General features: G+C 66.8%; 47 protein-coding genes and 1 tRNA gene (2 of these 48 running past the window's edge). 32 read left to right on the top strand and 16 right to left on the bottom strand.

All coding sequences use genetic code 11. The features are described 5' to 3' along the window. Window positions 1-437, bottom strand: partial view of a DUF2336 domain-containing protein gene (locus tag NLR35_RS17190; protein WP_257167708.1) — the 5' portion only. It extends 640 nt beyond the left edge of the window; the window shows 437 of its 1,077 coding nt (coding positions 1-437); the start codon lies at window positions 435-437; its stop codon lies off the left edge, out of view. A 415-nt stretch (window positions 438-852) separates the two neighbouring features. Here NLR35_RS17190 and rimP point away from each other — a divergent pair, with 415 nt between their 5' ends. The 9 genes from rimP (at window position 853) to NLR35_RS17145 (ending at window position 12,103) form a co-directional block, all read left to right on the top strand. Next, entirely contained in the window at window positions 853-1,614 is a 762-nt protein-coding gene (gene rimP, locus NLR35_RS17185; protein ID WP_257167707.1) for a ribosome maturation factor RimP, read from the top strand. 14 nt (window positions 1,615-1,628) lie between these two features. Further along, window positions 1,629-3,239: a transcription termination factor NusA gene (gene nusA / locus NLR35_RS17180; RefSeq protein WP_257167706.1), complete on the top strand. Its 1,611-nt coding sequence runs from the start codon at window positions 1,629-1,631 to the stop codon at window positions 3,237-3,239. Window positions 3,240-3,320: 81 nt separating this feature from the next. After that, entirely contained in the window at window positions 3,321-4,034 is a 714-nt protein-coding gene (locus NLR35_RS17175) for an RNA-binding protein (RefSeq protein ID WP_257167705.1), read from the top strand. Window positions 4,035-4,112: 78 nt separating this feature from the next. Continuing rightward, window positions 4,113-6,890, top strand: a complete 2,778-nt coding sequence (gene infB, locus NLR35_RS17170; protein ID WP_257167704.1) for a translation initiation factor IF-2 — start codon at window positions 4,113-4,115, stop codon at window positions 6,888-6,890. 161 nt (window positions 6,891-7,051) lie between these two features. Further along, window positions 7,052-7,468: a 30S ribosome-binding factor RbfA gene (rbfA, locus tag NLR35_RS17165; protein ID WP_257167770.1), complete on the top strand. Its 417-nt coding sequence runs from the start codon at window positions 7,052-7,054 to the stop codon at window positions 7,466-7,468. After that, entirely contained in the window at window positions 7,468-8,580 is a 1,113-nt protein-coding gene (gene truB / locus NLR35_RS17160; RefSeq protein WP_257167703.1) for a tRNA pseudouridine(55) synthase TruB, read from the top strand. Before rbfA ends, truB begins: the two co-directional genes overlap by 1 nt. A gap of 2 nt (window positions 8,581-8,582) precedes the next feature. Beyond that, entirely contained in the window at window positions 8,583-8,852 is a 270-nt protein-coding gene (gene rpsO, locus NLR35_RS17155) for a 30S ribosomal protein S15 (protein WP_009025947.1), read from the top strand. Window positions 8,853-9,210: 358 nt separating this feature from the next. Then, window positions 9,211-11,367 carry a polyribonucleotide nucleotidyltransferase gene (pnp, locus tag NLR35_RS17150; RefSeq protein ID WP_257167702.1) on the top strand — a complete coding sequence of 719 codons (2,157 nt, stop codon included), beginning with the start codon at window positions 9,211-9,213 and terminating at the stop codon, window positions 11,365-11,367. 199 nt (window positions 11,368-11,566) lie between these two features. Next, entirely contained in the window at window positions 11,567-12,103 is a 537-nt protein-coding gene (locus tag NLR35_RS17145) for a GNAT family N-acetyltransferase (RefSeq protein WP_257167701.1), read from the top strand. Here NLR35_RS17145 and NLR35_RS17140 read toward each other — a convergent pair. The 4 genes from NLR35_RS17140 to fabA form a co-directional block, all read right to left on the bottom strand. Next, window positions 12,071-14,044 (bottom strand): autotransporter outer membrane beta-barrel domain-containing protein, encoded by a 1,974-nt coding sequence (locus NLR35_RS17140; RefSeq protein ID WP_257167700.1) that lies wholly within the window; start codon window positions 14,042-14,044, stop codon window positions 12,071-12,073. The genes NLR35_RS17145 and NLR35_RS17140 overlap by 33 nt on opposite strands. A 195-nt stretch (window positions 14,045-14,239) precedes the next feature. Next, window positions 14,240-15,040, bottom strand: coding sequence for an enoyl-ACP reductase FabI (gene fabI, locus NLR35_RS17135; RefSeq protein WP_257167699.1), 801 nt, complete (start codon window positions 15,038-15,040; stop codon window positions 14,240-14,242). 138 nt (window positions 15,041-15,178) lie between these two features. Beyond that, window positions 15,179-16,402 (bottom strand): beta-ketoacyl-ACP synthase I, encoded by a 1,224-nt coding sequence (gene fabB, locus NLR35_RS17130; protein WP_257167698.1) that lies wholly within the window; start codon window positions 16,400-16,402, stop codon window positions 15,179-15,181. Between the two features lie 76 nt (window positions 16,403-16,478). Then, window positions 16,479-17,000, bottom strand: a complete 522-nt coding sequence (gene fabA / locus NLR35_RS17125) for a 3-hydroxyacyl-[acyl-carrier-protein] dehydratase FabA (protein WP_006608915.1) — start codon at window positions 16,998-17,000, stop codon at window positions 16,479-16,481. Window positions 17,001-17,417: 417 nt separating this feature from the next. Between fabA and irrA the strand changes: the two genes are divergently transcribed. Next, entirely contained in the window at window positions 17,418-17,891 is a 474-nt protein-coding gene (irrA, locus tag NLR35_RS17120; RefSeq protein WP_035638612.1) for an iron response transcriptional regulator IrrA, read from the top strand. 105 nt (window positions 17,892-17,996) lie between these two features. On the opposite strand, the gene NLR35_RS17115 is transcribed toward irrA, so the two are convergent. Then, a complete protein-coding gene (locus tag NLR35_RS17115; protein ID WP_257167696.1) occupies window positions 17,997-18,521 on the bottom strand; it encodes an SH3 domain-containing protein in 525 nt (174 codons plus the stop codon). 342 nt (window positions 18,522-18,863) lie between these two features. Here NLR35_RS17115 and NLR35_RS17110 point away from each other — a divergent pair, with 342 nt between their 5' ends. Next, entirely contained in the window at window positions 18,864-19,865 is a 1,002-nt protein-coding gene (locus tag NLR35_RS17110) for a D-glycerate dehydrogenase (RefSeq protein WP_006608918.1), read from the top strand. 204 nt (window positions 19,866-20,069) lie between these two features. Here NLR35_RS17110 and NLR35_RS17105 read toward each other — a convergent pair whose 3' ends face one another. Continuing rightward, window positions 20,070-20,873, bottom strand: coding sequence for a molybdopterin-synthase adenylyltransferase MoeB (locus tag NLR35_RS17105; protein ID WP_257167695.1), 804 nt, complete (start codon window positions 20,871-20,873; stop codon window positions 20,070-20,072). A 141-nt stretch (window positions 20,874-21,014) separates the two neighbouring features. Between NLR35_RS17105 and NLR35_RS17100 the strand changes: the two genes are divergently transcribed. The 3 genes from NLR35_RS17100 to NLR35_RS17090 all read left to right on the top strand — a co-directional run bounded on the left by NLR35_RS17100 (window position 21,015) and on the right by NLR35_RS17090 (window position 24,402). Beyond that, a complete protein-coding gene (locus NLR35_RS17100) occupies window positions 21,015-22,382 on the top strand; it encodes a serine protease (protein WP_257167694.1) in 1,368 nt (455 codons plus the stop codon). A 19-nt stretch (window positions 22,383-22,401) separates the two neighbouring features. Continuing rightward, window positions 22,402-23,190, top strand: a complete 789-nt coding sequence (locus NLR35_RS17095) for a pentapeptide repeat-containing protein (RefSeq protein WP_257167693.1) — start codon at window positions 22,402-22,404, stop codon at window positions 23,188-23,190. Between the two features lie 408 nt (window positions 23,191-23,598). Next, entirely contained in the window at window positions 23,599-24,402 is an 804-nt protein-coding gene (locus tag NLR35_RS17090) for a ParA family protein (protein WP_257167692.1), read from the top strand. Between the two features lie 212 nt (window positions 24,403-24,614). Here NLR35_RS17090 and NLR35_RS17085 read toward each other — a convergent pair whose 3' ends face one another. Both NLR35_RS17085 and mutM read right to left on the bottom strand, forming a co-directional pair. Next, window positions 24,615-25,097, bottom strand: a complete 483-nt coding sequence (locus tag NLR35_RS17085) for a cyclic nucleotide-binding domain-containing protein (RefSeq protein WP_257167691.1) — start codon at window positions 25,095-25,097, stop codon at window positions 24,615-24,617. A gap of 55 nt (window positions 25,098-25,152) precedes the next feature. Next, window positions 25,153-26,058, bottom strand: a complete 906-nt coding sequence (gene mutM, locus NLR35_RS17080; protein WP_257167690.1) for a bifunctional DNA-formamidopyrimidine glycosylase/DNA-(apurinic or apyrimidinic site) lyase — start codon at window positions 26,056-26,058, stop codon at window positions 25,153-25,155. Between the two features lie 105 nt (window positions 26,059-26,163). Here mutM and ubiE point away from each other — a divergent pair, with 105 nt between their 5' ends. From ubiE to tsaE, 6 genes are all read left to right on the top strand, one after another. Beyond that, window positions 26,164-26,925, top strand: a complete 762-nt coding sequence (ubiE, locus tag NLR35_RS17075; RefSeq protein ID WP_257167689.1) for a bifunctional demethylmenaquinone methyltransferase/2-methoxy-6-polyprenyl-1,4-benzoquinol methylase UbiE — start codon at window positions 26,164-26,166, stop codon at window positions 26,923-26,925. Beyond that, window positions 26,922-28,496 carry a 2-polyprenylphenol 6-hydroxylase gene (ubiB, locus tag NLR35_RS17070; RefSeq protein WP_257167688.1) on the top strand — a complete coding sequence of 525 codons (1,575 nt, stop codon included), beginning with the start codon at window positions 26,922-26,924 and terminating at the stop codon, window positions 28,494-28,496. The genes ubiE and ubiB overlap by 4 nt, the downstream gene beginning before the upstream one ends. A 303-nt stretch (window positions 28,497-28,799) precedes the next feature. Further along, on the top strand, window positions 28,800-30,227 hold the full coding sequence (gene coaBC, locus NLR35_RS17065; protein ID WP_257167687.1) for a bifunctional phosphopantothenoylcysteine decarboxylase/phosphopantothenate--cysteine ligase CoaBC: 1,428 nt from the start codon (window positions 28,800-28,802) through the stop codon (window positions 30,225-30,227). Further along, window positions 30,224-30,682: a dUTP diphosphatase gene (gene dut, locus NLR35_RS17060; RefSeq protein WP_257167686.1), complete on the top strand. Its 459-nt coding sequence runs from the start codon at window positions 30,224-30,226 to the stop codon at window positions 30,680-30,682. Before coaBC ends, dut begins: the two co-directional genes overlap by 4 nt. Window positions 30,683-30,875: 193 nt before the next feature. Then, window positions 30,876-33,383: a PAS domain-containing sensor histidine kinase gene (locus NLR35_RS17055; RefSeq protein ID WP_257167685.1), complete on the top strand. Its 2,508-nt coding sequence runs from the start codon at window positions 30,876-30,878 to the stop codon at window positions 33,381-33,383. After that, window positions 33,380-34,909 carry a tRNA (adenosine(37)-N6)-threonylcarbamoyltransferase complex ATPase subunit type 1 TsaE gene (tsaE, locus tag NLR35_RS17050; protein WP_257167684.1) on the top strand — a complete coding sequence of 510 codons (1,530 nt, stop codon included), beginning with the start codon at window positions 33,380-33,382 and terminating at the stop codon, window positions 34,907-34,909. Before NLR35_RS17055 ends, tsaE begins: the two co-directional genes overlap by 4 nt. Window positions 34,910-34,969: 60 nt before the next feature. Here the strand turns inward: tsaE and NLR35_RS17045 are convergent, their stop codons facing one another. From NLR35_RS17045 to tsaD, 3 genes are all read right to left on the bottom strand, one after another. Beyond that, window positions 34,970-35,383 carry an EVE domain-containing protein gene (locus tag NLR35_RS17045; RefSeq protein WP_257167683.1) on the bottom strand — a complete coding sequence of 138 codons (414 nt, stop codon included), beginning with the start codon at window positions 35,381-35,383 and terminating at the stop codon, window positions 34,970-34,972. Window positions 35,384-35,557: 174 nt separating this feature from the next. Then, window positions 35,558-36,538, bottom strand: coding sequence for an NAD(P)H-dependent glycerol-3-phosphate dehydrogenase (locus NLR35_RS17040; RefSeq protein WP_257167682.1), 981 nt, complete (start codon window positions 36,536-36,538; stop codon window positions 35,558-35,560). A 231-nt stretch (window positions 36,539-36,769) separates the two neighbouring features. Next, on the bottom strand, window positions 36,770-37,837 hold the full coding sequence (tsaD, locus tag NLR35_RS17035) for a tRNA (adenosine(37)-N6)-threonylcarbamoyltransferase complex transferase subunit TsaD (RefSeq protein WP_257167769.1): 1,068 nt from the start codon (window positions 37,835-37,837) through the stop codon (window positions 36,770-36,772). Window positions 37,838-37,976: 139 nt separating this feature from the next. Here tsaD and NLR35_RS17030 point away from each other — a divergent pair, with 139 nt between their 5' ends. The 4 genes from NLR35_RS17030 to NLR35_RS17015 all read left to right on the top strand — a co-directional run bounded on the left by NLR35_RS17030 (window position 37,977) and on the right by NLR35_RS17015 (window position 42,231). Further along, window positions 37,977-38,705 (top strand): uroporphyrinogen-III synthase, encoded by a 729-nt coding sequence (locus NLR35_RS17030; RefSeq protein WP_257167681.1) that lies wholly within the window; start codon window positions 37,977-37,979, stop codon window positions 38,703-38,705. A 50-nt stretch (window positions 38,706-38,755) separates the two neighbouring features. Then, a complete protein-coding gene (locus tag NLR35_RS17025; RefSeq protein ID WP_257167680.1) occupies window positions 38,756-40,069 on the top strand; it encodes a COG4223 family protein in 1,314 nt (437 codons plus the stop codon). Between the two features lie 7 nt (window positions 40,070-40,076). Further along, window positions 40,077-42,005 (top strand): heme biosynthesis HemY N-terminal domain-containing protein, encoded by a 1,929-nt coding sequence (locus tag NLR35_RS17020; protein ID WP_257167679.1) that lies wholly within the window; start codon window positions 40,077-40,079, stop codon window positions 42,003-42,005. A gap of 150 nt (window positions 42,006-42,155) precedes the next feature. Continuing rightward, window positions 42,156-42,231: transfer RNA gene (locus NLR35_RS17015), tRNA-Thr, on the top strand. Window positions 42,232-43,355: 1,124 nt separating this feature from the next. On the opposite strand, the gene NLR35_RS34325 is transcribed toward NLR35_RS17015, so the two are convergent. After that, window positions 43,356-44,261 (bottom strand): reverse transcriptase family protein, encoded by a 906-nt coding sequence (locus NLR35_RS34325; protein ID WP_374940825.1) that lies wholly within the window; start codon window positions 44,259-44,261, stop codon window positions 43,356-43,358. A 2,263-nt stretch (window positions 44,262-46,524) separates the two neighbouring features. On the opposite strand from NLR35_RS34325, the gene NLR35_RS17010 reads away from it, so the two are divergent. Then, window positions 46,525-47,934 carry a GSCFA domain-containing protein gene (locus NLR35_RS17010; RefSeq protein WP_257167678.1) on the top strand — a complete coding sequence of 470 codons (1,410 nt, stop codon included), beginning with the start codon at window positions 46,525-46,527 and terminating at the stop codon, window positions 47,932-47,934. A gap of 21 nt (window positions 47,935-47,955) precedes the next feature. Here NLR35_RS17010 and NLR35_RS17005 read toward each other — a convergent pair whose 3' ends face one another. Continuing rightward, window positions 47,956-48,534, bottom strand: coding sequence for a hypothetical protein (locus NLR35_RS17005; RefSeq protein WP_257167677.1), 579 nt, complete (start codon window positions 48,532-48,534; stop codon window positions 47,956-47,958). Window positions 48,535-48,963: 429 nt separating this feature from the next. Between NLR35_RS17005 and NLR35_RS17000 the strand changes: the two genes are divergently transcribed. Next, window positions 48,964-49,389 carry a hypothetical protein gene (locus NLR35_RS17000; protein ID WP_257167676.1) on the top strand — a complete coding sequence of 142 codons (426 nt, stop codon included), beginning with the start codon at window positions 48,964-48,966 and terminating at the stop codon, window positions 49,387-49,389. Between the two features lie 76 nt (window positions 49,390-49,465). Here the strand turns inward: NLR35_RS17000 and NLR35_RS16995 are convergent, their stop codons facing one another. Further along, complete coding sequence (locus NLR35_RS16995) at window positions 49,466-50,512, bottom strand: polysaccharide deacetylase family protein (protein WP_257167675.1); 1,047 nt, start codon at window positions 50,510-50,512, stop codon at window positions 49,466-49,468. Window positions 50,513-50,876: 364 nt separating this feature from the next. Here NLR35_RS16995 and NLR35_RS16990 point away from each other — a divergent pair, with 364 nt between their 5' ends. Together NLR35_RS16990 and NLR35_RS16985 are read left to right on the top strand one after the other, a co-directional pair. Continuing rightward, window positions 50,877-51,164 (top strand): hypothetical protein, encoded by a 288-nt coding sequence (locus NLR35_RS16990; protein WP_257167674.1) that lies wholly within the window; start codon window positions 50,877-50,879, stop codon window positions 51,162-51,164. 112 nt (window positions 51,165-51,276) lie between these two features. Then, window positions 51,277-51,492, top strand: a complete 216-nt coding sequence (locus NLR35_RS16985; protein WP_257167673.1) for a cysteine rich repeat-containing protein — start codon at window positions 51,277-51,279, stop codon at window positions 51,490-51,492. A gap of 16 nt (window positions 51,493-51,508) precedes the next feature. On the opposite strand, the gene NLR35_RS16980 is transcribed toward NLR35_RS16985, so the two are convergent. Beyond that, the gene (locus NLR35_RS16980; protein WP_257167672.1) at window positions 51,509-53,191 is read right to left on the bottom strand and encodes an MFS transporter; all 1,683 of its coding nucleotides are present in this window, start codon (window positions 53,189-53,191) and stop codon (window positions 51,509-51,511) included. Window positions 53,192-53,347: 156 nt separating this feature from the next. On the opposite strand from NLR35_RS16980, the gene NLR35_RS16975 reads away from it, so the two are divergent. The 4 genes from NLR35_RS16975 to NLR35_RS16960 all read left to right on the top strand — a co-directional run. Beyond that, window positions 53,348-54,718 (top strand): hydrolase, encoded by a 1,371-nt coding sequence (locus NLR35_RS16975; protein ID WP_257167671.1) that lies wholly within the window; start codon window positions 53,348-53,350, stop codon window positions 54,716-54,718. A gap of 165 nt (window positions 54,719-54,883) precedes the next feature. Further along, a complete protein-coding gene (locus tag NLR35_RS16970) occupies window positions 54,884-56,281 on the top strand; it encodes a cytochrome P450 (protein WP_257167670.1) in 1,398 nt (465 codons plus the stop codon). A gap of 139 nt (window positions 56,282-56,420) precedes the next feature. Further along, window positions 56,421-56,888 carry a TerB family tellurite resistance protein gene (locus tag NLR35_RS16965; RefSeq protein WP_257167669.1) on the top strand — a complete coding sequence of 156 codons (468 nt, stop codon included), beginning with the start codon at window positions 56,421-56,423 and terminating at the stop codon, window positions 56,886-56,888. A 219-nt stretch (window positions 56,889-57,107) separates the two neighbouring features. Beyond that, on the top strand, window positions 57,108-57,671 hold the 5' portion of the coding sequence (locus NLR35_RS16960; protein ID WP_257167668.1) for an SDR family oxidoreductase. The gene runs 216 nt beyond the window's last position; only the first 564 of its 780 coding nucleotides appear in the window; it begins with the start codon at window positions 57,108-57,110; the stop codon falls past the right edge of the window.

Here is a 57,671-nt window from a genome sequence, read left to right as displayed (position 1 = left end):
TCGCGATCACCGCGGCGCACCAGCACCTCCGTCGTCTCCGGCGAGAGCCGTGCGCGCTCGGCGATCGCAAGCAGATGGCCCTGGCTCTTGCCTTGCGCGATGTCGATCAACGCGCCGTCGTCGAGTGCCGGCGAACGGCGCAGCAGCGGAGCGGCCACTGCGACGTCGTCATCGCGCGCGAGTTGGCCGATCACGACGCGCGGCGCTTTCACGAGCCGCGACAAGCGCTCGGACAGATCGATCCGCGTCGCCAGATCGGCGAGCGGCACCAGATCGATCAGCAAGCCGTCGAACAGGTTGATGTGCTCGGGGCGCAGCCTCGTTGCGTCCTCGAGAAACAGATCGGCAATGCGACGCGTCGCCTCGACGCAACGCTCGGCGTCGCCGTGCCGTACAATCCCGTCAAGGCCGGGGATCAGCGCAGTAGCTGGGGTCATGACGACAACTCATACGCAACGCGACACATGTCCGTGTCCCCGCCCCGAATGACCGCCGGGACGCAGGGCACGCCAACTGATGGCTATTTTTAGATGATCTTGGTGAATGAAGGATTAGGCCCGCCCGACGGCCCTGCACGGGCCCTACCCGACGCCGCGCCACGCTCATCTGGGGTTCCGGCCCCGAGTCCGGCCCAGACAACCCTTGCCGTCAGCCGGCAAAGCCGCTATATGAGCGCCATCAAACATCATCTCATATACGATCGCGTAGTGAGGGTGGGCCCTTCCGGACCCGCTCTTTTTTGTTACCTGGACCGCTCCGCCCCTGGCGCGACCGGTCCGGTGAGCGCGATCGAACCGGCCTGACGGTCAAAACGAACGGCCGAAACAAGCAAGACACGCGATCGACGCCTCGATGACGGAACCGACCCTCACAGCCGCTGATACCGACCTTCTGACCGAGCCCCGGCTCGTCGTCGAGCCGGGCGTGGCGGCGCGCGTCGCGGCGGTAGCCGACCCGGTGCTGCAGGGAATGGGTTACCGCCTGGTTCGGATCCGCATCTCCGGCGAGTCCGGCTGCACCGTCCAGGTGATGGCCGAGCGTCCCGACGGCACGATGCAGATCGAGGATTGCGAGGCGGTGTCGCGGGCGCTGTCGCCTGTGCTGGATATCGCCGACCCGATCGACCGCGCCTACCGGCTCGAGATCTCCTCGCCCGGCATCGACCGGCCGCTGGTGCGCCGCTCCGATTTCGAACGTCATCTCGGGCATCTCGTGAAGATCGAGATGGCGGTCGCGCATCAGAACCGCAAACGCTTTCGCGGCATCATCAAGGGCGTCGAGGGCGACGGCGTCCGCATCACCCGCGACGACGTCGCCAAGGACGTGGATCCGGACGTCGTGCTGCCGATGGCCGACATCGGCGACGCCAAGATGGTGCTGACCGACGAGCTGATCGCCGAGTCCATGCGCCGCGGCAAGGCCGCAGAGCGCGAGAAGAAGCGCGACCTCGGGCTTGCCCCGCCGCTGGCGCCGCATGCCAAGCCGGCGGCCCAGGCCAAGCCGAAACCGAAGTTGAAGGAGAAGCAGCCGGCCAAGAAGCCGCTGCCGACCAACACCAAGAAACATCGCCTCGCCGCCGATCGCGCGCGCAGAGGCGAGATCGATCCTGATTAGAGGAGACAAGAGCCATGGCCGTCAGCGCCAACCGGTTGGAACTGCTGCAGATCGCCGACGCCGTCGCGCGCGAGAAGTCGATCGACCGCGGCATCGTGATCGCCGCCATGGAAGACGCGATCGCCAAGGCCGCCCGCGCCCGCTATGGCAGCGAGACCGACGTCCATGCCGAGATCGATCCGCGCAAGGGCGAGCTGCGGCTGTCGCGCCACATGCTGGTGGTCGAGAAGGTCGAGAACCCCTCCAACCAGATCTCGCTCGATGACGCGCGCCGCGCCAATCCGGGCGCGCAGATCGGCGACACCATCGCCGACACCTTGCCGCCGCTGGAGTATGGCCGCATCGCCGCGCAGTCGGCCAAGCAGGTCATCGTGCAGAAGGTGCGCGAGGCCGAGCGTGACCGGCAGTACCAGGAATTCAAGGACCGCATCGGCGACATCGTCAACGGTGTCGTCAAGCGCGTCGAATATGGCAGCGTGATCCTCGACCTCGGCCGTGGCGAGGCGATCATCCGCCGCGACGAGATGCTGCCGCGCGAGGTGTTCCGCAACGGCGACCGCGTCCGCGCCTACGTGTTCGACGTCCGCCGCGAGACCCGGGGACCGCAGATCTTCCTGTCGCGCACCCATCCGCAATTCATGGCCAAGCTGTTCGCCCAGGAAGTGCCGGAGATCTATGACGGCATCGTCGAGATCAAGGCGGTCGCCCGCGACCCCGGCTCGCGCGCCAAGATCGGCGTCGTGTCGCGCGACTCCTCGGTCGACCCGGTCGGCGCCTGCGTCGGCATGCGCGGTTCGCGCGTGCAGGCCGTGGTGAACGAGCTGCAGGGCGAGAAGATCGACATCATCCCGTGGTCGCCTGATATCGCGACCTTCGTGGTCAACGCGCTGGCCCCGGCCGAAGTCGCCAAGGTCGTCATCGACGAGGACCGCGAGCGCATCGAGGTCGTGGTGCCCGACACCAACAACCAGCTCTCGCTGGCGATCGGCCGCCGCGGCCAGAACGTCCGCCTCGCCTCGCAGCTGACCGGCTGGGACATCGACATCCTGACCGAGCAGGAAGAGTCCGAGCGCCGCCAGGCCGACTTCGAGAACTCGACCCGCGTGTTCATGGAATCGCTGAACGTGGACGAGGTCGTCGGCCAGCTGCTGGCGTCGGAAGGCTTCACCTCGGTCGAGGAGTTGGCGCTGGTTGATCTGAAGGATCTCGCCGGCATCGAAGGCTTCGACGAGGAGACCGCGACCGAGCTGCAGACCCGCGCCCGCGAATTCCTGGAGCAGCAGGAGGCCGAGCTCGAGGCCAAGCGCAAGGAGCTGGGCGTCGAGGACGCGGTGAAGACCGTGCCCGGCGTCACCACCAAGATGCTGGTCAAGTTCGGCGAGAACGACATCAAGACCGTCGACGACCTCGCCGGCTGCGCCACTGACGATCTGGTCGGCTGGACCGAGCGCAAGGATGGCGGCGAGCAGACCAAGTATCCCGGCATTCTCGACGGTCTCGAGGTGTCGCGCGACGACGCCGAAGCCATGGTGATGCAGGCCCGCGTCAAGGCCGGCTGGATCACCGAGGCCGATCTCGCCAAGGGCGAGGCTGCCGAGGATGAAGCTGAAGGACAGCCCGCCTGACCCATGATGGACGCCGCGATGACCCCCGCCAAGATCCCCGCCATGACGCTGCTGGCTTGAGATGAGGAGCCGCACCACCGCATGCTCGCTTTGGCCGACCCCGAGCTCGACAATGGACCGCGGACCGAAAAGTCCGCGACCATGCGCATGTGCGCGGTCAGCCGCGAGGTGCGGCCGATCGGCGAGCTGATCCGCTTCGTGGTCGGCCCGTCGGGCGACGTCGTGCCCGACATCAAGCGCAAGCTGCCCGGACGGGGGTTGTGGATCACAGCCTCGCGGCTGGCGGTTGCGGAAGCGGTGCGGCGTCACCATTTCAGCCGTGGCTTCAAGACCAACGTCCGCGTCCAACCGACGCTCGCCGAGGATCTCGAAGCCCTGCTGGCCCGGAGCGCAATCGAATCCCTGGGAATAGCTGCCAAAGCCGGCCAAGTCGTCTCAGGGTTTTCCAAGGTCGAAGCAGCGCTGTCGCAGCGCCAGTCACGGGCCGCATTGGCCGCCCTGATCCACGCCTCGGACGGCGCAGCCGACGGAATTCGCAAGCTCGATGCCCTGGCGCGGCCGAATGACGGGGATCAAGGTCAAGCCCTGACATTTCCGATCATCTGCTGCCTCACTTCGGCAGAATTGGATTTGGCACTTGGGCGCTCAAATGTGATACATGCTGCCGTGCTCGCAGGCCCGGCGAGCAGGACATTCCTGTCGCGCAGCCAGACACTGGTCCGATACCGGTCGGCCGACGCTGACAAGATTGCCGGAACCGCGGCCTCGAAATCTGCTTCGACTTCGAAGACATAGCGACTGAATACGCGACGATTGCACGAATGGGACGGTGCGGCAGACCCGCACGCAGGTAAACGAGATTAGGACGACTGAATGGCCGATCAAAACACTCCGGGCGACAAGAAACTCGGTGTCCCGAGCAAGACCTTGACGCTCAAGCCGCGCGTCGAGACTGGCACGGTGCGTCAGAGTTTCCCGCACGGCCGGAGCAAGCAGGTGGTGGTCGAGAAGCGCGGCACCAAGCGCCGCGTCGGCGATGGGGCGCCCGATGCGCCGCATGCACCGGAGCCGACCGTCGCCAAGGCGCCCGCGAAGGCGCCGCCACCGCCGCCGCCCCCGAGCAATCGTCCGTCGGGACCGCGCTCGTCCGGTCCTCAGCGCAGCGGGTCCGGCGTCGTGCTGCGCACCCTGACCGAGGATGAGCGTTCGGCCCGCGCCAGCGCGCTCGCCGACGCGCGCGTCCGCGATATCGAGGAACGCCGCCAGGCCGAGGAAGAAGCCCGCCGCCGCGCAGAGCGCGAAGCCGCTGAACGCGCCGAGCGCGAGGCTGCCGAGGCGCGCCGCAAGGCCGAGGAAGAGCGTCACCGCCACGAAGAGGAAGCCAAGCGCAAGGCCGAGCTCGAGGCCAAGAAGCGATTCGGCGAAGGCGAAGCGCCGCGTCCGGCCGCCGCCGCGGTGCTGCAGCCGGCCGCGACCGCCCCGGCCCGCCAGGCCCAGGCACCCGGCCGCCCGGTGGGCGCACCCGGCAGCCGTCCGCCGCAGATCGGTGGTCCGAGCTCACGTCCGCCCGGCACTCAGCCGGCAGGCGCCCGCCCTGCCGGAGCCCGTCCGGCCGGTGGCGGCCCGCTCGGCCGTGCGCCCGGCGTTGCAGCTGGTCCCGACGAGGATGAAGGTCCGCGCCAGATCCGCCGCGGCCCCGGTGGCGCTGCGCGTCCTGCGCCGCCGCCGAAGACCACGCACAAGCCCGGCCCGCAGAAGCAGCGCGGCCGCCTGACTGTCGTCACCGCGCTCACCGCGGACGACGTGCGCGAGCGCTCGATCGCCTCGTTCCGCCGCCGCACCCAGCGCCTGAAGGGCCATGCGGCCAACGAGCAGAAGGAAAAGCTGATCCGCGAGGTCACGATTCCGGAAGCGATCACGATCCAGGAGCTCGCCAACCGCATGTCGGAGCGCGCGGTGGACGTGATCCGTCTGCTGATGCGCCAGGGCGCGATGCACAAGATCACCGACGTGATCGATGCCGACACCGCCCAGCTGATCGCCGAAGAGCTCGGCCACACCGTCAAGCGCGTTGCCGCGTCGGACGTTGAAGAGGGCCTGTTCGACGTCGTCGACGATTCCAGCGACACCGAGCCGCGTTCGCCGGTCGTGACCGTCATGGGCCACGTCGACCACGGCAAGACCTCGCTGCTCGACGCGCTGCGCCACGCCAACGTGGTCTCCGGCGAAGCCGGCGGCATCACCCAGCACATCGGCGCCTATCAGGTGACCGCGCCGGACTCCGGCAAGAAGATCACCTTCATCGACACGCCCGGCCACGCCGCGTTCACCGCGATGCGCGCCCGCGGCGCCAAGGTCACCGACATTGTCGTTCTGGTGGTCGCGGCCGATGACGGCGTCATGCCGCAGACGATCGAGGCCATCAACCACGCCAAGGCGGCGAAGGTGCCGATGATCGTGGCGATCAACAAGATCGACAAACCCGACGCCCGCCCCGAGCGCGTCCGCACCGAGCTGCTCCAGCACGAGGTGCAGGTCGAATCGCTCGGCGGTGAAGTCGTCGACGTCGAAGTGTCCGCCAAGAACAAGACCAATCTCGATCGTCTGCTCGAGATGATCGCGCTGCAGGCCGACATCCTCGACCTGAAGACCAATTCGGATCGTCCGGCCGAGGGCACCGTGATCGAAGCCAAGCTCGATCGCGGCCGTGGTCCGGTCGCCACCGTGCTGGTCCAGCGCGGCACCTTGCGTGTCGGCGACATCATCGTCGCCGGCGCTGAGATGGGCCGCGTCCGCGCACTGATCTCCGACCAGGGCGAGACCCTGCAGGAGGCGGGCCCGTCGGTGCCGGTCGAGGTGCTCGGCTTCAACGGTCCGCCGGAAGCCGGCGATCGTCTCGCCGTGGTCGAGAACGAAGCCCGCGCCCGCCAGGTCACGAGCTACCGTGCTCACCAGAAGCGCGAGAACGCGGCTGCCTCGATCTCCGGCATGCGCGGCTCGCTCGAACAGATGATGTCGCAACTGAAGACCGCGGGCCGCAAGGAATTCCCGCTGGTCATCAAGGCCGACGTGCAGGGCTCGCTGGAAGCCATTCTCGGCTCGCTGGAGAAGCTCGGCACCGACGAGGTCGCCGCCCGCATCCTGCATGCCGGCGTCGGCGGCATCAGCGAGTCCGACGTGACGCTCGCGGAAGGCTTCAACGCCGCGATCATCGGCTTCTCGGTCCGAGCCAACAAGGAAGCCGCTGCGCTCGCCAAGCGCAACGGCATCGAGATCCGCTACTACAACATCATCTACGACCTCGTGGATGACGTGAAGAAGGCGATGAGCGGCCTGCTTGCGCCGACCTTGCGCGAGACCATGCTCGGCAATGCGCAGATCCTGGAGGTGTTCAACATCTCCAAGGTCGGCAAGGTCGCGGGCTGCCGCGTCACCGACGGCACCGTCGAGCGCGGCGCCAATGTTCGCCTGATCCGCGACAACGTCGTGGTTCACGAGGGCAAGCTGTCGACGCTGAAGCGCTTCAAGGACGAAGTGAAGGAAGTCCAGGCCGGCCAGGAATGCGGCATGGCCTTCGAGAGCTACGGCGACATGCGTGTCGGCGACGTCATCGAATGTTATCGCGTGGAGACCATTCAGCGCTCGCTGTAAGTCCGAATCCTACAGAGCGCGCTGCATTCAAGTGAGCAGCGATTCCGTGCATCTGCGGAATCGCTGCGTAGCTTGAACTTAACCAAGCGTCGTCGAACTCAATCAGAATGATCCTCTCGCCCGCGCTCACGCCGGGCGATGATCCGTTGGATATTTGCAAAATGCCTCGCCATCATCAGAGGGGAAGCTCGGCTTCCGGCGGCTCGCAGCGTCAGCTGCGCGTCGCGGAGACCGTGCGCCACGCTGTCGCCGACATTCTCAGCCAGGGTCATGCGCACGATCCGGACCTGGAGGGACACATCATTACGGTGCCCGAAGTCCGCATGTCGCCCGATCTCAAGCTTGCAACGATCTACATCATGCCGCTCGGCGGACGCGACACGGACGTCGTGCTCGCGGCGCTGGAGCGCAACAAGAAGTTCCTGCGCGGCGAAGTCGCGCGGCGCGTTAACCTGAAATTTGCACCTGACGTCCGCTTCCGCGTCGACGAGCGATTCGACGAAGCGGAACGGATCGAGAAATTACTAAGAACACCTGCGGTGCAGAGAGATCTCAACTCGGATTCGGAAGAGAGCTGATGACCATTCCCCCCGAAACCGGCACTGTCGAATCGCTTCCCGCCGATACGATCGCCGTCAATGCGAAAAAAAACCATTCGGCCGACGGACGTCCGCGCGACAACAATGATCCGCGCAACAAGCAGCAGCGCCAAGGAAACCATCAAGGCGGCCAGCCGCGCCGCGACCGTCGCGACGTCCATGGCTGGGTGGTGCTCGACAAGCCGATCGGCATGACCTCGACGCAGGCCGTCGCGGTGGCCAAGCGGCTGTTCCAGGCCAAGCGCGCCGGCCATGCCGGCACGCTCGATCCGCTCGCCTCGGGCGGATTGCCGATCGCGCTGGGCGAGGCCACCAAGACCGTTCCGTTCGTGATGGACGGCCGCAAGCGCTACCGTTTCACCGTCACCTGGGGCGCGGAGCGCGATACCGACGACACCGAAGGCCGCGTCGTCCATACCAGCGAGAACCGGCCGGATGTCGAGGCCATCCGCGCGCTGCTGCCGCAATTTACCGGCCGCATCGAGCAGACCCCGCCGCGCTATTCCGCGATCAAGATCCAGGGCGAGCGCGCCTATGACCTCGCCCGTGACGGCGAGGTCGTCGAGTTGCAGCCGCGCCCGGTCGAAATCCACGAATTGACCCTCGTCGACCAGCCGGACGCCGATCATTCGGTATTCGAGGCCGAATGCGGCAAGGGAACCTATGTCCGGGCGCTGGCCCGCGACATGGGCCGGATCCTCGGCTGCTACGGCCATATCAGCGCGCTCCGGCGGACCCTGGTCGGTCCGTTTACCGAGAACGACATGATTCCGCTGGAACAGCTGGAGGCTTTGTGCAATAGAGCCGCGTCCGGTGAGGGAAGCCTCGCCGACGCACTGCTGCCCGTTGAGACCGCGCTGGACGACATCCCGGCACTGGCCGTCACTCGGGCTGACGCGGCTAGGCTCCACCGGGGCCAAGCCGTCTTGTTGCGCGGACGGGATGCGCCCCAGAGTAGCGGCACAGTCTATGTCACGGTCGCAGGCCGCCTTCTGGCGCTTGCCGAAATTGGCAATGGCGAACTCATCCCCAAGCGCGTGTTCAACCTGACCGGACTGACTGCCAGCTCCGGTCGCAACGAAAGAGACTGACGATGTCGGTGACCGCAGAGCGCAAGGCGGAAATCATCAAGGCGAACGCCACCAAGGCCGGTGATACCGGTTCTCCCGAGGTGCAGGTCGCGATCCTGTCGGAACGCATCAACAACCTGACCAGCCATTTCAAGACCCACGGCAAGGACAACCATTCCCGCCGCGGCCTCCTGAAGCTGGTGTCGACCCGCCGTTCGCTGCTGGACTATCTGAAGAAGAACGACGAGGCGCGCTACAAGGCGCTGCTCGAGAAGCACAACATCCGTCGTTGAGCTTCGACCTCACGTGAGCGCGCGCGAGTTCGCGCGCGTGATGGCATGGTCCTGAGAACGCCGCAGGTCGCGGCGTTCGCTCAAGTCCGGGATCATGCGGTCTGGCCGGAATCCGGAAAGAAGCGATACGCTGACCCGCCGATTCCGCCCAGACTGTACAGTACGCCTCAGCAGCAATCCGGCCGCTGGGCGTGACGGGCAAGGTGCCCGTACGACAAGAAGGATGGACGCCATCCGAAATAAGAAAACCATGGCAGGATCGCAGGGCGCTGATCGCAATCCAGCGCCCTGCAATCTTGCGCATGGTTTTTTTGTTTTGGGGGATCTGCCTTCGCTCAAGCTATGAAAGAAGATACCCATGTTTACCAAGCATTCCGTCGAGATCGACTGGGGTGGACGTCCCCTCAAGCTGGAAACCGGCAAGATCGCGCGCCAGGCTGACGGCGCCGTCGTCGCCACCTATGGCGAGACCGTCGTGCTCGCCACCGTCGTCGCCGCCAAGGCGCCGCGCGAGGGCGTCGACTTCCTGCCCTTGACCGTCGACTATCAGGAAAAGACCTACGCTGCAGGCCGCATCCCCGGCGGCTATTTCAAGCGCGAGGGCCGTCCGACCGAGAAGGAGACGCTGGTCTCCCGCCTGATCGACCGCCCCATCCGCCCGCTGTTCGTCGACTCCTGGCGCAACGAGACCCAGGTGATCGTGACCGTGCTGTCGCACGACATGGAGAACGATCCGGACATCGTCGCGCTGGTCGGCGCGTCGGCTGCGCTGACCCTCTCGGGCGTGCCGTTCAAGGGCCCGATCGGAGCGGCCCGCGTCGGCTTCGCCAATGACGAATACATCCTCAATCCGACCCTCGACGAGATGGCCGACACCCAGCTCGACCTGGTCGTCGCCGGCACCTCGGATGCCGTGCTGATGGTGGAATCGGAGGCCAAGGAGCTCAACGAGGACATCATGCTCGGCGCGGTGATGTTCGGTCACCGTCACTTCCAGCCGGTCATCAACGCGATCATCGAGCTCGCCGAGAAGGCCGCCAAGGATCCGCGCGACGTCGCGATCATCGACAACAGCGCGATCGAGAAGGAGATGCTCGGCATCGCCGAGCAGGACCTGCGCACCGCCTACGCGATTCCGATCAAGCAGCAGCGCTATGCTGCGGTCGGCGCCGTCAAGGAAAAGGTGATGGCGCACTTCTTCCCCGAGGGGCAGGAGCCGAAATACGACAAGCTCCGTGTGGCCGCCGTGTTCAAGGAGCTCGAGGCCAAGATCGTTCGCTGGAACATCCTGGACACCGGCAAGCGCATCGACGGCCGCGATGCGAAGACCGTCCGCAACATCGTCTGCGAAGTCGGCGTGCTGCCGCGCGCTCACGGTTCGGCGCTGTTCACCCGCGGCGAGACCCAGGCGCTGGTCGTGACCACGCTCGGCACCGGCGAGGACGAGCAGTACATCGACGCGCTGTCGGGGACGTACAAAGAGACGTTCCTGCTGCACTACAACTTCCCTCCCTACTCCGTCGGTGAGACCGGCCGCCTCGGCGGCACCAAGCGCCGCGAGATCGGCCATGGCAAGCTGGCCTGGCGCGCGATCCACCCGGTGCTGCCGCCGCATCACGAATTCCCCTACACGACGCGCGTCGTGTCGGAGGTGACGGAGTCGAACGGCTCGTCGTCGATGGCGACCGTCTGCGGCTCGTCGCTGGCGCTGATGGATGCCGGCGTGCCGCTGAAGCGGCCGACCGCGGGCATCGCGATGGGCCTGATCCTGGAAGGCAGTCGCTTTGCCGTGCTGTCCGACATCCTCGGCGACGAGGACCATCTCGGCGACATGGACTTCAAGGTCGCGGGCACCGAGAGCGGCATCACCTCGCTGCAGATGGACATCAAGATCGAGGGCATCACCGAGGAGATCATGCGCGTGGCCCTCGGCCAAGCGCGTGAGGGCCGCATCCACATCCTGGGTGAGATGTCCAAGGCGCTGACCAACGCGCGCGCCGAGCTCGGCGAATACGCGCCGCGCATCGAGACCTTCAAGATCCCGACCGACAAGATCCGCGAAGTGATCGGCACCGGCGGCAAGGTGATCCGCGAGATCGTCGAGAAGACCGGCGCCAAGGTCAACATCGAGGACGACGGCACCGTGAAGGTCGCCTCCAGCGACGGCGAGGCCATGAAGGCCGCCATCAAGTGGATCAAGTCGATCGCCTCCGATCCGGAGGTCGGCCAGGTCTATGACGGCACCGTCGTCAAGGTGATGGAGTTCGGCGCCTTCGTGAACTTCTTCGGCACCCGCGACGGCCTCGTGCACATCTCGCAGCTCGCCGACAAGCGCGTGCAGAAGACCACCGACGTCGTCAAGGAAGGCGACAAGGTCAAGGTCAAGCTGCTCGGCTTCGACGACCGCGGCAAGACCCGGCTGTCGATGAAGGCCGTCGACCAGACCACCGGCGAGGACCTCGAGGCCAAGCAGAAGGACGCGCCCGCCGAGGCGCGCGAAGCCGCCGGCGAGTAAGCTCGCAGCCCATCAGGAGATACGAAGGGCGGCTTTCGGGCCGCCCTTTTTTGTTGATCGCCGGTCCCTCCGCGCCGTTGCGAGCGAAGCGAAGCAATCCAGGGGCCGCGCCCGGGACTCTGGATTGCTTCGCTTCGCTCGCAATGACCGAGGAGAGAGCTTACGTTCGCAGATCATTGGTGCTGGAGGCTCGTATTCGATGTCAGAGACGATCATCCGCTCCGCAACGCCCGACGAATACGACGCCGTCGCAAAGCTCTGGATGGAGAGCTGGTGCTCGACCGGGCTGGATGTCCCCGGCGAAAAGCTGCTGAACTATCTCACCGAGCGCGTACCGCGCGAGGTCGCCGGCGGCTGGAGTCTCTATGTGGCTGATGACGGCGGCGCGCTTGCGGCGATGCTCGCAATCAACGTGCCCAGGCTCTATCTCGACCAGCTGATGATCGCGCCTGCCTATCAGGGCCGCTCGCTCGGGCGCCGCCTGCTCGGCTTCACCCGCGAGCTTCTGCCCGACGAGGTCTGGCTGCGTTGCGCTGAGGGCAATGAGAAGGCGTGGCGCTGGTATGAGCGCGAAGGCTTCGTGCTGGAGAAGGCGGAAGCCGATCCCGCCCATGGCCGGATGATGAGATATTATCGCTGGAAGCGCGGCATCTTCAGGTCGAATGATCCCACCGCGCCTCGGTCTCCGGAGACGACCTCGCCCTCACAGCCTGACGCGGATGACGGCATGACCTGACTGCCGGACCAGGCCGGACGGCGTCGTGTCGAGGCCATAGCGAATGCTGAGATCGAGCCGGTCGCTTGCGGTCGTGATCAGACCAAGACCGGCCGAATAGGTCCACGCCGACAGGCCGAGGCCCTGGGTGACGAAGCCGTCGCCGCCACCGGAGAAGGCTGCTCCGAGCTGCAGTCTCTGATTCAGTGCGTTGTAGCCGGCGCCGAGATCGGCGGTCATACGGACCTGCCTCTCCAGCTGGTAGACCGCTTTCAAGCCGGCCGTCGTCGTCAGCTCCTGGTAGCTCTGCGGGTCGACGTTGAGACTGAAGCCGCCGGCGCCGCTCTCATGATAGGCATTGCTGCGCACGGTGCCGTAGTCGATGCGCAGCGAAGGAATCAGCGCGAAATCATCGGTGAGCGGAAGCCGCGTCTTGATGCCGACGCCGGTGTGACCCGAAAAGGACCGATAGCTTCCGCCCCCGGACGCAGCCATGAAGGTCAGCGACCGGCTTTCGCCATTGTCGCTCCATCCGCCGTCGAGCTGATAGTCCAGCATCACGTCGCGGCTGACCGCGTAGGCCCCATAGAGTCCGAGCTGATAGGATGACAGGCCGAGACGGCTCGGTACGGCGGCGTCGTTCCCTGTGACGGTTTGCCGTGAATAACCAAAGACGCCGCCGACCACTGATCGCGGCGAGAGCGCAGCGTCGGCGCCGAATGCCAGACCGCCGCCGGAGGCGTCATAGCCCGGAACGCCATCGCGGCCGGCCTGCCGCGTGACGCTTCCGAGCGGCTGCATCCAGACATTGCGGCCGGCGGCGCCGCTGACGTCATCGAGCCGGTTGGTCATCGTCTGACGGAAGTCGCGCTGCGTCACATAGGTCGCCTGCGACGCCGCGCCGGTCAGCACCGGCAGCGTCTGCTTGACCGCATTGCTCAGCGACGGACCGCTGAGATTGTCGAGCGCGACGAACCCGGTCGCCATCGATCCGGTCCAGCCTGCCGAGGTCATCGACAGCCGATACAACGCATCGGCCGCCGCGAGGCCGACCCGGCCGCCGGCCGACCGCAGCGTATCGCCATAGGGTTGGACCAGCGACATGGCGGCCAGATCTCCGGTCATGTTGCCGGTGAGATCATAGGTCGATGTGATCATCTGCGCGCCCGACGCATTGCCGCTCGCCGTGCCGTAAAGGCTGGTGAGATTGCCGCGCGACAGGGTGTTGAACAGCACGCGGCCCTCCGGGGTGACCGAGCCGAGCAGCGTGAAGCCGCCGGACGCACTGCCGGCCGGCGCGACACCCGCCCCCCAGAAATAACCGTTCTGATAGTTCGTGATGACGAAGCGGCCCGGCGCCTGCGTGCCGAACAGGGCGGGGCTCACGATCCGCCACGGCGTGCCTGCCGTCCACGTCCATTGCGGCACCGAATTGGCCGGCACCGGCGCCGATGGCGGCGGCGTGAAGGTGGCGGGATCATAGGGCAGCATGTAGGCCCAATGCGTCACCAGCAACGTGTCGCCGGTGATCATCTGCATCTCCATGCTGGTCACGCCGTTGAGCGTGCGCATCGTGCCGAGCCCGACCGTAACAGTGCCGCCGCCCGCGGGCGTGAACAGCATCGTGATCTGACCGCCGGGCGTGACGAAGCCCTGAATGGTCGACGTGTCCGTCAGCAGCGCCGGGCCGATTCTCAGCTGCGCGACGCTGGTGCCGGTGAAAGCGCCGTTGGTCGCCGTGCCCAAGGTCCACAGCGTCTGGTCGCCGATCGGGATCGGGTTGGTGAAGCCGGTCTTCGGCGACATGTAGGCCAGCAGCTGGGCGGTCGGCACATACCAGTTCGTGTTGGAGATCGTGGAATCCCACACCGTCGACTGCGCGCGCGCCGGTGCGGCGCCGGTGAACCACACGGCACCCGCCGCGCACAGCGCGACGATACAAGTCCTGGAACGCAGCATCATCGCCCCCACGATGTCCATGTGCTGCCGGCGCGACCGTTGCCTGCTGGCGCGAGACAATGCGCCCGCACGGTCGCCCTCGAGTCACGAATTATCCGTGGGGGAACGGTCGTCTTCAACTGGGAAAAAATGGGCGCATCACAATCCGCCACCGCAAACATCCGGCGACGGCGGGGCTCGCCGATTCCTAAGCGGAAGCTAGTCCGCCTTGAGATCCTCGGGGCGCGGCATCGAGATGACGTTGTAGCCGGAGTCCACGTAATGGATTTCGCCGGTCACGCCGCCTGACAGCTCCGACAGCAGGTACACCGCCGAGCCGCCAAGCTCCTCCAAGGTCACGCCGCGGCCGAGCGGCGAGTGCTTCTGCTGGAACGCGAACATGAAGCGGGCATCGCCGATGCCGGAGCCGGCGAGCGTACGCACCGGGCCTGCCGAGATCGCGTTGACGCGGATGCTGCGGCGGCCGTAGTCGGCGGCGAGATAGCGCACCGAGGCTTCGAGCGCGGCCTTCGCCACGCCCATCACGTTGTAATTCGGCATCACGCGGTTGGAGCCGTCGAAGGTCAAGGTGATCATGCTGCCGCCGCTCTCCGGCATCAGCTCGGCGGCACGCTTGGCAATCTCAGTGAAGGAGAAGCAGGAGATCAGCATGGTGCGCGAGAAGTTCTCGCGCGAGGTGTCGGCGTAGCGGCCCTTGAGCTCGTTCTTGTCGGAGAAGGCGACGGCGTGGACGATGAAGTCGAGGCCGCCCCAGGCTTCGCGCAGGCTCGTGAACACGCCGTCGACGCTGGCAATGTCCTCGACGTCGCAGGGCAGCACGTGCTTGACGCCGAGCTCATCGGCGAGCGGCCGCACGCGCTTGCCGAGCGCGTCGCCCTGATAGGTGAAGGCCATCTCGGCGCCGTGCGCAGCCAGCGTCTTGGCGATGCCCCAGGCGATCGAATGGTCGTTGGCGATGCCCATGACCAGACCGCGCTTGCCTGCCATCAGACCCTGCATGCTCACTCTCCTTCGTCATGCCGGGACCGACCCAGCCAGGATGATCGTCGGGCTCCAAAGACGCCGATAGCCGGACAGCGGTGCGAAATGCGTCGCGCTGTTGTCCGGCCCGCCGGGGAACCCGTGCTGTTCGAAACCTTAGGCGTCGAGGTGCTTGAAGACCAGCGTCGCGTTGGTGCCGCCGAAGCCGAACGAATTCGACAACACGGTGCCGAGCTTGGCATTGTCGATGCGCTTGCGCACGATCGGCATGTCGGCAAACACCGGATCGAGCTCGGTGATGTTGGCGCTCTCGCAGATGAAACCGTTCTTCATCATCAGCAGCGAGTAGATCGCCTCCTGGACGCCGGTGGCACCGAGCGAATGACCGGTCAGCGCTTTCGTCGCTGCGATCGGCGGGCACTTCTCGCCGACGCCGAACACCTTGCGGATCGCCTCCATCTCCGGCGGATCGCCGGCCGGCGTCGAGGTCGCATGCGGATTGATGTAGTCGATCTTCGTCTTCACCGTCGACAGCGCCATCTGCATGCAGCGCTCGGCGCCCTCGCCCGACGGCGCCACCATGTCGTAGCCGTCCGAGGTCGCGCCATAGCCGACGATCTCGCCGTAGATCTTGGCGCCGCGCGCCTTGGCGCGCTCGAGCTCTTCCAGCACGAGGACGCCGGCGCCGCCGGCGATCACGAAGCCGTCGCGGCTCACATCATAGGGACGCGAGGCGGTCGCGGGCGTGGCGTTGTGCTTGGACGACATCGCGCCCATCGCGTCGAACAGCACCGACAGCGACCAGTCGAGCTCCTCGCAGCCGCCGGCGAACATCACGTCCTGCTTGCCGTACTGAATCATCTCGTAGGCATTGCCGATGCAATGGTTCGACGTCGCGCAGGCTGAGGAGATCGAGTAGTTGACGCCCTTGATCTTGAACCAGGTCGCGAGCGTCGCGGACGCGGTCGAGGACATCGCCTTCGGCACTGCGAACGGTCCGACCCGCTTCGGGCCCTTGGTGCGGGTGATGTCCGCGGCCTCGACGAGCGTGCGCGTCGACGGTCCGCCCGAGCCCATGATGATGCCGGTGCGGACGTTGGAGACATCGGTCTGCTCCAGGCCGGAGTCGAGGATCGCCTGCTCCATCGCGACGTGATTCCACGCCGCGCCCTCGCCGAGGAAGCGCATCGCGCGGCGGTCGACCACCTCGGCGGGATTCAGCGTCGGCGCACCTTGCACCTGCGAACGGAAACCAAGCTCGGCATATTTCTCAGCACGGGAGATGCCGGACTTCGCCTCGTACAGGCTCGCAAGCACCTCCTGGGTGTTGTTGCCGATCGACGAGACGATGCCCATGCCCGTGATGACGACCCGCCTCATGATGTCCGCCTCGCCTTGCTCGTGTGTCTTGTTGCAGTCATGCCTGCTGCACAGTCTGTGGTCGCAGCCCGTCGGTTCAAGACGGCGCGGCGTCCTGCTTGAACAGCCCGACCTTCAGATCCTTGGCGCGATAGATAATGTCGCCGTCCATCGAAAGCCACCCGTCGGCAATACCGAGCACGAGCTTCGAGCGCATCACGCGCTTGATGTCGACGTTGTACACAACCTTGCTGGCGGTCGGCAGAACCTGGCCGGAGAATTTGAGGTCGCCGAGGCCGAGCGCGCGGCCGCGTCCCGCACCACCGGTCCAGCCGAGGAAGAAGCCGACCATCTGCCACATCGCGTCCAAGCCGAGGCAGCCGGGCATGACGGGATCGTTCTTGAAATGGCAGCCGAAGAACCAGAGGTCCGGCTTGACGTCGAGCTCGGCGCGCACGACGCCCTTGCCGAACTCGCCGCCGGTCTCGGAGATCTCGACGATGCGATCGAACATCAGCATCGGCGGCAGCGGCAGCTGCGCATTGCCGGGACCGAACAGCTCCCCCCGGCCGCAAGCCAGCAGGTCCTCGTATTCATAACTGCCGCGTCGATCCAGCATGCCTGATGAGCCCTTCTCAACGTCCCCAGAGGAAAATTTGGCGCGCGACATGCCCCTTCGCGCGTCGACCCGTTGATGCGCCGTTTCGCCGTCCGGCCATACCGTCGACTGGCCAGCGCCCCAAACCAGGCAGTTGAAACGGCACAGACAGCCATCGCGGCCAGCCGCGCCCGCCATGGCAGGTCAAATCGGGTCCGCGCGCTCTCTAACATAGGGGATTGCGGCGTCAATGCGCGTATCCAGCTAAATCGACGCGGGGCCACGCGGCGCAACTGCGCCGGGCAGCTGCTGCAGTTTAGGGTCGTTCTAGATAGGGTAGTTGCGATAAGCTTGCATCTGAGCAGGTTTCTTCCTATATCCAAACTGGTCGATGTGAATTTTTCGGTGCATGACGTGGACGCCAGCAACAACGCTTCGATGAGTGGTCACGATCGGGCCGGTCCGGATGGGCTGGGGACGGGTCGGCAGCCTGCGCTCAATGGCTGCCCGTGGCACGACGTCAACGAAATGCTGCAGACGGCGGGCTTGCGTCCGACGCGCCAGCGCATGGCGCTGGGCTGGCTGCTGTTCGGCAAGGGCGCGCGCCATCTGACGGCGGAAATGCTGTACGAGGAAGCGACGCTGGCCAAGGTTCCGGTGTCGCTCGCCACGGTCTACAATACGCTGAACCAGCTCACCGATGCCGGCCTGCTGCGCCAGGTCAGCGTCGACGGCACTAAGACCTATTTCGACACCAACGTCACCGCGCACCACCACTTCTATCTCGAGAACAATCACGAGCTGGTGGACATTCCCGACCAGCATCTGGCGCTGTCGAAGCTGCCGGAGGCGCCGGAGGGCTACGAGATCGCCCGGATCGACATGGTGGTCCGGCTGCGCAAGAAGCGCTGAACGTTACCGCAGCCTCTGAATGAACCAATGCCCGCGTCAGCCGCGGGCATTTTTGTGTCGGGAGCACGTCGGAACGACGACCGGCGGCGCCGATCGTCGATCACGTCAGTTCACCTGCTCGTCGGCATAGACGCCCCACAGCCGCTGCTGCTGGATCCAGCCCTCGAATCCGTTGCCGAGCACGCGGCACCAGCCATTGCCGCACTTCTTCACCTGCGCGACGACGCCGGCCTGCAGCCGCGCCGTGACCGCGCTGGTCGCATCGGCGCTGTCATAGATCGGCGCAAGATCGTCCTTGTTCTTCATCGTGACGACCGCGGTGCGGCGTCCGGACAGCAGCGAGTGATAGACCCAGCCTTCGGACCCCTCGGAATCGCGCACACGGCGCCAGTTCTCATATTCGGCGGTGATCTCCACCGGCAGGCCCGAGCGCGTATAGACCCAGGCCACGTCGTTGTCCTTGGTCGGACCGGCGCGGACGTTCACATGATCCGATTTCAGGCTGACATAGCGCGGCACCGGCAGGCCGCTGGCGGGAAGAACCGAATCCTTTGCCAGAGCTGCCCCATCGAGCAGACAGGCCAGGAGAACTGCAACCGCCCCAAAACGCCCCAACGCAACTGAACTCAACTCACTCTCCCTCGTCAGGGAACGCCGCCTTCGCCGCGCGCCCCCTTCGCCCGATCCCCATCGAACCGCCGGGCTGCCCCCCTTCGTGCACAGAGAGGGCTTGCCGCAGCGCAGGTCCTGGCCCCGCCGTTGGCTTCTTGTCTTGGCCCGGCCTTCTGCTAGACAGGACCGAACACAAGCGGCCAGGAAGCGCCTGAGAATCGCTCGCGAAGCCCTGTCAGGGACGGATCGGCCCACCTGCGAGATCCGACGACCAGTCCAGGGAAACGCTGCTCTCAGACGACGACGGTAGTTTCGGCGAACCCGGTTAATGAGGTCTGAAGGATCTCATGAGAGCAGCACATGTCAGGTAGGAAAAAGCCCCTCGTCGTGGTGACACGCAAGCTGCCGGACTCGGTCGAGACGCGCATGCGCGAGCTGTTCGACGCGCGGCTCAATCTCGATGACGAGCCGATGAGCCAGGAGCAGCTCGCCGACGCCGTGCGCACCGCCGAGGTGCTGGTTCCGACCGTCACTGATCACATCTCGGCCGACATTCTCAATCAGCCCGACTGCAAGCTGCGCATGATCGCGAACTTCGGCAATGGCGTCGACAATATCGACGTCGCCGCCGCTGTCGCGCGCGGCATCACCGTCACCAACACGCCGAAGGTCCTGACCGAGGACACCGCCGACATGACCATGGCGCTGATCCTCGCCGTGCCGCGGCGGCTGATCGAGGGCGCCTCCGTTCTCACCGAGGGCAAGAACTGGGCGGGCTGGTCGCCGACCTGGATGCTCGGCCATCGCATCGGCGGCAAGCGCCTGGGCATCATCGGCATGGGCCGCATCGGCCAGGCGGTGGCGCGGCGCGCCCGCGCCTTCGGCCTGCAGATCCACTATCACAACCGCCGCCCGGTCGCCCCCGTGATCGCCGACGAACTCGGCGCCACTTATTGGGAAAGCCTCGACCAGATGCTGGCGCGGATGGACATCATCTCGGTGAATTGTCCGCACACGCCGGCGACGTTCCATTTGCTGTCGGCGCGCCGGCTGAAGCTGATCCGCAAGGACGCCTACATCGTCAACACCGCGCGCGGCGAGGTGATCGACGAGGAGACGTTGACGCGGCTGGTCGAAGCCGGCGACATCGCCGGCGCCGGCCTCGACGTGTTCGAGCACGAGCCCGCGGTCAATCCACGCCTGGTGCGCCTTGCCAAGGCCGGCAAGGTAACGCTGCTGCCGCACATGGGCTCGGCGACCATCGAGGGCCGCGTCGAGATGGGCGAGAAGGTCATCATCAACATCAAGACCTTCCTCGACAACCACCGCCCGCCGGACCGCGTGCTGCCGAGCATGCTGTAGGCCGATCGGCCAGCCACATCACCGGTGTCGTCCCTGCGAACGCAGGGACCCATACCGCGTGATCTCTGAAACAGGCACGCGGCACGTTCCGCGCGCCTCATCGACTTCACGGAGTATGGGTCCCGGATCGGCGCCCGCCGACGCGTTGCGTCGCCGGGCTTGTCCGGGACGACAAGTTGAATGTGTGGCGTCAGTCTTGCCCCATCACTTCCGATGCGCGCTCAGATCCGTAATCACCGGTCCATCGCCATTCAGCGGGTTCGCCGGATCGCGGCCATAGCGCAGCGTCTCGAAACGCATCGTGCGGGCGTCCAGCATCAACAGCCGCCCGACCAGGCCCTCGCCGAAGCCGACGATCTCGCGGATGGCTTCCAGCGCCATCATCGAGCCGAGCATGCCCGCCAGCGCCCCCATGACGCCGGCTTCGGCGCAGGCCGGCACCGTGCCGGGCGGCGGCGGCTCCGGGAACAGACAGCGATAGGTCGGGTTGAATTCGCCCTTGTCGTTGGTCTCATGCGCGCGGATCGTCGTTAGCGACGCATCGAAGGTGCCGAGCGCGCCTGTGATCAGCGGCGTCCCGGCGAGGAAGCAGGCATCGGAGGCGAGATAGCGGGTGTCGAAATTGTCGGAGCCGTCGAGCACCAGATCGTAGCTGCCGATCAGATCGAGCGCGTTGTCGGCATTGAGCCACGTCCGATGCGAAAGGACGCTGACATGCGGATTGAGCGCGTTGATGCGCTCTGCCGCACTGTCGACCTTGGGACGACCGATATCCGGCGTCGCATGGATGACCTGCCGCTGCAGATTCGAAAGCGACACCACGTCGTCATCGACGACGCCGATGGTGCCGACGCCGGCGGCGGCGAGATACATCAGCGCCGGTGCCCCGAGTCCCCCCGCGCCGATCACCAGCACCGAGGCGCTCTTCAACGCCGCCTGTCCTGGACCGCCGACATCACGCAGCACGATGTGACGCGCGTAGCGCTCCACTTCCTCGTCGCTCAGCATCGTTACCAACGTCCTTCCGCTACCAATTCGCTGTGGGTCGACGATGGAGACCGGACATCTCCCTACTGAACCCTCGCCGGATTGTGACCGACCAAGCAGATGTGCTTATTTATGTCAGCGGCAAGAGCAGCGGGATTTGTCATGAGACGGCTGGCCACGGCAACCTTCATCTGCGCGATCGCCGCGTGCGCCCCGGCCGAGGCGCAGACGCCGCCGACGCAGGGCGTGTTGCCGGGTGCCAAGCCCAAGCCGGTCGCCACCCAGGCCGTGCGCCCTGCCGTGCAGGCGCCGGCCGACACGGCCAACGGGATGAGCCAGGCCGAACGGCTGTCGCTGCAATCCGATCTCGCCTGGGTCGGCCAGTACAATGGCGCCATTACCGGCGACGTCAGCGAGCGCATGGTCAATGCGATCAAGGAGTACCAGAAGCTCAAGGGCGGCAAGCCGACCGGCGTGCTCAACCCGCAGGAGCGCGCTGGGCTCGCCGACACCGCCCGCCGCAAGCAGGAGGGCGTCGGCTGGAAGCTCGTGACCGAACCCACCAGCGGCGCGCGCCTGGGCATTCCGACCAAGCTGGTGCCGCAGCAGGCCACCGACGCCAACGGCTCGAAATGGACCTCGCCGACCGGCACCGTGCAGGTGGTGCTGTCGCGGCGCAAGGAGGCCAACCCGACCACCGCGGCGCTGGCCGACCGTGAGAAGAAGGAGCCGGGCCGGACCGTCGACTACACCGTGGTGAAGCCCGACTTCTTCGTGCTGTCAGGCCTGCAGAACCTGAAGAAGTTCTATATCCGCGGTACCTTCAAGGGCGATGAGGTCCGCATCCTGACCATCCTCTACGACCAGGCCACGGAGAACACCGTCGAGCCGGTGGTGATCGCGATGTCCAGCGCCTTCACCGCATTCCCGGCAGCGTCCCTGGCCGCCCAACCGGCACCGCGTCGGAGCGTTGATTACGGCACCGGTATCGTCGTCAGTCAGGACGGCGCCGTGATCGCCGACCGCGAGGTGACCGATGCCTGCGTGGCCATCACCATTCCCGGCTTTGGCCATGCCGAGCGTATCGCCGAGGACAAGGATCACGGGTTGGCGCTGCTGCGCATCTACGGCGCGCGCGGCCTGAAGCCGCTGGCGTTGTCGGGCGGCAATGCGAAATCATCCGTCGACATCGTCGGCATCGCCGACCCGCAGAGCCAGGGCGGCGGCGCGGCCGTCAGCACCGTCAAGGCGCAGCTCGCCGGCAACGGCCCAGGCGACGTGTCGCTCGCGCCGGCGCCCGGACTCGGTTTCTCCGGCGCAGCCACACTTGATGGTGACGGCAGGTTCGTCGGCATCACGCTGCTCAAGCCCGGCGTGCTCGCCGGTACGGCCTTCGTGCCGTCGTCCCAGGTCGTCATGGTCAGTGCCGAAAACACACGCGCGTTCCTGGCGGCGAACGGCGTCAAGCCCGACGGCAGCTCGCTCGACGTCAAGGCGGCCACCCTGCGCGTGATCTGCGTGCGCAAATAGCGCCGGAGCGCGACCTCGATTGTCCGAGCACGAGCACGACGTCCTGCGCCGGGCCATGGCGCGAAACGAGAGGATCGTTGCGGCCGACCTGTCGGCGTTCAGCTTTGACGACGAGACTCCGGACTGCGCGCAATTCGAGGACTGCACGGCTGTGGCCACCCGCTTCGTCGGCGCGGAATTGCCGGCCTCGCAATGGGCGCGGAGCCGCTTCCAGCTGTGCGAATTCGCCAACGTCAATCTGGCGGGCGCCCGGTTCGACAATTGCCATTTCTTCGACGCGGACGGCGCGAAGGGCTGCGTTTTCCGGTTCTGCGACCTGCGCGGCGCGGTGTTCCGCAATTGCGACCTCATGCTGGCGACATTCAACGCCTGCGAATTGTGGGACGTGACGTTCTCCGATTGCCGGCTGTCCGGCGCGGCGTTCGAGAAGCCAGCCTTTGCATTCCGCTCGCCGCGCCCACCGAAGTCGAAGAAGGCCGTTCGGCAGGCAGGCAGCTTCGAGCGCTGCCGGCTGGACAACGCGGTCATGCGCGAGAGCGATCTGTCGTCGCTGCGACTGCTCGATTGCGATCTGTCAGGCGCCGAGCTGCAGAGCACGTCGCTGGTCAACGCCTCGCTCCGCGGCAGCAATCTCAGCAACGCGGCCCTGCGCCTTGCCGATCTCTCCGGCGCGGATCTGCGCGGCGCCGATCTCTCCGGCTTCGACCTGCAGGACATCCAGAGCTATTCGGGCCTGCAGATCTCCGCGAGCCAGCAGCACCATCTGCTGCGCAGCATCGGCGTCGACGTGTTTGCCGACGACGACTGACGCTGCCGCGCACTGCAGCGCGGCAGGTGTTTACGCAAAATTAAGCATGTCCTTTTAGAAAAAATTAAGGGCCCGACGGCGGCCGGCGAGGATCTCTGTGCAGCATCGCGACTGCGCGTGACGATGCTCGACGATGCCGAACGCTCGTTCGCGCCTCGCTTCCTAGCACCTTGCTATCAACTCGGAACGGCTCCCGCCGTAGTCAAACGGTCTGTGCAAGCACGGCCCGCGCATGAGATAGTTCGAACAGTTTTGTCGGCGTGCTGATTCGGACCACCGCGATTCCACTCCATGAGTAGGATCGGGCCGGGACTGTCCTGAGCGAGAATAGCTCCGTATCGCGACCGCGATGCACCTCAGCTTTGGCGTTCTCATTAGTTCCGTCAACATCCGAAGGACTGTCTCCCGATGTACACGATCGTTTTGGCCACGCAGAAGGGCGGCAGCGGCAAGAGCACGCTCGCGATTGGTCTCGCCGTGGCGGCCCAGCAGGCCGGCCACAAGGTGCGCGTGATCGAAACCGACCGCCAGGGCACGCTGACGAAATGGCAGGCGCGCCGCGCCACCGGCGAGCCGATCGTCGAGGCCGTCTACGACGCCAAGATGATCGAGCCGCGCCTCGAAGCGCTCCAGCGCGACGGCGTCACCGTCTGCGTGATCGACACCGGAGCCGGCATCACGGCATCGACGACGGCTGCGATCCGCTACTGCGATCTCTGCCTCATCCCGGCGCGGCCGAGCGTCGCCGACATCGAGGCCACCGCGCCGACGCTGAGTGTTGTCCGAGCCTGGCGCAAGCCGTTCGCCTTCGTGCTCAACCAGGCCCCCATCCGCGGCGGCCACCGCATCACCGACGCGACCACGGCGCTCGATGCCGATGCGCCGCGCGACATCGCCGAGGTGCTGGCGCAGCCCTTCATCATGATGCGCAACGACCACCAGGACGCGCTCGCCGCCGGCCTCGGCGTCACCGAGTTCGATGGCGACGGCAAGTCGGCGCAGGAGATCAAGAGCCTGTGGCGCTGGACCGCGGGCAAGCTTGCCGGCGACCACGTCATGCACGAGGCCGGCGAGCTGAAGGAAGCCAGCGAGCACGCCGAGGTCGAATTCCCGATCATGCTGACGCCGCAGCCCGAGGACGCGAAGCTGCCGGTGACGCGCGCCTACCCGACCTGGGCCGACAACGGCATCAACTGGAAGGCGGGGTTGTAGTCGCCAACTTTGATCGAAGCCCTCACCGCACCGGCGGTGCACTCCCTCGCCCCGCTCTTGCGGGGAGAGGGTCGGGGTGAGGGGCCTAGCAAAGCTTCGCTTCGCCCTGGCGGGGCGAGGTGCACTGAGCAAGCGGCGCGATGCTCGGACGCAACGACGGAGCGCTCCCTCAACTCGCTCTTCTCCGTCGGCGAGGAAAGTCAAGAACCGCCCTACCTCCCTCCACCCTGCCGCATCTCCAGCATCTTGATACGCGCATCCGCGCGACGCAGCCGGCGGCACAGCTCGCGATTGATGTTCTGCATCACGATCACATAGGCGCGGATGTCCGCCTTGTAGAACGCATAGAGCTGTTGCGCCGTGAGCTCGTACAGCACGGTCGGAATCTCCGCGACGACGGTCGCCGACCTGTTCTGCATTTCCAGCAGGGTCATCTCGCCGAAGAAATCGCCGGGTTGAAGGCTCGACATGTGGATGGCGCCGCCACTGTCCAGGCGCTCGCTGACCTCCAGCGTGCCGCTGTGCACGATGAAAAGCGAGCGGCCCGCCTCGCCCTCGGCGACGATGACCGCGCCGCTGTCGAACCGGCGCTCCATCAGCATCGAGATCAGCAGGTCGAGGCTCGCATCCGGCAGGCCGCCGAAGAACGGCGTGGCGAGCAAGAATGCTTTCAGGTCCGGCGAGCTGACAGCCATGGCCCAGTATACGCCCGCGCCTTGCCGTCACAAGCAGGCCGGGCCGGCCGTTCCATCACCTCTGGCACTTCGGGCACCAGAACGTCGACCGTCCGTTCTGCACGAACCGCTTCACCACGCCCTCGCAGCCATCCGTCCGGCACGGCTCGCCTTCGCGGTCATAGACCTGGAACGAGTGCTGGAAATAACCGAGCTCGCCCGTGGTCTGGCGGTGGTCGCGCAGCGACGAGCCGCCGGCGCGGATCGCTTCGTTGAGTACGGTGTGGATCGCCTCGACCAGCCGCTTCGCGTGATCGGTCGGCTCACCCCCGGCAACGCCCTTGCGTTGTCCGGCCTTGGTCGCGAGCGTCGCGGCCAACCGCCGCGGCGACAAATGCGAGCGGAACAACGCTTCGCAGACATAAATATTGCCCAGCCCTGCGACGACGCGCTGATCGAGCAGCGCCGCCTTCAGGCTGGTCTTCTTGCCCGCGCAGGCGCGCGCCAGCATCGCCGCGTCGAATTCGTTGCCGAGCGGCTCCGGCCCGAGATCCTTCAGATGCGGCTCGGTCTCGATCTCGCCGCGGCCGATGATCTTCATGAAGCCGAAGCGACGCGGATCGTTGAAGACGATGTCCGCACCCGAGGACATGTGAAACACGACATGGTCGTGCACGCTGTCCTTGCCGCGGGGATAATGAAACTCGCCCGGTGTCTGCTGGTCATCCTGCTTGATCACCCGGAACGAGCCGGACATGCCGAGATGCATCAGCAGCACGTCGCCGGAGCCGAGGTCGGCCAGCAGATATTTGGCGCGCCGGCCGAGCCCCGTGACGGTCTGGCCTTGCAACCGCTTCACAAAATCGGGCTGGAACGGAAACCGCAAGTCGCCGCGCCGAGCCTCGGCGGTGACGATCTTGGCCCCTTCCATGACCGGCTGCAGCCCGCGCCGGACGGTCTCGACTTCGGGCAGCTCAGGCATGTCCGTTCATTTCACCTTTTGCCTCGACGACCATTCACCTTGTCCGGCCGACGTGATAGCGCCTTGGCCGCACCGGCGCTATGGTGCCGTATTGGAGTAAGGGTGATGGATCAGACGGACCAGACCACTCATTTCGGCTTCCGGGATGTGCCTCTGGGCGAGAAGCAGACGCTGGTGAACGACGTGTTTCACAGCGTCGCCTCGCGCTATGACCTGATGAACGACCTGATGTCCGGCGGGCTGCACCGCGTCTGGAAGGACATCATGATCAACACGCTGAACCCGCCGAAGGGCGATGCGCCGTTCGCGCTGCTCGACGTCGCCGGCGGCACCGGCGACATCTCCTTCCGCGCCGCCCGTAAGGCGGGCGCCGGCTTCCATGCCACCGTGTGCGACATCAATGGCGACATGCTCGAGGTCGGCCGCCAGCGCGCGCTGAAACAGTATCTCGACGACAAGGTGTCTTTCGTCGAAGGCAATGCGGAGAAGCTCGCCTTCCCCGACCGCTCGTTCGACGCCTACACCATCGCCTTCGGCATCCGCAACGTGCCGCAGATCGAGCTGGCGCTCGCCGAGGCCTACCGCGTGCTCAAGCATGGCGGCCGCTTCCTGTGCCTGGAGTTCTCGACCGTCGAGGTGCCCGGCCTCGACAAGATCTACGACCTGTTCTCCTTCAACGTGATCCCGCAGCTCGGCCGCGCCGTCACCGGCGATGCCGAGTCCTATCGCTACCTCGTCGAATCGATCCGCCAGTTTCCGCGCCCGAACGCCTTCGCCGAGATGATCTCGGCCGCCGGCTTCTCGCGCGTGTCCTGGCAGACCCTCTCCGGCGGCATCGTCGCGCTTCATTCCGGCTGGCGTTTGTGATCTCCGCACTCACTCATATTACGCGGCTCGCCCGGGCCGCCCTGGTGTTCGCGCGCGAAGGCGTGTTCGGGGCCGTGGATCCGAGCCTGGCGCCGCCGCCGGGTCAGATCGCGCTGAAGCTCGCGCGTCTGGTCGAGCGCCCCGGCGCCAAATCCGGGCCGAGGTTGTCGCGAGCGCTGGAGCGAATGGGCCCGGCCTATCTCAAGCTCGGCCAGTTCCTGGCGACGCGGCCGGATGTGGTCGGCGTCGTGATGGCGCGCGATCTCGAATCCTTGCAGGACCGGCTGCCTCCGTTCCCGCAAGCCGAGGCCGAAGCGGTGATCGCCACTGCGCTCGAGCGGCCGATCAGCCAGTTGTACACCTCGCTCGGCCCGCCGGTCGCGGCGGCCTCGATCGCGCAGGTTCATCGCGGCGAGGTCGAGCGCGACGGGATCCGCCATGCCGTCGCGGTGAAGGTACTTCGGCCGAACGTGTCGGCCCGCTTCCGTCGCGACCTGTCGGATTTCTTCTTCGTCGCAGAGAAGGCCGAGGCGCATTCGTCCGAAGCGCGCCGGCTGCGCCTGGTCGAAGTCATCAACACGATGTCGCGCTCGGTCGCAATGGAGATGGATCTCCGGCTCGAGGCCGCCGCATTGTCGGAGATGGCGGAGAACATCAAGGACGATCCGGACTTCCGCGTGCCGACGGTCGACTGGGACCGCACCGCCAACACCGTGCTCACCATGGAGTGGATCGACGGCATCGCGCTGAACGACCACGTCCGCCTCGCGCAGGCCAATGTCGACCTGCCGGATGTCGGCCGCAAGGTGATCCAGAGCTTCCTGCGCCACGCGCTGCGCGACGGCTTCTTCCATGCCGACATGCATCCGGGCAACCTGTTCCTCGACAAGCAGGGCCGGCTGGTCGCGGTCGATTTCGGCATCATGGGCCGGCTCGGCATGAAGGAGCGGCGCTTCCTCGCCGAGATCCTGCTCGGCTTCATCACCCGCGACTATCGCCGCGTCGCCGAAGTGCATTTCGAAGCGGGCTACGTGCCACCGCATCATTCGGTGGAGAATTTCGCGCAGGCCATCCGCGCCATCGGCGAGCCGATCCACAACCGCACGGCCGAAGAGATCTCGATGGCCAAGCTGCTGACCCTGCTGCTCGAGGTCACCGGCCTGTTCGACATGCGCACCCGCCCCGAACTGATCCTGCTGCAGAAGACCATGGTGGTGGTCGAGGGCGTGGCGCGCGGCTTCGATCCCAAGCTCGACATCTGGAAGGTCGCCGACCCCGTGGTGCGCGAATGGATCGAGCGCAATCTCGGCCCACTCGGCCGCATCGAGGGCGCCGTCACCGGCATCGGCGAACTGGCCCGGCTGACCGCCACCCTGCCCGTGCTCGCCGCCCGCGCCGCCGCCGTGCTGGAGAATCTGGAGACGATGACCCGCGACGGCCTCCGTTTGTCGCCGGAAACCATCGCCGCCATGGGCCGCACCGAAGGCAAAAAGAGCCGCTGGCGCGCCATCGCACTTTGGGTCATCGCGCTGACCTTCATCGGCATCCTGTTTGCGGTGCTGAGGCTCTAGCGATTTGAGCCTAAATCTCGCCCCGCAGACGGTGCGCCCCCTCGCCCCGTTCTTCACGGGGAGAGGGTCGGGGTGAGGGGCAGCCGCACGGGCAGTGCGCGTGGAAAGACCTGTACCCCCTCGCCCGGATTGCATCTGACGATGCAATCCGACCTCTCAGCGCGAGCGAAGCTCGTCGCGGCCCCGCAAGCGGGGGCGAGGTGAACCGAGCCTGCCGAGCGGCCAGCGGCCCACCCTACTGATTGCACTGCCATCATTTTCTGCTAGCATTGCCCTCACAACGACAATGCTGGGGAGGCGGTCATGGCGAGCCTGACCATCCGCAAGCTCGACGATTCCCTGAAGACGTATCTCCGGCTGCGCTCGGCGCAGAACGGCCGTTCGGTCGAGGAGGAAGTCCGGGTCATCCTGCGCGCGCTGATCGAGCCCGTTGATCCGTCGGAGCCGCCGTCGGCATCACCTGCTCCGGCCGCCCCGCCGGAGCCCCTCGTCCCGCAGCCCGGCGTCGCCCGCGAAGCCCGTGTCACCTTGATCATCGGTGGCGGCATCGCCGCGTACAAATCGCTCGACCTGATCCGGCGGCTGAAAGAGCGCCACATCCAGGTCCGCTGCGTCATGACCAAGGCGGCAACGCAATTCGTCACCGAGCTCGCGGCGTCAGCGCTGTCCGGCGATCGCGTCTTCACCGACCTGTTCGATGCCCGCAGCGAGTTCGACGTCGGCCACATCCGGCTGGCGCGCGACTGCGATCTGATCGTGGTCGCGCCCGCCACCGCCGACCTCATGGCCAAGATGGCGCAGGGCCACGCTGACGACCTCGCCAGCGCCATCCTGCTCGCCGCGAGCCGGCCGATCCTGCTGGCGCCGGCGATGAACCCGATGATGTGGAGCAATCCCGCGACCCGCCGCAACGCCGCGACGCTCCAGCGTGACGGCATCCACATGATCGGGCCGAACGCCGGCGAGATGGCCGAGAAAGGCGAGGCCGGCATCGGCCGCATGGCCGAGCCGACCGAAATTGCCGAGGCTGTCGTCGCGATGCTGAAGCCGCAGGTGCCGCGCCCGCTCGCCGGCCGCCGCGTGCTGATCACCGCCGGCCCGACGCATGAGCCGATCGACCCGGTGCGCTACATCGCCAACCGCTCCTCCGGCAAGCAGGGCTTTGCCATCGCCGCCGCCGCGCAGGCCGCCGGCGCCGATGTGCGGCTGATCGCGGGGCCGGTCGATCTGACCGATCCCAAGGGCGTGAAGGTCACGCATGTCGAATCGGCGCGGCAGATGCTCGACGCGGTCGAGGCCGAGCTGCCGGCCGATGTCGCGATCTTCGCCGCGGCGGTGGCGGACTGGCGCGTCGCCAGTGAAGGCGGCCAGAAGCTGAAGAAGACCGACAAGGCGATTCCGCCGCTGCAGCTGGTCGAGAACCCCGACATCCTCGCCACCATCTCCAAGCTGAAGGACAAGCGGCCGGGCCTCGTGATCGGCTTCGCGGCCGAAACGGAACACCTGATCGACAACGCGAAAGCAAAGTTCGCGCGCAAGGGCTGCGACTGGATCGTCGCCAACGACGTCTCGCCCGCGACCGGCGTGATGGGCGGCGATCGCAACACCGTGCATCTCTTGACCAGGGACGCCGAGGGCGTCCATGTCGCGTCGTGGCCGATCATGACCAAGGACGAGGTAGCCACCGCCCTCGTCGCCGAGATCGCCCGAACCGTGGGACCAACAGCGTGACACAGACCATCGCCATCGACGTTCAGATCCTGCCGCATGGTGAGGGCCTGCCGCTGCCGGCCTATCAGACCGCGCATGCCGCCGGCATGGACCTGCTCGCCGCGGTGCCGGCCGATGCGCCGCTGATGCTCGCGCCGGGCAGCCACGCGATGGTGCCGACAGGATTATCGATCGCCCTGCCCGACGGCTACGAGGCACAGGTGCGGCCCCGCTCCGGCCTTGCCGCGCGCCACGGCGTCACCGTGCTGAATTCACCGGGCACCGTCGATGCCGACTATCGCGGCGAGGTCTGCGTGCTCTTGATCAATCACGGCAAGGAACCGTTTGCGATCAAGCGCGGCGAGCGCATCGCGCAGATGGTGGTCGCATCAGTCGCGCGCGCTGAGCTCAGCATCGTCGCATCGTTGTCGGAGACGGCGCGCGGAAGCGGCGGCTTCGGCTCGACAGGCCGTTGAACTACGGGACTTTGCCATAGTTCCGACTCGGCTATGCCCATCGATGAACGCATTTTCATTCCGTGCAACCACCGTTCACGGTCTGGACTCTTACCGCTGGAGTCCCGAAGCGGCTATTGTTGATTGATTCGTGAAACGGCGCGGTCGACGCGATATCGGCGCCGCGCGGAACTTCGTGCGGTTTGGGGCAAATATGTCGGGCGTGATCGTGGTGATGCGTCAGACGCTGCTGTCGTGCACGTCACTCGCGCGCAAAGGCCTGATGGGTCTCGCTGCGACTGCGCTTGCGCCGGCGACACCGGTCCTCGCGGGCGATGGCGTGCCGGCGGATGCGATCTCTACTCTGTTCGAGCTGAGCCGATCGGATGTCGCCGAAGTCACGGCGATGCTCGCTCTGCTCGGCTTCTCCGTCGTCGCGGCGATCGCGCTGGTGCGCACGCGCGTTGCCGCCGCACGGAAAGAAGCGCGGCTGCGCGCCGATGTCGCCGAGCTGCAGCTGCAGGCCGACCGCTATCGCGCGCTGCTGTTCGCCGAGCCGCAGATCCTGATCGCCTGGCCGGCCGGCGGTCATCGCCCGCAGATCTCCGGCGACACCTCCATGCTGGTGCCCTCCGATCAGCCGCAGCGCATCCTCGCCTTCGGCACCTGGCTGCCGCCGGAGCCGGCGCTGCAGCTCGACCACGCGGTCGAGGCGCTGCGCGAGGCCGGCGAAGGCTTCATGCTGAACCTCACCACCTCGCATGGCCACGCCATCGAGGCGATGGGCCGCGCCATCGGCGGCCAAGCCATCGTGCGCATCCGCGAGCTCTCAGGGCTGCGCCGCGAGCTCGCCGAGACACAGCTCCGCTTCAAGGCGCTGGGCGAGGAAACGGAGTCGCTGCGCGCGTTGGCGTCGGCGTTGCCGTGGCCGATCTGGGCGCGGCAGGCCAACGGCGCACTCTCTTACGTCAATGCCGCCTATGCACGGGCGGCCGATGCGCGCGACGTGCCCGATGCGATCAGCCGCAATCTCGAGCTGCTCGATTCCGCCGACAGAACCGACCTGCAGCGCGCGCTCGGCGGCGGCGGCCATTTCGAGGGACGGCTGCCGATCGTGACCGGCGGCGAACGCCGCATGCACGACGTGCGTGCCTTCACGCTCGGCGGCGGCAGCGCCGGCGTCGCGATCGATGCCAGCGAGGCAGCGGCACTGGCCGATGCGCTGGTGCGCATGCACGAGGCGCACCGCCGCACGCTCGACCAGCTGTCCTCGGGCGTCGCCGTATTCGACGGCCAGCGCCGGCTCGCCTTCTACAACGACAGCTATCGCCGGCTCTGGGATCTTGACACGGCGTTCCTCGACAGCCAGCCCGACGACTCCTCCGTGCTCGACCGCCTGCGCGCCTCGCGCAAGCTGCCCGAACAGGCGGATTTCCGCGCCTGGAAGGCCAAGCTGCACGAGGCCTATCGCGCCGTCGAGGCGGCCAAGGACACTTGGTTCCTGCCCGACGGCCGCGCGCTCTCGGTCGTCACCACGCCCAACCCCGAAGGCGGCGTCACCTATCTGTTCGACGACGTCACCGAGAGTTTTGCGCTCGCCCGCCGTTACGACGGCCTGATCCGCGTTCAGCGCGAAACCCTCGACAGTCTCGCCGAAGGTGTCGCGGTGTTCGGCTCGAACGGCCGTGTCGAGCTGTTCAACCCGGCCTTCGCCAAGATGTGGCGGCTCTCACCGGACTCATTGCGCGAACACCCCCACATCGACACCGTCGAATCCTGGTGCCGTCAGCTGTACGACGACGCCGTCGCCTGGCGCACCATCCGCGAGGCCATCACCTCGATCGAGAACCGCCTCGACGTCGCGCTGAAACTGGAGCGCAGAGACGGCAGCGTGCTCGACTGCATGAGCCGCCCACTGCCGGACGGCGCGACCATGCTGACGTTCCAGGACATCACCGATACGGAGAATGTCGAGCGCGCGCTGCGCGAGAGCAACGAGGCGCTCGAAGCCGCCGGCCAGATGAAGATCGACTTCGTCCACCACGTCTCCTATGAGCTGCGCGCCCCGCTGACGACGATCATCGGCTTCGCGCATTTCCTGTCCGACCCGTCGACCGGACCGCTGACGCCGAAGCAGGCCGAGTATCTCGACTACGTCACCAAATCGACCAACGCACTGCTGGCGCTGACCAACAACATTCTCGACCTCGCCACCATCGATGCCGGCGCGATGAAGCTCGAGCTCGGGCCGGTCGATGCCGCCAAGGCGATCGAGGCCGCCGCCGAGGGCGTGCAGGACCGGCTCGCCACCGACCGCATCCGCCTCACGGTCGATGTCGCGGCCGATGTCGGCAGCTTCGTCGGCGATGAGCGCCGCGTCGTCCAGGTGCTGTACAATCTGCTCGCCAATGCCGTCGGCTTCTCGCCGCAGGATTCGACCGTCGTGGTGTCGGCCCGCCGCACCGATCACAGCGTCGCCTTCTCTGTCACGGATTCGGGCCCCGGCATCCCCGCTGATATCAAGGACCAGATGTTCGACTGGTTCGTCAGCCGCTCGCAGGGCTCGCGCCATCGCGGCGCCGGGCTCGGCCTGTCCTTGGTGCGCTCCTTCGTCGAGCTGCATGGCGGCAAGGTGCGGATGGATTCGGTGGTCGGCAAGGGCACCACGGTCACCTGTGATTTCCCCACCGACCACATCGCGCAACGCAACGCCGCGGAATGACGGACCGGCTGACATACACGACCGCCCTGGCGGACGAGACCGCAACCGCCGCCCTGATGGCCGACCTCGCATTGCTGATCGGCCCGGGCGTGCTGATCACGCTCACCGGCGATCTCGGCGCAGGCAAGACGGCCGCGGCGCGGGCGATGATCCGCTATCTCGCCGATGATGCCGAGCTCGAGGTGCCGAGCCCGACCTTCACCTTGGCGCAGAGCTACGACCTGCCGAGCTTCCCGCTGGTGCATGCCGACCTCTACCGCATCAGCGACGCCTCGGAGCTGGAGGAGATCGGCCTGTCGCCGCTGCCGGAAGCCACGGTCGTGCTGATCGAATGGCCGGAGCGCGCCGGCGATGCGCTGCCGCAGGACCGCATCGACATCGCGTTGCGGCACGATGCAGCTCAAGGCGACAGCGCGCGTAGCGTCGAGGTCATCGGTACCGGCAAGGCCGGCGCGATCGTCGCGCGGCTCAAGGCACTGCGCGAATTCCTCGCCGAGGCCGGCCACGGCAAATCGCGCCGCGAGCGCATGGCCGGCGATGCCTCGACCCGTTCCTATGCGCGGCTCTACAAGGGTGAGCGCGTCTACATCCTGATGAACTCGCCGAAGCGGCCCGATGGTCCGGCGATCTACAACGGCAAGCCCTATAGCGGTGCCGTGCATCTCGCCGAGGATGTCCGCCCGTTCGTGGCGATGGCTGGCGCGCTCCGCGCGCGCGGCATTTCAGCGCCGAAGATCAACGACGCCGATCTCGACCACGGCTTCCTGGTCACCGAGGATCTCGGACGCGAGGGCGTGATCGAGGGCGACCCGCCGCGCCCGATCGTGGACCGCTATGAGGCCGCGACCGACCTGCTCGCCGCGCTGCATGCGCAGGACGTGCCCTCGGTGCTGCCGCTCGCCCCGCAGGTTACCTACAAGGTCCCGGCCTTCGACGTCGACGCCATGCTGATCGAGATTGGCCTGATGCTCGAATGGTACCTGCCCGATCGCGACGTGGAGCCGTCGCAGGTGCTGCGCGCCGAATTCCTGGAGATGTGGCGCGATCTGCTGGACGCACCTCTCGCGGCGAAACCGACCTGGGTGATCCGCGACTATCACTCGCCGAACCTGCTCTGGCTTCCCGCCCGCGAGGGCATCGCGCGGGTCGGCGTGATCGACTTCCAGGACGCCGTCATGGGGCCGCCCGCCTACGACGTAGTGTCGCTGGCGCAGGACGCCCGCATCGATGTCCCCGCCGATATCGAGCAGACGCTGCGGGAACGCTACGTCGCGGCACGGCAAGCCGCCTCGGCGGACTTCGACGCCGATGAGTTCGGCGCGCACTACGCGATCATGTCCGCGCAACGCAACACCCGCCTGCTCGGCACCTTCGCCCGGCTCAACCGCCGCGACGGCAAGCCGCACTACCTCAAACACCAGCCGCGCATTTGGGACTATTTGCACCGCTCACTGGCACACCCGGCGCTGGAGCCGCTCCGCGACTGGTACGCCGCCAATGTTCCGCCACCGTCCGGCGTGTCCTGAAGACCCTTCTCGACGAGATTCACCGCAGGCATTTGCCCCGGCAACATTGCCCGCGGTCCCTCAGACGCCGCCCATCTTGCAGACGATCTTCCATTCCTCGGCGGTCACCGGCTGCACCGACAGGCGAGACTGCTTGACCAATGCCATCTCCGACAGCTTCGGCTCGGCCTTGATGGCGGCGAGCGTCACCGGGGTCTTGAACGGCTTGTGCGCCTTGATGTCGACGCAGACGAACTTGGCCGTCTTGTCGGTCGGGTCGGGATAGGCTTCCCTGATGATCTCGGCGATGCCGACGATCTCCTTGCCCTCGTTGGAATGGTAGTAGAAGGCGAGCTCGCCCTTCTTCATCGCCACCAGATTCTGCCGCGCCGTGTAGTTGCGCACGCCGGTCCAGGCCTCGCCCTTGGCGCCCTTCTCCACCTGCTGGTCCCAGGACCACACCGAGGGTTCGGATTTCACCAGCCAGTAGCTCATCGTGCCGTTCTCTTTCCATCCGTCATGGCCGGGAATATACGCGGCGCGCGCGTTTCGGAAGTGCAGGCCACCCACCTCTCACAGCCTTTTCCATTATCCAAGACGCGGATGCCCGCGACAAGCGCGGGGATGACGGCGGCGAGCGGTCCGTGCGCGAAGGCGTGGCCTGCGCGCTCACTCCTCCGCCTTGAACGGCCGCATCATCAGCGCCTCGATCGCAGCGTCGATCGTCACCGCTCCGGCCAGGATCGCGGCGACCGCCTGCGCCACCGGCATCTCGACGCCGCGCGAGGCGGCGAGCTCGACAAGCACCGGCGCGGTGTACTGCCCCTCGGCGAGCTTGCCCGCGGGCAGCGGCTCGCCACGGCCGAGCGCAAGGCCGGCGGCGAAGTTGCGCGACTGCGGGCCGGCGCAGGTGAGGATGAGGTCGCCGAGGCCGGACAGGCCGGTGAGCGTCTCGCTGCGCGCGCCGTAAGCACGGCCGAGCCTGACAAGTTCGGCGAAGCCGCGCGTGGTCAGCGCCGCCAGCGCGGAGGCGCCGAGATTGCGGCCAGCGACGATGCCGGCGGCGATCGCCAGCACGTTCTTGGCGGCGCCGCCGATCTCGACTCCGCGTACATCTGTCGAGTGGTAGGGCCGGAAGGTCGGCGAGCCCAGCGCCTGCACGAGGTCAGCCGCGAGCGTCTCGTCGGGCGCGGCGAGAGTCACCGCGGTCGGCAGGCCGCGCGCGACGTCGTCCGCGAAGCTGGGGCCGGACAGGATCGCGGGCGTGGCGTTCGGCGCCGCCTCGGCGATCACCTCGGTCATGAATTTGTGGGTGCCGTGCTCGATGCCCTTGGCGCAGGCGACGAGCGGTGTGCCATGCGCGAGCAGCGGCGCGAGATGCATGACGGCGCCGCGCAGGTGCTGCGCGGGGACGACGACGAGAACGGCATCGGCGCATGCGGCCTGGGCGAGATCAGGGGTGACGGCGATGCTGTCGGCGAGCGGAATGCCAGGCAGTCGCGGGTTTTCGCGCGCAGCTGCGATGCGTGCGGCGTGTTCGGCATCGCGGGCGTAAAGCGTCACGGCGCGGCCGGCGCGCGCAGCCACGGCGGCGAGCGCGGTGCCCCACGCGCCGGCGCCGATGATGGAGATGGTTTGGAAGCGCGTCATTGCCCCGAACTCGACTGCGCTCCCTCTCCCGGTTCTTCACGGGGGCGCGACGAGCTTCGCTCGCGCTGAGAGGGTTGGGGTGAGGGACAACCCCAACCACCGACCGTGCTGAAAGCCCCCGCCACCCGGATTGCATCTGGCGATGCGATCCAGTCTCTCCCCGCGCGCGGAGAGAGGCTGAAGAGTGCCTCGCGAACGAGTGGAGAATGAGTGAGCAGCTTGGGCACGCTCTCAAAACCCCGCACGCGTCTTCGCGAACTTGCCCGGCACCTGCGCATTCGCGTCCAGCAGCCAGCGGGCGCGTGGCGCGGCGTCCATGCCGTCGATCATGCCGAGCGCGAGTCGCTCCGCTCCGGCCCAGGCGATCATCGCGCCATTATCGGTGCACAGCGCGGGCGGGGGCATGATCAGACGGGTGCCGGCCTTGTCCGCGACGTCGTCGAGCGCGCCGCGGATCGCCTGGTTGGCGGCGACGCCGCCGGCGGCGACGAGCGCGGTCGGCGCGCCGAAGCGCTGCTTGAACAGATCGAGGCCGACCCGCAGGCGGTCCGCGGTCGAGTCCAGCACCGCGGCCTGGAAGCTGGCGCAGAGATCAGCTTTGTCCTGCTCACTGACGCCGTCCAGCCGGACGATCTCGCTGCGCACGGCGGTCTTCAACCCGGACAGCGAGAAATTGGCATCGGGGCGGCCCTGCATCGGGCGCGGCAAAGCGAACCGCGTGGCATCGCCGTTGCGCGCGGCCTGCTCGACTTCTGGACCGCCGGGGTAGGGCAGGCCGAGCATCTTGGCGACCTTGTCGAACGCTTCGCCCATCGCGTCGTCGACCGTCGTGCCAAGCCTGACATAATCGCCGACACCGGCCACCGCGACGATCTGGGTGTGACCGCCGGAGGCCAGGAACAGACAATAGGGGAAGTCGATTGCATCGGTGAGGCGCGGGGTCAGCGCATGCGCCTCGAGATGGTTGACCGCGATCAGCGGCGTGCCATGCACCAGCGCGATCGCTTTTGCCGTGGTGAGACCGACGATGACGCCGCCGATCAAGCCAGGTCCCGCCGCGGCGGCCACGCCGGCCAGCTCGGCGTAATCGACGCCGGCCTCGCGCATCGCCGCGTCGATCAGATGATCGAGCATGTCGACATGGGCGCGCGCCGCGATCTCGGGAACCACACCGCCATAGATCGCGTGTTCATCGGTCTGCGAGCGCACCACATTGGAGAGGATCTGCCCCTTGCCGTCCGAATCACGGGAGACCACGGCCGCGGCGGTCTCGTCGCAGGTGGTTTCGATGCCGAGCAGCAGCGTTGTCGAATCGTTACCCAATCTCAACCCTTCGGTTATTATGAGTGCGCGGAACCGCCTAACACCACGAGGTCGCCAGGTGCAATCGTCCGTCCGTTGCAGCCGGGCCGATCCGTATTCGACGGGAGCATAGCACATGGCCGTGCTGGTGACCCGTCCCGCCCCCGACAATGAACGCACCGCGGAGCGCTTGCGCGCGCGCGGCTTCGACGTGCTGCTGGCGCCGATGCTGCGCTTCGAGCCGGTCGCGCTGCCCGCGGATGCCGGGCGCGAAGCCGCCGGCATCGTTGTCACCTCGTCGAATGCGCTGCGCGCGATTGCGCCCCAGCTCGTGGGCTCGGGGCTGCTCAACCTGCCGCTGTTTGCGGTCGGCGACCAGACCGCCGCCGCCGCGCGCGAGGCCGGCTTCGGACAGGTCATGTCGGCGTCCGGCGATGCCGCGGCGTTGCGCGAGCTGATCGCGACCAGCAGCGTCATCGGTGCCGGCGGCACCCTGCTCTATCTCGCCGGCGCCGACCTCTCGCGCGAGCTCGCCGGCGAGCTCGCCGAGCGTGGCTTCGACGTGATCACGGAGACCGTCTATCGCATGGCGCCGGTCGCCGCGCTGCCGCGGGCGGTCTGCGAGGCGTTCGCGGCCAATCGAATCGAGGCCGTGCTGCATTATTCGCGGCGAAGTGCCGCGGCGTTCGTGGCGGCGATCCGGGCCGAGGGCGTCGAAATCTCGGCGCTGGCCGTGCCGCATGGCTGCCTGTCGGCCAATGTGGCCGAGGTGCTGCGTGAGGCCGGCGCGACCCAGGTCACAATCCCAGCGCATCCGGATGAAAACGACATGCTGGAGGGGCTAGCTCGTGCGCTACGGTCGTGAATGGCGTAAGAGGGCCTGCTCAATCTTGCCTCAGCCAGGGAACTCCCACCATGGTCGATGAACCCGACACCGTTGCGCCGGCCTCCGATACCGGGCGGCCGAAGCGGCCACCGCCGACCATCGACCTGGAGCCGACCTCGCGCGAGGAGCGTCCCGCCGCGAGCGAGAGCGTAGCCGAGCGGCCGACGGCCTCGCCATGGTCCGCGCCGGCCGAAGCGGTCGCCGAGGGATCGTCCGGCACCGCGAGCCAGTCGCATCCGCATGGCGCCGATGACATCGCGCCGGACACAGCCAGCGCCGAGACGCCCGAGGAGACGGTCACAGCGGCCGAGCCGCCGCGCGCCGATCTGCCTCCTCCTCCGCCGCCGCGCCCGGTGTCGCCCTGGATCATCGCGCCATTCTCCGGCGCCGCTGCGGCGGCGCTGGTGATCGGAGTCGGCTGGATGCTGGGCTGGCCACCGGTCCAGCCGCCATCGCCGACGACGCCGCTGTCCACCGCGGTCGACGAGCTGACCTCGCGGGTCGCCGGACTCGAGCAGCGCATCGGCAAGCCCGATACCGCCGTGACCGGCCGCATCGATGCGATCGACAAGGCCATCGCCGGCGTGCGCAGCGACGTCGCTGGCCTGCGCAGCCAGAGCGACAAGACGGTGGCGGCGCTCAACGACGTCAAGGCGCAGCCGCGCGACGGCTCGGCCGCCGCACCCGCGCCGGCCCCGGTCGACCTGTCCGGCCTGACCGCGCGCATCGATGCGCTGGAGCGCGCCAGCAAGACCCAGAGCGCGGCGCTCGCGCAGGAGAGCCGAAAACTCTCCGAGGCCGCCGAGGCAGCCAAGACATCCGACGATGCCCCGTTGCGCCGCGTCGTTGCGGCGACGCTGCTCGATGTCGCCGTCCGCCACGGCGACCCCTATGCGGCGGCGCTGTCGACGGCGAAATCGCTGGCGTCCGACGCTGCCGCGCTGAAGCCGCTGGAAGCGTTCGCGGCGAACGGCGTGCCGAGCCCGGCCGCGCTCAGCCGCGATCTCCTGACCATCGTGCCGAAGCTGGCGCCGCCCGCCACTGAGAGCACCACGGGCAATTCGATCCTCAGCAAGCTCTCGGCCGGCGCGCAAAACCTGGTCAAGGTCGAGCGCACCGACGGCGCCGGCACCGACCGCGGCGCCGTGGTGGCGCGGATCACCGCGGCCGCGTTGCGCAACGATTTCGCCGAGGCGCGGCGCGAGCTGAAGGGCCTGCCCGCAGACGAGCGCGTCCCCGCCAATGACTGGCTCGCCAAGGCCGATGCGCGTGATGCCGCGTTGTCGGCCGCACGCAAATTCGCCGACGACTCGATGACCGCGCTCGCCAAACCCGCGCAATAGGACGCTCATGTTCCGGATCGTTGTTTTCCTCATCCTGGTCGGGCTCGCTGCCGCCGGCTCCGCCTGGGTCGCCGAGCAGACCGGCGACGTCGTGCTGAACTGGGGTCCATGGCGGATCGCCATGACGCTCCCGGTATTCGTGCTGGCGCTGGGCCTGACCGTTGCCGCCTGCGTGCTGGTCTGGAACCTGATCAGCACGCTGCTGCGCGCGCCCGGCCGCATCCGCCATGCGCATCGCGAGCGCCGGCACCGGCGCGGCCGCCACGCCATCACCCACGGCCTGCTGGCGATCGGCCACGGCGATTCGACCGCCGCGCGCCAGCATGCCGACGCCGCGAAGCGGCTGGCCGGCGACGATCCGCTGACGCTGCTGCTGCACGCCCAGGCGGCGCAGCTCGAGGGCGACCGCGACGGTGCGCGCCGTGCCTTCCGCGCCATGGCCGAGCGCCACGACACCCGCCTGCTCGGCCTGCGCGGCCTGTTCATCGAGGCGCAGCGCGCCGACGATGCGATGGCCGCGGTCGTGATCGCCGACGAGGCGCTCAAGCTCGCCCCGAACGCGACCTGGGCCTCGCATGCCGTGCTCGGCTTCCGCTGCGCCCAGGCCGACTGGAACGGCGCGCTTGCGATCCTCGACGGCAACTACACCGCCGGCATGATCGACAAGCCGACCTATCGCCGCCAGCGCGGCGTGCTGCTGACGGCGCGGGCGATGGCCCTGGAAACCGAGGACCGCGACCTCGCGCGCTCCAGCGCCATGGAAGCCGTGAAGCTGGCGCCGACATTGGTGCCGGCCGCCGTGCTCGCCGCCAAGTTCGAGAGCGAGGCGCACCAGGTGCGGCGCGCGATGAAGATCATCGAGGCGGCCTGGGCGCCGTGCCCGCATCCGGATCTCGCCGATGCCTATGCCCATGTCCGGCTCGGCGATTCGGCCCGGCAGCGGCTGTCGCGGATCGAGAACCTCGCCGCGCGCACGCCCGACCATGTCGAAGCTGCGCTCGCCGTGGCCCGCGCGGCGATCGACGCCGCCGAGTTCGGCCGCGCCCGCGCGGCGCTTTCGCCGTTCACCGACGACCCGACGCAGCGCGTGGCGATGCTGATGGCCGAGCTGGAGCGCACCGAGCACGGCGACGCCGGCAAGGCGCGCGAATGGACCTTGCGCGCGGTGCGCGCCCGCCACGACCCGGCCTGGACCGCCGACGGCTATGTCAGCGACCGCTGGCGGCCGATCTCGCCGGTCACCGGCCGGCTCGACGCGTTCCAGTGGCAGACCCCGGTGGCAAGCCTGCCGTCGGAGCGCAACAGCGTGATCGAAAGCTCGGAATTCGCCGAGGCCGTGCTGGCGCCGCCGAGCCGGCCGGCGATCCCCGAGGGCCTGGTCGAGCCGCCGCGCGGCACGGCCGCGGCGCCGGTGGTGATCGCGCCGACCACCTTGCAGGACAACGATCCGCCGAAGCCGGCCGACATCGCCGCCACGCCCGAGCCCATCGCCGGCAAGCCGGCCGAGGAGATGGTGGACAAGCCTGTCGACAAGCCGGTGGAGAACCCTGTTGAGAGGGCTGAGGACAGCGCTCCGCTGGAGCTGACGGCGCAGCCCGCCGCCCCGCCGGCGGCCGAGCCGGCGCCGCCGCTGCAGGCCGCCGCCCCGACCGAGACCGACGCCGAGCCAGAGACCGCGGAGGAGCAGGAGCCGCCCGCCGAGCCCGTGAAGCCCGCGGAAACCGCGGCCGCCGCAGCCACGCCGCTGTTCCGCAACCGCAGCGATCTCGCCAAGCCGCCGGAGACCCAGATCCAGGCGATCGTCCCGATCATGCGCCCGCCGGACGATCCCGGGGTCGACGACGACGACCAGCCGCGCGACGAGTTCGCCGAGCAGATCGCGCCGAAGGTCCAGGCCGGCGGCTGGCGCGGGTTCTGGTCGCGATTCGGGAGCTGACCCCGGCGGACCACGCCGGCCGTTCCCGCCACACCGGTTCGATTCCGGGCGGCCACGGCGCGCGTGGTCCTTGCCAACCGGCCGTCCGCCCGATATCAGGAGCGCGTCCGCGTGGTCCGGTCCCGTACCGGGCACGCGCCGCTTTGGTTCGCCGCAATAGCTCAGCTGGTAGAGCACGTCATTCGTAATGACGGGGTCGGGGGTTCGAGTCCCTCTTGCGGCACCACGCTTCGCCCTTCGGGCTACGCGTGGCGCAGCCGCCATAGCCCGAAGGGCGAAGCGTGCCCGGCGAAGCCTCTTGGCGAAGCCGGGCGTTTGGGCCCCGCTGCCGCTCACGTCGACCCCCACTTTCTGATCCGATCAAACCTGTCAAACAGCCTGCCGCTCGTCGCGGCCATAGCTCGCGCCCATGCCGCCGCGATCTCGCGGGTCAATGGCCCCGAGTTCTGCCGCAGTCGGCGTCCTCATCAGGTGAGAGGGCGCAGGGAAGGCCGAGTGCCGACTGGCACCCGCGGCCCCCGTGCGGAGAAAAATGCACGGGGCAGGAACCACAGGCTCAGCCGGAAACAACCCGGCCTTCCCTGCGCAATGGTTTGAACGGCTGCTCCGTGCTCTCCCAGGGGACCGGCTTGCTTGCCCCCGTCATCGACATCGTCGCCGACCAAGACACCAGCGTCGGGGTGTCGGGACCACACGGCTTGACCGTCCGCGGCACGACGTTCGTCCGCACCCATCAAGGATGCTGCGTCGCCCCGCGGCCACCGCTCCCCGCCGCAACGTCCCGTGACGATCGCGATACGCCCCTCTCAGTGCGGGCGGGATGGCCGGATCAAACCACTGATTTGGGGGGCGCGTCAACAGAATTTCTGGTATTCGGAATTTTTCGCCTGCACTGCTCCGTTGCCGCGACACACCGTCGATAGCTCCGTGTTGACCGCCATCAGACTTGATGGATCCCGAGCAGGACGATGAGAAAGGTGCATCGTCACCGAAACTCCTCCATCGTTGATATCCTCGCTGTTCGCGTCCCAGCGACGTCGCGGCGTTGATTCCTCATGCTGAACTCATCCTGGATGAAGTAGCCACAGCGAAATGGGTGATGCGATCGGCATGTACGAGGTTCAACTGTGGCTGGGCTTAAAGCGCTCCGTAGACTCGGACAGGGACCGACCACAGTACCTCGCGAGCGCGGCGAGAGTTTTCTCATTCGTCTTGGCGAAGCGGTTCCTCCAACGCATGAGGCTGCTGTGATTTAGACTGGCCTGCTCGAATGGCTCGGACAGCTCAGGCGGGCAGGGTGGACGCTCAGCGCGAAGGCGTAGTAAAGCTCCTGGCCAGCGACGTCTGCCCTTAGCGCGACCAGTCGACGGTGTTGAGCCTCGCGTACAACTTTGCTGCGTAAGCTGGGTTTACCTGATGAGCAAACGCGACTAGGCCTTCGATGTGTCGACGCATGCCAATCGTTGAAGCAAAACCTCGCTTTTTCCGGTGGGCAGAGGCGCCAACCTTGTCGCTCGTGAGCGCAAAGAGATGCGTTTCAACATTGTTTCGAAAGGCGCGAGTGAGGCGCGGCCGATCGCTGTCCACCAGCACGCCTAGAAGCACCTTTCGTGCACCCGGCGGGACAACGCTAGTCTTTTCACGGTGATGGGTCAGCCCAACAAGTTCTAGTTGGTGTGCAACTTGCTTCGCTAGACGCATCGCGATGATACGCGAAGTCTCATCTGTCCTAGAAAAAGCGAGATCGTCAGCATATCGAGTGTAAGTCCATCCCTCGCTTCGCGCCAGTCCAGTCAGTCGACGATCGAGCGTTTCCATTGTCAAATTCGCCAGCATTGGGCTGGTAGGTGCTCCTTGAGGTAGGTGACCTGGGTCATACCTGCGGTAGGGCAAACCGGGTTCGCCCCTGCCAAGGGGGCGACTTGGCGCACCCGGGCGATGACCGGGCAGGCGTGTGCAGATCCGCGCCATTTGGAATGACAGTAGCGCACCATATCCAAGTGAGCGAAACACTCGATAAACCTGTGGCTCTGAGATCGACTCGAAGAAATGTCGAACGTCCATTTTGACGAGCCATCTCGAACCGAGATGGCGCGCGGCCGCCCCAACGAGATCCCGCCTAGGTGTGAAGGCAAAGCTGGCTGGATGCGGGTCTATGAGATTGAGAATATTCTGAGCAATCCAACGTTGTACTTGCATCAGAAATGGATGCGGTACACAGATTGTCCGGTAACGCCGTGGCGGAGCCGGAATCATACCAGGCACCCCTCGCTTCTTGACGCGGAATACTCGGTAGGCGTCCACTTTACGGAAGGCTACCTGCTGCAGATCCTCGGCTGCCACCTCGGCTAGATGCGCCAAGTGATGCAGCGTGAAAATGACAGGAAGGTTGGGATGCACCCGCTTGATCGCTGAAGCCGCGCTCAGCGCAGCCTCTATCATAACCTCGGGACGGCCAGCCTTTCTTGCCTCTCCCTGAAAGTGCTGAGGACTCCACGGGTGTTTCATCTACTTGAATCCAGCCCCGCGTGGGCGCTGCTTCGTCCATCGAAACGAGTCTCTCGAGGAGGTTCCCGCAGGGAACGAAGGAGGAAGCAGCGTGTACCGGCGTTCGGAAGCTCTATCAGCGGCGACCGGAAGCCCGGCCGCCCACGACAGCAAGCTAGTACTTGCCATCATGGCCGCCCCGAAGGGCGGCGGGTACTAGATGAGCCCCGCGAAGTCCTCAGGGCCAAGGGATAATACGGCTCAGAATTTGTTGCAACCACTGGTCGCTTTCGCTCGGAACGTCGTCCTGCCGCCAAGAGGGCTTGTCCAGAATCGGTTAGCCTGCCCGAGCCATTGACGAGACCGCCCTTAAGGGCCCGAGCAAGTATGTCCATGACATCTGGCACGGCCATTCCAGTGCGCTCGGCCAGAGCGACCTGGCTTTTTGCGTGCCACCGTCCACGAAGTAAGCTGAGTACGAGTATCGTCGCAGCAGCTTCCGGCGATAGATCGTCGGAGATTGCGACGCCGGTCATCTGTGCTGCCTGTCCAATGACTTTTGACGGGGCCCGGACGCCGAACGCTGGCCTTAGATCATCTGGTGCGGCACCGTCGTAAAGGGCGCGCCAACGCTCGTGGGTGCGGTGCACCAGGGCCGGAGTGTTGTTGGGAAGCCGATAGTTGAATGCTACGAGCGCCGCGTCGCCTCCAAACCCATAGCGGCTCGCTCCCCGGCCAGCATCAGGGCCATATTTCTCGATCAGAGCTGACCACTCGTCAGCCTGCACGCAATCCGGATGGCTGCTAATCGTGGGCGCAGCATGTTGGAATAGCACTTCCGGTCCGAGCCTGTGCCGTTTCACCTTCGCGACCCCGGCAGCAGTGGCTGCCGCGGCGATTACCTTGAAGTCGATCCATTTCCTTGAAACCCAGGATCGGACGCTGGGGACAGCCCAAAATGCATCTAGCATCTCGCAAACGCGCGAACCTGAACCGATGAAATCTGTGACGATGCCAATACTTCCCGGAGGGCTGGTTTTCCCGCGGAGCAAGTCGGGTCCGGGATGGTTCATAAATGATCGTGGCTTGGTCTCGTGAGCTTGCGATATCACGAACGCAACAAGACCTTCGCTTCCCACACGACCGCTGCCTCGAACAGGACTAACTGGCGCAGGTCCCTTCCGGCCGATCGACCGTCGACGCAGCCTACCACTGGCGTCTGGAATCGATTCTACCTTGAATGCTGGTGCGCCTCCAAATTCCCGCTCGGCATAAAGAGCGACTCTTTTGCGCTTTCCATGCCGGGAAGCTGCCAGCGCGTACAGCTGCGAGCGGAGGGCGGCACTGACCTGCTCCTCATTAAGAAGGAGCATAGAGTCCAACATCAGTCCTGCTGCCGGCTGATCGGATTCGCCAAATTGCCTTAGCCACGCCTGTGATGTTGGATATGACGAAAGCGGCTTCCGATCGGACATTTGTGCTCCTCCAAATGACATTTATGGAGCTGTCCTGGCGCGCTGACAATTGGAACGGTTACCAAATCTGATCAATGAGCCGCGCCGCAAAATGCGCCGTGACGGACCCAAGCCCGATGGTCGTTCTTTTAGACCGAGATTATTCTTGCGGCACCAGTGTCTCGCCTTCCTTGCTTCTTCTCTTGCTGACACGTCGCGTCCGCTCGTCGCGGCCCCGCCGGTTAAGAATTGCTTAACCCAAATCGCGCCATCGTTTGGCGCGAGCCGCGGGGTGAATACCCGCGCTGGCAGTAGGCGGCGATCGGGACGACAGCATCCGTCGCGTTCGAATGCCGCTGGGCCGGTTGCGCTCGGGCGTACGTCAGCGGCGATGCCGGTGGCGATCAGTATCCAAAAGTCATGGTCGGGACGTCTCACTCGCGGGGCCTGCGGCGCTCGCGCGCGTGACGATTCGACCCGACGCCTGGCAGTGGGCGGCTCTCCGAGGCCGCAGCACGCCGGATCGACGGCCGGAACGCGACGCGCGACACAACGAGAGACACAAGGCGAGCCTCGACATGAGCACCACTGCCCTCGACAACAACACCCAGTTCCAGTCGATCCTCGGCCAGATCAGGACGCTCGCCTACAAATATATCGAGGACAAGGATTTCGTCAGTGCGCAGCTCGCCTTCCAGAAGCTGCTCGAGCTCGACCCCAAGGACATCAATGCGCGCTTCATCTATGCGCAGCTGATCGACGACGGCTCGCACAAGAAGCGCGCCGAGGCGCGCGACATGATGCTCGCGATCCTCGACGAGAACCCGCAGGTCTTCGAACAGGCAACCGAAGGCAATCTGCATCTGATCCGCAGCGCCGCGTTGCGCTGCAGCCATGTCGGCCCGTTCCCGCGCTCGATGGAGCTGTACCGCAAGCTCGCGCCCGCCTCCAACGACGCCGCCGACTATTTCGCGCTCAGCGAGATCCTGACCCAGAACAACGAGTTCGAGGAGGCGGTGGCCGCGCTCGAGAAGGCCATCAAGCTCAACCCGGCCTTTGACAACCCGCTCAACCGCGAGACGCTGGAGCTGGCGCGCACCAACGCCAAGAAGGGCAACAAGGCGAAGGAAGCCAAGGGCGGCCGCGCCAAGGCCGGCCGCTATCCGGAAACCAAGGACTTCCTCGGCGACCTGCAGACGTTGATCACCAACCACATCGCCGTGAACCTGGCCGCCGCGCCGAAGTTTCTCGACAAGAGCACGCGCTTCTTCACGATGGGCTCGTGCTTCGCGCGCAACCTCTCCAAGAGCCTCAAGGACAGCGGCTATTCCAGCCACCACATGGAGATCTCGGAATACATCAACACGACCTTCGCCAATCGCGTGTTCGTCGACTGGCTGCGCGATGCCCAGATCGATCCGGAGATCCGGGAGCGCATCGTCGAGCTGCTGCCGCCGGGATCGAGCAAGGAGAACACGCTGTCGGTGATCCGGCAGGCCGACGTCTTCATCCTGACCTTGGGCGTCGCCGCCGCGTTCTTCGACCGTGAGACCGGCGCCTTCGTCCTGCCGCGGCCGACCGCGCTGAACTCGCGGGCGCTGGCCGAGAAGTACAAGTTCCGCACCGCCAGCGTGCAGGAGAATGTCGACAATGTGCTCTATCTGATCGACTTCGTCCGGAGCATCTCGCCGGGCATCAAGGTCATCGTCACGGTGTCGCCGGTGCCGCTGCTCACCTCGTTCGAATATGAATCGGTGGTGCAGGCCGACTGCCTGTCGAAGAGCACGATGCGGCTGGTGGCGCATGAGGTCGTCAACAATTCGAAGCTCGAGGACATCTGGTACTGGCCGTCCTTCGAGGTGTTCCGCTGGGGCGGCTCCAATGCCTCGAACTTCTTCGCCGCCGATGACGGCGCGGCGTGGCACGTCTCCGAGGACAAGGTGTCGGCGACGGTGCGCGCCTTCGTGCAGACCTTCTCGCCGGCCTGATCACACTCCGGAACGGCTGCCTCAGGGCAGCCGCTTCCGCCAGAGCCGGATGATGAGGATGCCGGCCTGGGCATAACCCGGCGGCGAGCTCTCAGGCCCGAACGGCGTCTTCGAATACAGCGAGCTGGAGATCAGGAAGCCGCCGACATAGGGCGCCGGCAATCCCGACAGCGCCAGGAAGCAGCGGTGGGTGAGAAGGCCCTCCTCCGGCAGGTTGCCGCGCACCAGCCGGCAATCGCCGACGCCGGTGAAGGCGATGCCGTTGAGCTGGCCTTCGGTGTAGGTGCCGAGCTGGGTCGGGTCCATCGCCTGGCCGATGCACACCCGCATCTCGCCGATGCTCTTGTCGTTGGTGCCGGTCATGCGGCCGTCGCTCGGCTGCACGTTGACGGATTGGATCGAGAGCTGGTCCTCCAGCGCCGGCGCAAAGCCGGTCTTGGTCGGCGCGCAGAAATCCGACGGCACCACGCGGCCATGACGCACGCTGCGGGCGATGTAGATCTCCTCGACCTCGTTCTCGCCGCCCTGAGCCCGCGCCAGGCCGATGCCGGCAGGCAGGCCGACGGCCCCCAGGAGAACCGCAATCATCATCCGGCGCATGCGCCCATCCTTCCTGCGAATCGAAGGTCAGTATCGAATTTGGCGAACTTTCTAAACACCACCAACAGACAGTAGGCATGCATACGCTCATACCTGAGCTTTCGGTCGTTCCGGGACCATGGAACACCTCGTCATGACGGTAATGTGGTAGCAAGCCTGGGTGAGCGGAATTGCGATGCGCCCGCGGCGGGCGCTGCCATCCATCGCTGGTCCGAATGTCGGACCGACACGTCCCCGCGCCCCCGTCGTCCTGAACGGAAGTCGCCGCGACCGCAAAAAGGTTCTGAGAAAAATGGTGCCCCGTGCCGCGCCGACGTGCCGGCGCGCCTGGCTCAATTCAGGCTTGCAGCGGCTGGTGTGACCGACATCACATCGAAGCATTCCGCCAGCGCTTAAACCTCGTCCCCATCAACGAGGGGAGTTTCCAAGATGCGCAAGATGATCCTGATCGGAGCCATGGTGCTCGTATCCGCCACCGTCGCACAGGCCCAGGGAACCCGCAGCCTGTCGCTGTCATCGAGCGACACCGCAGCGCCGGCGCCGCGGCCGACCTATGCCCAACAGGCCGGCGAGGTCACGATCACGCCGGCCCCCGCGCCGGCGGTCGCCGCCCAGGCCCAGCCTGCCCCGGTGGCGCCGGCCGCACCGGCGGCGGCAACAGCCCCGGCCACGGCGGCTGCCGCCGCCGCACAGCCCTCCACCGCGACCGCAACGGCCGCCGCCGAGCCGGCCAGATCGGCGCAGTCCTCGTCGCGTCGATCGAAATCGGCACGCGCGAGCAAGCCGCGTAGCAAGGGCGGCTGGACCGAAGCCCGCATCGTGCGCGAGCTGCACCGCCACGGCATCTATTGGTGAGCCTCGATATCAGGCCGACAACGAAAAAGGCCGGGCAAGTTGCCCGGCCTTCGCGTCTAGCAAACGTCGTGCGGCGTCACTGCTGGACCGTCTGGATCACGCTCGAGATCGGCCGCGCATTGGTCATGGTGGTCGGCAGCTTCGGATCCTGGCCGACCATCGCGTCATATTCCGGCAGCGTCTCGAGCGTGCCCTTCGGCTTCATCGCGACCACCTTGTAGCCGCCGGCCTTCAGCCGCCGCAGCAGGGTCGGCAGCGCCAGCGCCGTGTTCTTCTGGAAGTCGTGCATCAGGATGATGCCCTTGCCCTTCTTGTCGAGCCCGGTCATCACCGTGTTGACGACCTGATCGGCATCCTTGGAGCGGAAGTCGAAGCTGTCGACGTCGCAGGAGAACATCGCGACGTTGCGCTCGCCGAGATAGGCCACCGCCGACGGACGGTGCTGCAGCTGCGGGAAGCGGAAGAACGGCGCGGGGTTGGTGCCGCCGAGCGCGAACTTCACGGCGCTGATGCCCTTCTCCAGCTCGTCCTTGGCAATCTGGTCGGTCATCTTCTTGCCGTTGAGATTGACGTGCGACCAGGTGTGCACGCCGACGACGTGACCGGCCGCCTGCACCTGGCGCAGGATCTCCGGATGATAGGTCGCGTGCTTGCCGATGGTGAAGAAGATGCCGGTGGTGCATTCGTCGGCCAGCGCCTTCAGCACGGCCGGCGTGTTGACCGGCCACGGGCCGTCATCGAACGTCAGCACGACCTCGCGGTCGGCGAGGAAGTCGAACTGCTTGAAGTGGTCGAGACCAAAGCCGGGACCGCCCGTGGTGTCGACGACGACGGTGCGCGAGATGCCGAGCGCATCCGGATTGGCGCAGGTCGATTTCGGCTGCATCGGCAGGGCGGCGGACGCCGCAGGCTTCGCCGGCACGGTGCCGGTATACTCGACATCGTCCTTCGCACCCTTGCCGGCGACCCTGGTCGGCGGCGGCGGTGCAGGTTCGGACGGCTTTGCCGCTGCGCTCTGCGCTGCAGCCTTGGCGGCGTTGGGCTTGGACACCCAATACCAGACACCGGTGATCGCCAGCGCCGCGACGACGGTGGCCAGCAGCAAGCCTAACGCATTACGCATGGTTACTCTTCCCGAAAACGCGAGACACGTGACAGGCGGAGAGAAGGATTTCCGCCGCCTCATTTGAAATCCATTAATGCCAACGACTCGTTAACGCGGTCCCAACACGGTTGGGATCAGCGATCATTTCCAGGGCGATGCAGGCGCCACATCCGCACTCCGCCGGAGCGACACGTCGCCGCGGCCAGGCTGCACGCGCCGCGCGGACTGGATTGCGGGCCTGGATTGAGGATCTGGATTGCGGACCTGGGTTGAGGGGCTCGATCTGGCGTGACCCGCGTCACTGTTGCTAGAGAGCGGGCCGGCCATGATGGACGCATTGAACAAGGGCCCCGCGCTGATGCGGAGCCGATGGGAGCCAGCCATGACGAAGATCTTCAATCTCCTCCGCACCGCCGTTCTGACGGCCGCCGGCGTCGCCGCCATCTCGGCCTTCAGCTCGAGCGCCGGCTTCGCCTTCAGCGCCGAGGCGCAGCAGATGTGCACCGGCGACGCCTTCCGCCTGTGCAGCAGCGAGATCCCGAACATCCCGGCGATCACCGCCTGCATGATCAAGAACCGCTCCTCGCTGAGCTCCGGCTGCCGCACGGTGCTCGACAAGGAGGTGCTCAAGCGCAACGGCAAGGTCGCCGAGGCCGGCGACGCCAACTGACCTCCCGGTATCCGGCTCCCCGCTGCGCGCCGCGGCTGCGACCGAGGCGCTTGCGAGGCCCGGTTGTGGCCACTAAAAGCGCCGCCAATCGTCAATCCTGGAGGCGTCGGTCATGCGTAAATTCTTGGTGGTCATTCCCCTGGCCCTGCTCGCCTCAGCGGCCTCGGCCCAGCAGCAGGTCGGCCAGGATGCATGCGCCCGCGACGTGTCGCGGCATTGCCGCGCCGTGATGAACAACGGCGACCAGGCGGTCCTGGCCTGCCTCAAGGAGCACCGCGCCAAGCTGTCGAAAGCCTGCGACAAGGTGCTGACCGAGCACGGGCAGTAATTCCTCTGCCGCCGTTCTAAGGTCCGCTGCGCGCCGTGGATGCGACCGCCGGGGCCTGCTCGGCGGTGCGGTCGATGTCGTCGCGGCTGCGCACCGAGCCGAACGGACGCTCCAGCATGCGGCGGATGCGCACCGGATCGGCGCCGATGTGGAAATCGATCGCGCGCTTGTGCAGCTCGCGCTCGGCGCGGGTCGAGCGGTTGCGCTGGCGCAGATAGTCGATCCAGGTCGGACAATGATAGCGCTCGGTCCACAGCTCGGGATCGGCGATGTCGCGCGCGATCGACCAGCCATAGGCGCCGTTGCGCTGCCGGCTGAGCTGCACCTCCTGCATCAGGTCGTGGAAGGCGCGGGCATCGTCCTCGGCGACGCGGTACTCGATCTCGACCACCAGCGGGCCCGAGCGCGGGGTGAGCTCGAGCTGCACCTCCGGATCGGCCAGCGTCTCGGCATCCTCGTTGCGCGCGCCGATCGGCGGCATCCGCAGCCACAGGCCGAGCAGCGGCGAGACCATCATCAGCGCGCCCGAGACCAGCAGCGCCACCTCGACGCCGGCGGCGTCGGTGAGACGGCCCCAGCCCCAGCTGCCGATCGCGATGCCGCCTGAGATCGCGGCCTGGAACGCCGCGAGCGCACGGCCTGCGACCCAGCGCGGCGCCGACAACTGCACGCCGATGTTGAACAGCGCGACCGCGAGCATCCAGACGGCGCCGGCGATGACCAGCGCCGCGGCGGTCAGCACCGGCTCGCCGCTCAACCCCACCGCCGCCGTCGCGGCGCCCAGGGTCAGCGCGCAAGTGCGGATCGCGGCTTCGCCCGACAGCCGCTTCCTGATCTCGCCGATGTTGAGCGCGCCGACCACGGCGCCCATGCCGAATGCGCCGAGCATGATGCCGTAGGTCTGCGCGCCGCCATGCAGCAGGTCGCGCGCCACCAGCGGCATCAGCGCCGAGATCGAGCCGCCGATGATGCCGGTGACGAGGGTGCGGATCAGCACGATGCGGATCGACGGCGAATGGATGATGTAGCGGACGCCGGAGACGATGGCGCGGTTGAGCGGCTCGCGCGGCAGCCGGCTCGGCTCGACCACGCGCCGCCATAGGAAAAGCGCAGCCAGCAGCGGCAGATACAATAGCGCGTTGGCGGCAAACGCGGCCACGGCGCCCGCGGCGGCCACGATGACGCCGCCGATCGCCGGGCCGAAGCTGCGGGCGATGTTGTAGCTGATGCCGTTGAGCGCGACCGCGGCCGGCAGCGTCTCGGGCGGCACCTGCTCGCTGACCGAGGACTGCCAGGCCGGGCCCATCAGCGCCATGCCGCTGCCGATCACGAAGCACAGCGCGAGCAGACGCTCGGGCGTGACCAGACCGAGCCAGGCCAGCGCGGTCAATGTCGTGGCGCCGCCGAGCGCCACCGCGAGCGAGACCAGCGCCACGATGCGGCGGTCGTACATGTCGGCGACAGCGCCGGCCGGCATCGAGATGAACATCACCGGCAGCATCAAGGCGGTCTGCACCAGCGCGACCTTGTCGGCCGACGATGTCATCTGCGTCATCGCCCAGGCGGCGCCGACGGCCTGGATCAGAAGTCCGAGATTCGACAGCAGGCTCGCCAGCCAGATGCGGCGGAACACCGTGTGCTTCAGCGGCGCGGCGATGCTCTCCGCGGCGAACAGCTCTCGTTTCGAGGGCGCATTCATTCAGGTCCGTCCACGTCGTCCGTTTGCATTGAACTATCGCTTGATTCCGGCCGGACGTATGTGATGCCTGCGAAACTCAGCAGCTGTCCAGTGCTCGATCCCCGATCATGGACCGTGGCCAACCAACACAGAATGAACGAGACGGAGGAACCGCCGATGACGCTGACGCGCCGCACCATTTTGCAGAGCATGGGAACCCTGCCGCTGCTGACCAGCGGTCTGACCTTACCTGCCTCGGCGCAGACGACGTCGACGCCAGCGGCGAGCGACATGCCGCCGGTGCTGTTCGTGCACGGCAATGGCGATCACGCCGCGCTGTGGATGACGGCGTTGTGGCGGATGGAATCCAACGGCGTGCCGCGCGCGCGCCTTGCCGCGCCGAACTTCACCGACCCGCTCGCCCGCAATGACGACGCGGTGGCGCAGCCGAACCGGTCGTCGACCGACGATCAGCGCCGCGAGCTCGTCGACGCGATCAAGGCGCTCAAGGAGCGCACCGGTGCTGCGCGCGTGGCGCTGGTCGGCAGCTCACGCGGCGGCAATGCGATCCGCAACGTCGTCAAGAACGGCGGCGGCGCCGATGTCAGCCATGCCGTGCTGTGCGGCACGCCCAATCACGGCGTGTTCGACTGGGACGACAGCCCCGGCAGCGAGTTCAACGGCCGCGGACCGTTTCTGCGCGGACTGAACGCGGGCGACAGCGAGGTGACGGAAGGCACCGCATTCCTGACCTTGCGCAGCGACGGGCTGGACAAATATGCGCAGGCCGATGGCCGCCTGGTCGGCAAGCCCGGCGTGCCCACCGGCATCACCGCCGAGGGGCCGGCGCTGAAGGGCGCGACCAACCTCGTGATCGGCGCGCTCGACCATCGCGAGGTGGCGTTCCATCCGCGCGCGTTCCGCGAGATCTACAAGTTCATCGCCGGCAGAGAGCCGTCGTTCATCGCGATCCAGCCGGAGCGCGAGGTGCGCATCAGCGGCCTCGTCACGGGAACCCCGGGCGGCGCGCCGACCAACCGTCCCGTGGCCGGCGCCAGCGTGGAGGTCTACCGCGTCTCCGGCGAGACCGGCGCGCGCCAGGGCGAGCCTGTCTATCGCGGCCAGACCGGCGCCGATGGACGCTGGGGGCCTGCGGAGATCGATCCGACCTCCTATATCGAGATCGTGCTGACGTCACCGAACGCGCCGATCACGCACTTTTACCGTTCGCCGTTCCCGCGCTCGTCGGAGGTCGTGCATCTGCGCGCAGCGCGGCCCCTGGGCCAGGCTGACGCCGGCGCGGGCGCCATCGTGATCATGGCCAGGCCCCGCGGCTATTTCGGCCTGCCGCGCGACATCGTGCTGCTCGACGGCAAGGAGCCCGCGGACGTACAGAAGGGCGTCCCGACCGATGCGGCAACGACATTGCGGCTGCCGACAGGCGACGTCGGACGCAGCGTCATCGGACTGTTCAACGAGGAACGCATCGCCGCCCGGCTTTGGCCAGCATCGGAGAGCAGGATTGCGATGATCGAGCTGACTAATTAGTTGCTGGAGTAAGATGGTACGTCAAAGCTCATGGAGGGCCCGAAATCGGGTCCTCCCCGTCACGATGGCGGCACGCGGCCTGGATAGGTTTGCCCTTGACGCGCGCCGGGCCGCGCCCGGCTGCGACAACCGGCGCATCGGCGCCAGATCGTTGCGGGGAATTCCATGAGCACCGCCGAGATTCACTATCTGCCGCAGGCACGGGTTCCGCATTCGCGGGGACCGTTGATCCCGCCGATGCCGCCGCGCGCGCCCGACAGCATGGGCACGCTGCGCCGCGTGCTGATGATGGGGCAGAATGCGATCGCCACCTGGAGCCAGCGCGCCTATGAGGATGAGATCATCCGCGGCCGCTTCCTCGGCAGCTCCAGCTACATCCTCAACACGCCCGAAACGATCAAGCATGTGTTGGTCGACAATTGGGAGAACTACGCCCGCACCGTCGGCGCCATCCGCGTGCTTCGGCCGGTGCTGGGCGAAGGCCTGCTGATCGCCGAGGGCAAAGCGTGGAAGCACCAGCGCCGCACCCTGGCGCCGGCCTTCACGCCGCGCGCGGTGTCCGGGCTCATCCCGCACATGGTCGCGGTCACCGACGAGACCGTCGAGCGTATGCGGCAGCAGTGCGGGCAGCCGATCGATCTGCGCGAGATCATGCAGCGGATGACGCTCGACATCGCCGGCCGCACGATGTTCTCGTTCGAGATGGGCCGCCACGGCACGACCTTGCGCGACTTCGTCTATGAGTATGGCGAGCAGCTGGCGGCGCCGCATCTGCTCGACATCGTGCTGCCGCTGTCCTGGCCGACGCCGCGCGATTTTGCCCGCCGCCGCTTTCGCAAGCGCTGGACCGATTTCATCGGCACGCTGATGGCCGAGCGCCGCGCGGCCGGCAAGGTCGAGGACGCGCCGCCGCGCGACCTGTTCGACCTGATGGGGGCGGCGCGCGATCCCGAGACCGGCGCGGCGTTCACCGATGCGCAGCTCGCCGACGAGGTCGCGACCATGATCCTCGCCGGTCACGAGACGACGGCCACCGCGCTGTTCTGGGCGCTGTATCTGATCGCGCTCGATCCGGCCAATCAGGACAAGCTCGCGCAGGAGGCGCGCGCCGCGACCGATCTCAGCAATCCGGACCAATTGCCGTTCACCCGCGCCGTGATGGACGAGACGCTGCGGTTGTATCCGCCGGCCTTCCTGATCGCGCGTGCGGCGAGCGGCCCGGACCGGATCGCGTCGTTCGCCGTGAAGCGCGGTGACGTCGTGCTGATCTCGCCCTGGCTGCTGCACCGGCATGAGAAGCTGTGGGACGCGCCCAATGCCTTCAAGCCGGAGCGCTTCATGCCCGGCGCGCCGCCGCCGGAGCGATTCGCCTATCTGCCGTTCGGCGCCGGCGCGCGCGTCTGCATCGGCGCGCATTTCGCGCTGGTCGAGGCGGTGCTGGCGCTGGCGCGCCTGGTCGGCGCTTTCCGGATCGAGGTCGTCGACCGGGCGCCGGTCATCCCGGTCGGCGTGGTGACCACCCAGCCTGACCGGTCGCCGCTGTTCAGAATCACACCGCGTTGAGCAGCACGCGGCCGCTTGCCCGACTTTACCGAAATGTCATGCGCTCGGAGCGATCCGGCGGATTGCCGGATCCGCTAGCGGTTCGCATATTGAGGGGGCGGGCCGGCTGAGGACCCGCGAGACCAGCGCGAAGGACGCCATGCTCGAAGGATTGCGCCAATTCATCGCCGATGTCGTTTCGCCGCACGAGACGCCGGCCTTCGACGACAATGGCTATCAGCTGGCGGCCACGGCGCTGCTGATCCACGTGATCTCGCTGGACGGCGAGCCGAGCGAGGCCGAGCGGCGCAAGCTGCACAGCCTGATCGAGCTGCGTTTCGGGCTCGATCACGGCTCCGCCGACCGGCTGATCGCGCAGGCCATGCTGGCCGAGGGCGAGGCCGTCGACCTCTACCGCTTCACCAGCGTGATCATGCGCGAGGTCAACGAGGCCGGGCGGCTGCGTATCGTCGAGATGATGTGGGAGCTGGTCTACGCCGACGGCAAGGTGACCGAGTTCGAGGACAATGTGGTGTGGCGCGCTTCGGAGCTGCTGGGCATCTCCACCCGCGACCGGGTCGACCTGAAGCACCGGGTGGCCGGCCGGCGGCAGGGGAACCCGGGCTGAGCCCGATCCACCCGAAAATTCCCACCCGCGGAACGTGGATGAACAAACTTTAATTTTGTTCCGGGCGTCCGGCGTTCATGTAAACCTATGTGAATCCGAAGAGATTGCGTCAATTGGGCGCCGCGCCGCATTTTGCGGCGGCTTGCATGTTCCCTGCTGCCTATGCTCTCGTCCGCGGCAATCGGATGAAGTTCGGAATGTGATCGAAGAGCAGGTGTCGTGGGTGAACGTGTCACGCTCGTAACGGGTGCGTCGTCGGGGATCGGGTCCGAGCTGGCCCGCGTGTTCGCCGCGAATGGACACCGTTTGGCGCTCACGGCGCGCCGCGAGGACCGGCTGGCGGCGCTCGCCGCGGAGATCGCCGCCAAGGGCCGCCCGGCGCCGCTCGTCATTCCCTGCGACCTGACCTCTCCGGAGGCCGGCGCCGCCATCGAGGCTGCGCTGTCAGCGGCCGGCGTGGAGCTGCAATACCTCGTCAACAATGCCGGCTTCGGGCTGTTCGGCAAGGCGGTGCAGCTCGACCGGACCGAGCAGCTCGACATGATCTCGGTGAACGTGCGCGCGCTGACCGAGCTGTCGCTGCGCTTCTCCGACCAGCTGATCCGCAACAAGGGCGGCATCCTCAATCTGGGCTCCGTGGCCGGCTTCCTGCCTGGCCCCGGCATGGCGGTGTATTACGCCTCGAAAGCCTATGTGATCTCGTTCACCGAGGCGTTGCGAAAGGAGCTGGCGCCGCATGGCGTGCGCGTGACCGTGCTCTGTCCCGGCCCGGTGCCATCGGAA

Origin of the sequence: Bradyrhizobium sp. SRS-191 (genome assembly GCF_024586915.1) — a bacterium.
Lineage (GTDB): Bacteria > Pseudomonadota > Alphaproteobacteria > Rhizobiales > Xanthobacteraceae > Bradyrhizobium.
This window is presented reverse-complemented; position numbering and strand designations above follow the sequence as displayed.

Excerpts from the sequence above, each read along its gene's own strand:
- rimP (WP_257167707.1), top strand. The coding sequence starts at position 853 with ATGACGGAACCGACCCTCACAGCCGCTGATACCGACCTTCTGACCGAG.
- nusA (WP_257167706.1), top strand. The coding sequence starts at position 1,629 with ATGGCCGTCAGCGCCAACCGGTTGGAACTGCTGCAGATCGCCGACGCC.
- NLR35_RS17175 (WP_257167705.1), top strand. The coding sequence starts at position 3,321 with ATGCTCGCTTTGGCCGACCCCGAGCTCGACAATGGACCGCGGACCGAA.
- infB (WP_257167704.1), top strand. The coding sequence starts at position 4,113 with ATGGCCGATCAAAACACTCCGGGCGACAAGAAACTCGGTGTCCCGAGC.
- rbfA (WP_257167770.1), top strand. The coding sequence starts at position 7,052 with ATGCCTCGCCATCATCAGAGGGGAAGCTCGGCTTCCGGCGGCTCGCAG.
- truB (WP_257167703.1), top strand. The coding sequence starts at position 7,468 with ATGACCATTCCCCCCGAAACCGGCACTGTCGAATCGCTTCCCGCCGAT.
- rpsO (WP_009025947.1), top strand. The coding sequence starts at position 8,583 with ATGTCGGTGACCGCAGAGCGCAAGGCGGAAATCATCAAGGCGAACGCC.
- pnp (WP_257167702.1), top strand. The coding sequence starts at position 9,211 with ATGTTTACCAAGCATTCCGTCGAGATCGACTGGGGTGGACGTCCCCTC.
- NLR35_RS17145 (WP_257167701.1), top strand. The coding sequence starts at position 11,567 with ATGTCAGAGACGATCATCCGCTCCGCAACGCCCGACGAATACGACGCC.
- NLR35_RS17140 (WP_257167700.1), bottom strand. The coding sequence starts at position 14,044 with ATGATGCTGCGTTCCAGGACTTGTATCGTCGCGCTGTGCGCGGCGGGT.
- fabI (WP_257167699.1), bottom strand. The coding sequence starts at position 15,040 with ATGCAGGGTCTGATGGCAGGCAAGCGCGGTCTGGTCATGGGCATCGCC.
- fabB (WP_257167698.1), bottom strand. The coding sequence starts at position 16,402 with ATGAGGCGGGTCGTCATCACGGGCATGGGCATCGTCTCGTCGATCGGC.
- fabA (WP_006608915.1), bottom strand. The coding sequence starts at position 17,000 with ATGCTGGATCGACGCGGCAGTTATGAATACGAGGACCTGCTGGCTTGC.
- irrA (WP_035638612.1), top strand. The coding sequence starts at position 17,418 with ATGAGTGGTCACGATCGGGCCGGTCCGGATGGGCTGGGGACGGGTCGG.
- NLR35_RS17110 (WP_006608918.1), top strand. The coding sequence starts at position 18,864 with ATGTCAGGTAGGAAAAAGCCCCTCGTCGTGGTGACACGCAAGCTGCCG.
- NLR35_RS17105 (WP_257167695.1), bottom strand. The coding sequence starts at position 20,873 with ATGCTGAGCGACGAGGAAGTGGAGCGCTACGCGCGTCACATCGTGCTG.
- NLR35_RS17100 (WP_257167694.1), top strand. The coding sequence starts at position 21,015 with ATGAGACGGCTGGCCACGGCAACCTTCATCTGCGCGATCGCCGCGTGC.
- NLR35_RS17090 (WP_257167692.1), top strand. The coding sequence starts at position 23,599 with ATGTACACGATCGTTTTGGCCACGCAGAAGGGCGGCAGCGGCAAGAGC.
- NLR35_RS17085 (WP_257167691.1), bottom strand. The coding sequence starts at position 25,097 with ATGGCTGTCAGCTCGCCGGACCTGAAAGCATTCTTGCTCGCCACGCCG.
- mutM (WP_257167690.1), bottom strand. The coding sequence starts at position 26,058 with ATGCCTGAGCTGCCCGAAGTCGAGACCGTCCGGCGCGGGCTGCAGCCG.
- ubiE (WP_257167689.1), top strand. The coding sequence starts at position 26,164 with ATGGATCAGACGGACCAGACCACTCATTTCGGCTTCCGGGATGTGCCT.
- coaBC (WP_257167687.1), top strand. The coding sequence starts at position 28,800 with ATGGCGAGCCTGACCATCCGCAAGCTCGACGATTCCCTGAAGACGTAT.
- NLR35_RS17055 (WP_257167685.1), top strand. The coding sequence starts at position 30,876 with ATGTCGGGCGTGATCGTGGTGATGCGTCAGACGCTGCTGTCGTGCACG.
- tsaE (WP_257167684.1), top strand. The coding sequence starts at position 33,380 with ATGACGGACCGGCTGACATACACGACCGCCCTGGCGGACGAGACCGCA.
- NLR35_RS17045 (WP_257167683.1), bottom strand. The coding sequence starts at position 35,383 with ATGAGCTACTGGCTGGTGAAATCCGAACCCTCGGTGTGGTCCTGGGAC.
- NLR35_RS17040 (WP_257167682.1), bottom strand. The coding sequence starts at position 36,538 with ATGACGCGCTTCCAAACCATCTCCATCATCGGCGCCGGCGCGTGGGGC.
- NLR35_RS17030 (WP_257167681.1), top strand. The coding sequence starts at position 37,977 with ATGGCCGTGCTGGTGACCCGTCCCGCCCCCGACAATGAACGCACCGCG.
- NLR35_RS17025 (WP_257167680.1), top strand. The coding sequence starts at position 38,756 with ATGGTCGATGAACCCGACACCGTTGCGCCGGCCTCCGATACCGGGCGG.
- NLR35_RS17020 (WP_257167679.1), top strand. The coding sequence starts at position 40,077 with ATGTTCCGGATCGTTGTTTTCCTCATCCTGGTCGGGCTCGCTGCCGCC.
- NLR35_RS34325 (WP_374940825.1), bottom strand. The coding sequence starts at position 44,261 with ATGATTCCGGCTCCGCCACGGCGTTACCGGACAATCTGTGTACCGCAT.
- NLR35_RS17010 (WP_257167678.1), top strand. The coding sequence starts at position 46,525 with ATGAGCACCACTGCCCTCGACAACAACACCCAGTTCCAGTCGATCCTC.
- NLR35_RS17005 (WP_257167677.1), bottom strand. The coding sequence starts at position 48,534 with ATGCGCCGGATGATGATTGCGGTTCTCCTGGGGGCCGTCGGCCTGCCT.
- NLR35_RS17000 (WP_257167676.1), top strand. The coding sequence starts at position 48,964 with ATGCGCAAGATGATCCTGATCGGAGCCATGGTGCTCGTATCCGCCACC.
- NLR35_RS16995 (WP_257167675.1), bottom strand. The coding sequence starts at position 50,512 with ATGCGTAATGCGTTAGGCTTGCTGCTGGCCACCGTCGTCGCGGCGCTG.
- NLR35_RS16990 (WP_257167674.1), top strand. The coding sequence starts at position 50,877 with ATGACGAAGATCTTCAATCTCCTCCGCACCGCCGTTCTGACGGCCGCC.
- NLR35_RS16985 (WP_257167673.1), top strand. The coding sequence starts at position 51,277 with ATGCGTAAATTCTTGGTGGTCATTCCCCTGGCCCTGCTCGCCTCAGCG.
- NLR35_RS16980 (WP_257167672.1), bottom strand. The coding sequence starts at position 53,191 with ATGAATGCGCCCTCGAAACGAGAGCTGTTCGCCGCGGAGAGCATCGCC.
- NLR35_RS16975 (WP_257167671.1), top strand. The coding sequence starts at position 53,348 with ATGACGCTGACGCGCCGCACCATTTTGCAGAGCATGGGAACCCTGCCG.
- NLR35_RS16970 (WP_257167670.1), top strand. The coding sequence starts at position 54,884 with ATGAGCACCGCCGAGATTCACTATCTGCCGCAGGCACGGGTTCCGCAT.
- NLR35_RS16965 (WP_257167669.1), top strand. The coding sequence starts at position 56,421 with ATGCTCGAAGGATTGCGCCAATTCATCGCCGATGTCGTTTCGCCGCAC.